Raw genomic sequence first — 57,394 nt, forward strand, 5'->3', positions numbered from 1 at the left:
GCCGATGATTTTTGTGCAGCGATTCCAGATAATCGGCAGACAACATGGCTTGACACGACAACATACAAGGAGACCTGCAATGGACCATCCCCAACCCGCAACCGCGGCCACCGCGGACGCCGTACTCGAGGGCGCGTACAAGAAAGCTGCCTGGCACCTGATACCGTTCATCTTCGTCTGCTACCTGTTCAATTACCTGGACCGCGTCAACGTCGGCTTTGCCAAGCTGGAAATGATGGATGCGCTGCAGCTCAGTAACACCGTGTATGGACTGGGCGCCGGCATTTTCTTCATTGGCTACGTCCTCAGCGGCGTGCCCAGCAACCTGATCCTGCATAAACTGGGCGCCCGGCGCTGGATCGCCGTGATGATGATCACCTGGGGCGCCCTGTCGGCAGCCATGCTGTTCGTCACCACGCCCACGTCGTTCTACGTGCTGCGCTTCTTTACCGGGGTGGCCGAAGCCGGCTTCTTCCCGGGCATGGTGCTGTACTTTACCCACTGGTTCCCGTCGCAGAAGCGCGGCCAGGTGATGGCGCTGTTCATGTCGGCGATTCCGATCTCCGGCCTGATCGGCGGTCCGCTGTCGGGCTGGATGCTTGCCCACTTTTCGGCAGGCCAGGGCGGCCTGGCCGGCTGGCAGTGGCTGTTCCTGCTGCAAGGTCTGCCGACCGTGCTGCTCGGCGTCGGCGTGTACTTCTACCTCAATGACGGCATCGCCCAGGCCGGCTGGCTCAGCACGCAGGAAAAATCGGCGATGCAGCGCGCGCTTGACGCCGACGAACAGCAGCGCCGCGCCACCAGCACGGTGGGCCAGTCGCTCGGCGATGTGCTGAAAAACGGCAGCGTCTGGATGCTGGGCGTGATTTACTTCAGCATCCAGATGGGCGTGTATGCGATCAATTTCTGGCTGCCGTCGATCATCAAGTCGCTCGGCTACGATACCCAGACCGTCGGCTGGCTCAGCGCCGTGCCCTACCTGTTTGCCGCCGTGTTCATGGTGTGGGCCGGTCGCTCGGCCGACCGGCACCGCGAACGCCGCTGGCATGTCAGCGCGCCCATGCTGATGGGGCTGCTCGGCCTGATGATGGCCGCCAATTTCTCGTCGAATCCGCTGGTGGTCATGGTCGGCCTGTCGATGGCCACCATGGGCGCGCTGGCCGCCTTGTCGATGTTCTGGGCCTTGCCGGCGGCCTTCCTCGGCAGCGCTGCCGCAGCGGCCGGCCTGGCATTGATCAATTCGCTGGGCCAGATTGCCGGCTTCGTCAGCCCCTTCCTGGTCGGCTGGATCAAGGACGCCACCCAGAGCACCGACGCTGCGCTGTACGTGCTGTCGGCGGTGATGCTGCTCGGCGCACTGCTGGTGCTGCGCGTGCCGGCTCGCCTGGTCAACCGGTAACCGAAGTGAGCAAGACAATGCAAAAAACTCTGACATTCGTGATCGCCCCCGATTCGTTCAAGGAAAGCCTGAGCGCGATGGCGATCGCCAACGAAATCGAAGCGGGCTTCCGCGAAATCTTTCCCGACGCCGAGTACGTCAAGGTGCCGGTGGCCGATGGCGGCGAAGGCACGGTGCAGGCAATGATCGACGCCAGCGGCGGGCGCCTGGTCGAACTGCCGGTGCGCGGCCCGCTCGGCGAGCCGGTGGACGCGTTCTACGGCATCATGGGCGACGGCAAGACGGCCGTGATCGAGATGGCTGCCGCCAGCGGCCTGGAACTGGTGCCGCCCAACCGCCGCGACCCGCTGCACACGACCAGCTACGGCACCGGCCAGCTGATCCGCGACGCGCTCGACGCGGGCGCGCGCCGTTTCGTGCTCGGCATCGGCGGCAGCGCCACCAACGACGGCGGCGCCGGCATGGTGCAAGCCCTGGGCGGCAGCCTGCGCGACGCGCAAGGCCGCGAGCTGCCGCCCGGCGGCGGCGCGCTCGATGCGCTGGCCAGGATCGACCTGTCCGGCTTCGACCGGCGCATCGCGGAGTGCGTATTCGAAGTGGCATGCGACGTCACCAACCCGCTGGTGGGCCCGCACGGTGCATCGCACGTGTTCGGTCCGCAAAAAGGCGCCAGCCCGGCCATGGTGGCCCTGCTCGATGCCAACCTGCGGCACTACGCGGCAGTCGTGGCCCGCGAACTGGGCATCGAACCGGCACAGGTGGCCGACGTGCCGGGCGCCGGCGCGGGCGGCGGCATCGGCGCAGCCATGATGGTATTCCTCAACGGCAACCTGCGTCCCGGCAGCGAAATCGTCACCGAAGCGGTGGGCCTCGATGCTGCCGTGCGCAATGCCGACCTGGTGCTGACCGGCGAGGGACGGATCGACAGCCAGACCATCCACGGCAAGACACCGGTCGGCGTGGCGCGCGTGGCCCAGCGCCACGGCAAGCCCGTGATCGGCATTGCCGGCAGCCTGGAGCCGGGCGCCGGCGTGATCCACGGCCACGGCATCGACGCCGTGTTCAGCGTGGTCAACTGCCCGTGCACGCTGGAGCGCGCGCTGGCCGACGCCGCCTACAATGTGCGCACATCGGCGCGCAACATCGCCTCGGTGTTGCATTTGGGATCCAGACTCGCGGTGTGCTAAAGTCGCTTGCTGCGGCAAGACTAGCAACGCCGCAGGAAGGATTTCGATGTCGCAGCAAGTCGATCACCCGCACGGTGATCCGAAATACGTGGCCAGGCTGCCGACCATCCGCTCGCAGATCTACAGCCTGGTCTGGGCCTGCGCCTTGCCGGCCATTCTCGGCATTGCGCTGCTGACCAATAATTTCATCGTTCGCGAACGCAAGACCATCCAGCAGGACACGCTGATCACCGCGCGCGCCCTGATCCAGGCCGTCGATCGCGACCTCAATACCGGCATCACGGTGGCCCTGGCGCTGGCCAATTCGCCCAGCATCGACCACCGCGATTTTGCGGCGCTCTACCGCCAGGCCAGCGCGGTGCTGCGCCCGGAATTCCCCGGCTTTAACGTGGTGCTGCACGACCGTGATTCGGTCCAGCTGTTCAATACCGCCCGCCCGTACGGCGAAATCTATCCCGATGCCCTGAGCGCTGCGCGCATCGCCCAGGTATTCAAGACCGGCCGGCCGCTCATCTCCAACCTGTTTTACGCGGGCGCGCTGAAACGTCCGCTGGCGGCCATCCACGCGCCGGTAGTGCGCGACGGCAAGGTGGTGTACGTGATCTCGGTGGCCTTCGCCCCGGAGCGGCTGGGCCAGGTGCTGCGCGAGCAACTGCTGCCGGCCGACCGCGTGACCGGCATCTTCGATGGCAACGGCGTGCTGGTGGCGCGCACCCACGACGCGGAAAAATACGTGGGCCAGCACGTCTCGCCGACCCTGATGACGCAGCTGCGCCAGCGGCGCGAAGATGCGATCGAGGCCACCACGCTCGAGGGCATACCCGTGTATTCGATGTACAGCCGGTCGCAGTACAGCGGCTGGGCAGTGGTGATCGGCGTGCCGCGCAGCGCCGTGTACTCGGAAGTGTTCGACTCCATGACCTGGATTATGGTGTTCGTGGCACTGGTGACGGCCGCCGGTTTCGGCATCGCCTGGCATTTTGCGCGCAGCATCGAGCGCTCGGTGCGGTCGCTGACGACGGCAGCGATGGCGCTGGGCGGCAAGGCGCGGCCCGGGCCGGCCGCCGCCGCGCTGGCGCCGGCAGCGTTCCACGAAGCGGCGCAGGCGCTCGATACGCTGCACGGCGTGGACTCGGAATTGCAGCGCTACCGCCACCACCTGGAGAACCTGATCGAGCACCGCACCCGGCAGCTCGAATCGGCGATGCGCGAGGCCCAGGCCGCCAATGCGGCCAAGGATGTTTTCGTCGCCAACATGAGCCACGAGCTGCGCACGCCGATGAACGCGGTGCTGGGCGTGGCGCACCTGCTGGGCAGCACCGGGGTGTCGCCGGAGCAGGCGCGTTACCTGGACATGATACGCACCTCGGGCCAGTCGCTGCTCGGCATCCTCAACGATATTCTCGACCTGTCGAAGATGCAGGCCGGCAAGGTCGAGCTGCACCACGCGCCGTTCAAGCTCGACGACGTATTGCACGCGGTGGCCACCATCATGAGCGTGAGCGCCGGCGACAAGGACCTGGAACTGGCCATCGGGGTCGAGGCCGACGTCCCGCGCGCGCTGGTCGGCGATGCGCTGCGCCTGCACCAGGTGCTGGTCAACCTGGTCGGCAACGCCATCAAGTTCACCGAGCGCGGCGCGGTAGTGCTGACGGTGGCGCGGGTGGCCGCGCCGGGCGCCGCCACCGTGCTGCGCTTCGCGGTCAGGGACACCGGCATCGGCCTGAACGAGACCCAGGTGGCGCGGCTGTTTTCGCCGTTCACGCAGGCCGACCTGTCCACCACGCGCCGTTTCGGCGGGACCGGGCTGGGCCTGACCATTTCCAAAGGCCTGATCGAATTGATGCAGGGCAGGATCGAAGTGCACAGCAGGGCGGGCGAGGGTAGCGAATTCCGTTTCACCGTGACCCTGGGCGCTGCCACCGCGCTTGCCGCCCCGCCGCCAGCGGCGGCGCAGCCGCGCCATCTGCTGCTGGCCGACGACCACCCGACCAGCCGCCACTGCATCGCCCAGGCCATCGCCGCTGCCGGCTGGACCTGCGACATGGCCGACAGCGTGGCGGCGACGCTGGCGCTGCTGCATGGCGGCCGCCGCTACGATGCGGTGCTGGCCGACTGGCAGATGGAGCCATTGTGCTCGCTGCAGCGCGAGACCGGCACGCCGCTGGTATGCATGATCAACGCCTGCGGGCGCGACCGGGTGGCGCAGGACATGGCCAACGGCCGTATCGCTGCCAGCCTGGTCAAGCCGGTGACCACCATCGGCCTGCTGGAGGCGGTCAACACCGCCTGCGCCCAGCAGGCGCCTGCCGCCCCTGCGCACAGCACGCAGCCCGCGCTGGCCGGCGTGCGTATCCTGCTGGTGGAAGACAATCCGATCAACCAGGTGGTGGCGCGCGGCCTGCTGGAGCAGGCCGGTGCGCGTGTGACGGTGGCCGAGAACGGCGAGCAGGCGGTGGCGCAACTGCGCGGCCTCGACTGCGACCTGGTGCTGATGGACGTGCAGATGCCGGTGATGGACGGCTTCAGCGCCACCCGCATCATCCGCGAGGAGTTACGCCTGACGCTGCCGGTGATCGCCATGACCGCCGGGGTGATGGCCAGCGAGCGCGAGCAGTGCATCGCGGCCGGCATGGATGATTTCATCGGCAAGCCGGTCGATGTCGAGCAGATGTTTACCATCCTGGCGCGCCACCTGGCGCCCGGCCGCAGCGGCAACGCCGCCCACTGAGCGCGGCGCGACCAGGCTGCAGGCGTCAGGCCGTCATCCCAGCACGGCGGGATTGCGCTGCCAGACGGTATAGCACAGCACGCCTGCAAAGCTGACCCAGCCCAGATAGGGCACCAGCAGCAGCGCAGCGATGCGGTCGCGCCGGCCGAAGGCGGCGACGGTGGCGACGATGGCCAGCCACAGCACGATGATTTCGGCGAACGCCAGCGCCCCGTGATGCCATGCGAAAAACAGCCAGCTCCACAGCGCATTGAGCACCAGCTGCACCACGTAGAGCGCCAGGGCCGGCCTGGCGCCGGTGACATTGGCGGGATCGGCTGCGCTGCGCTGGACGCGCCAGGCGGCGATCGCCATCAGCGCATACAGCATCGTCCATACCGGGCCGAACAGCCAGCCCGGCGGCGCCCAATCGGGACGGTCGAGCTGCTGGTAAAAGCTGCCGGCCTGGGACGTGGCGAACGCGCCGATGGCGGCAAAGGCAAAGGTGAACAGCACCCAGCCGGCCAGGGCCGGCAGGTGCCTGGAAGGCGAGGGCGGGTGGACGTGCGTGGTCATGGATGAAGCTCCTTCAGGTAGTGCGTGATGATGGCGCATCGTGGTCGCCGGCTCTGTACGCCAGCTGACCGATTGTTACACACGGGCGGCGAGCTAGGATTCTTCCCACACAGGATTGCGACGAGCGCCGATAGCCGTTCTTGGCCGCCCTTCCGATAATCATGCGACCGGCCAGTGCGCCGGCAGGCAAACGCATCGACTGGCAAACTCGACAACAAGGGGAAACAAGATGAATTTGATACTGTGGATAGTCATAGGCGGCATCCTGGGCTGGCTGGCCAGCCTGGTCATGAAAACCGACGCCCAGCAGGGCTTGCTGCTCAATGTCGTGGTCGGCATTGTCGGCGCCTTGCTGGCCGGCTGGCTGCTGGCGCCGATGCTGGGCACCGGCACCATCAATTCCGACGATTTCAGCCTGGCCTCGCTCGGTGTGTCCTTCCTCGGCGCGCTGATCCTGCTGGCCATCGTCAACCTGTTCCGCCGCGGCCGCGTGCGCTGAACGGGCGACGGCGCCGCAGCGACGCTGCAGTGTGGCGGCCGGATCAGGCGAACCTGGTCTTCTTCAGGTATTTTTCGACGTCGCGGTAGCTGTCGTCGCTACCCGCGTAGCGGACCAGGTTGCGCGCCGTCTTCAGCCACTCGATGGTCGAAGGTTGCATCTGCTCGAGCGCGTATTCGATGTCCGTGGGGCCGATCGGCCGCTCCGGCGCGCCGGACAGGATGTCGTGCAGCGTGCTTTCCTTGGCCAGGTCGATCAGGCCGTCGATGTCGGCGCCCGAATAATGCGGCGTGGCTGCCGCCAGCGCATCGATGTCGATCTGCTCGGTCGGAATGTCGCGCAGCTTGAGTTCGATGATGTGGCGGCGCGCCTCGGCGTCCGGCGGCGGCACGAACAGCTGGCGCGCGAAGCGGCCCGTGCGCTTCATGGCCTGGTCCACGTCCCACGGCATATTGGTGGCCGCCAAAAACAGCACGTCGCGGTTGTCGCGCTCGAAACCGTCGAGCTGCGACAGGAATTCGTTGACGATGGTGCGGCTGTTTTCGCTTTGTGCCTTGCTGCGCGAAAAGGCCAGGGCATCGAGCTCGTCGAAGAACAGCACGCAGGGCTTCTGCGCCCGCGCCTTCTCGAACAGCTGGGCCAGCGCACGTTCGCTCTCGCCCCGCCACATGCTCAGCACTTCGCTGATGCCCACCGAAACGAACGCGGCGTTGCACTCGTTGGCGATGGCGCGCGCAATCATGGTCTTGCCGCAGCCGGGCGGCCCGTACAGCAAGATGCCGCCGCCCCCGCTTTTCTTGAACCTGGCAAACAGTCCGGGACGCAGGAACGGTTCGATGATGTGCAGGCGCAGGGTTTTTTTCAACTCTTCCATGCCGCCGACATCGGCAAAGCGGACCTGGTCGGGCGCCTGCGGCCTGAGCGGCACCACCGTGGCGCCGCCACCGACGACCGACAGCGTCGGGCCGCTGGCAGGCCGGGCCTGCTGTTGTAGTGGTTCCAGTGCGTGGTGCGGCGTGAAATCCGGGTACTGGCGTGCCGCTGCATAGGCTTCCAGCGCCTCCGGCCTGCGCGCCAGGGCCAGCAGCGCCAGCGCCTTGCCGGTCAGCGCGGCCGCGTCCGCACGCTGGCGTACTGCCAGGTCGAACTGGGTCAGGGCGGCCGCTGCGTCGTCGGCCTCCAGCAGCAGGCGGGCGTAGCCGAGGCGCTGCTCGAGGTTGAACGGGTCGCTCACCAGTGCTGCTTCGTAGTGCTCACGTGTCATGGTCATGGCGGTCAAAGTCCTGCGCGGCGCTTGAGCCAGCGCGTCAAGAGGGGAGGATAGATCCAGGAGTAGGCGCAGTAGCCGAGCAGGGTCCAGGTAGCGGCGCTGCTGAATGTCGGCGCCTGCTGGCGGATCAGGTTCAGCACCAGCAGCGTGACCAGGTAAAAGCCGGCCGTTGCCGGCCAGCCCCAGCGGTTGAACGGCCACAGCGGCAACATGGTCCAGTGGCTCTGCGCATCGAGCTGTACCACCAGTTCCAGCACCTCGCGCGATTGCGGATACAGGGTCAGCAGCTCGGCCGCGATGCGCTTGGCGGCCTTGTAGCGGCCCCGGCTGACCAGGTGGGTAATCAGCATGCGCGCGGTGTTCTCGCTTTCCGGATGACCTTGCAGCAGCCGGGCCAGGCCTGCCTGCTCGGCGCCACGGCGGCCGTCGATGATGTCACCGATCAGGCAGGTGGTCAGCGCCAGTTCGTTGTTCGGATCGAGGCGGAAAGCTTCGCGCGCCAGCGCCTGGGCTTTCTCGATGTGCAGCGTGCGGTACATGAGCAGCGCGTAGCGCGCATACTGCACGCCGGCTTCCGGATAGTCGCGGATCAGCGCGATCAGCAGCAGTTCGGCCTGCGGCAGGTCGCCGCGGTCCTGCAGCACGTTGACCATCAGCGAACGGGCCGCGTAAGCTTCGGGATCGCGGGCCAGGATGTGTTGCAGGGTGCGGCCCGCGTCGTCGCTGGCGCCGGTCTCGTAATCGAGCCGGGCGGCAGCGAACAGCAATCCGTGATCGTCAGGATACTGCTTCAGCGCTTCGCCGGCCAGCACCCGGGCCTGGGCGTAGCGGCTGCGCTCGAGCAGACCGTCGATCTGCTGGGCATACGCGCGGGCCGGCAGCAGGGCGTGCTCGCTCATGGCGCCATCCCCCGGACCGCCGTCACCAGGCCTATCATGATGCCGTAGCCGGCAACGATACAGGCGATGGCCGGGATCCACGGCGAGGGCGCCTTGTCATGGAAAAAGGCGCCCGAGCGGTGCTGTTTCCGGTGCAGCGCGTAGAACGTGCCGCAGATGGCCAGCGACAGCACGGTGCGCACGGCGCGGAACGTGGCGTCGCCGAGCAGCGCGTACAGTCCGGCGAACAGCGCCGGATGAAAGCGCAGCGCGTACACGAAGCCGACCACCAGTGCGGCGCCCAGCGCATACACCGGCAGGTCGGCCAGGCGGCGCAGGCGCCAGGAATTGAAGCCGCTGTATAGCAGGATGGCTGCCGGCCCGCCAAAAAAGGCAACGAGGAAGCTCGACTGCACCGAGTACAGCCTGACCGGCGCTGCCCGGCCCGACGTGGCGGACAGAGAGGGAGTAAGCAGATGTTCGCGCATGAGGTGATCCGAAAGAACTTGCCGCATGGTATCAAGCGGCGCGGAACCGGGCAAATAAATTGTTGCTCCTATGGTAGTCTTATGCCTGCACGCCACGGGGGCGCGCGCACCGCGTCGCGCGGTGTCGGTGTGAAATACTGGGGATGCGGGCATGGTGAGGATAGTTCGGGCGGCAATGGTGATGGCGATGTCGATGTCGATGATGTGGGCGGTAACGCCGGCAACGGCCGCGCCCGAGGTCACGCCCAAGGGGGCGCTGGTGATTGCCGGCGGCGCCGTGCGCAGCGACAACACCGTGATCTGGCAGCGCGTGGTGCAACTGGCCGGCGGCCCGGGCGCCCGGATTGCCGTGCTGCCCAGCGCGTCCGGCAATCCGGCGCGCGCCGGCGCCTATGCCGCAGATACTTTGAACAGGCAGGGCGCCCAGGCCTTCGTGGTGCCGCTGGCCGTGCGCATGAAGGACCGCGACTATCGCCGCGACGCCGAAGACGATACGATTGCCCAATCGATCCGCGCGGCGGGCGGCGTGTATTTTTCGGGCGGCGACCAGGCCCTGATCACGCAGGCGCTGGTGCGCCCCGACGGCAGCCGCTCCAAGGTGCTCGAAGCGATCTGGGACGTGTACCGGCGCGGCGGCGTGATCTTCGGCACCAGCGCCGGCGCGGCCATCATGAGCACGACCATGTATTACGAAGCGAAAACCGTGTTCGGCACCCTGAGCGAAGGCGTCAATGGCCGTGAGCTGGCGACGGGCCTCGGTTTCGTCGGCGACGACATCTTCATCGACCAGCACCTGCTGGCGCGCGGGCGCTTCGCCCGCATGCTGCCGGCCATGCTCAAGAAAGGTTACAAGCTCGGCATCGGCATCGACGAGAATTCGGCAGTGGTGATCAATGCCCAGCGCGAGGTCGAAGTGCTCGGCTACCAGGGCGCGCTGCTGGTGGACCTCACGCGGGCCACGGTCAACAGCGACATCAAGAACTTCAACCTGCAGAATGCCCGCCTCAGCTACCTCGATCGCGGTGACAAGTACGACCTCAAGCTGCGCCAGTACACGCCGTCCGAGGATAAAGTCGAGGGCAAGGTCGACCCGGCCAAGCCGTACTATTCCGATCCCGTGTTCTCGGCCGACGTGCTGGGGCACAACACCATCCTGATCATGATGTCCAAGCTGGTGGACAGTTCGCAGAAAGAAGCGATCGGCATCGCCACCGCCGGCCCCGGCGAGCCGCACCAGGAACTCGGCTTCGAATTCAAGCTCACGCGCGACGCCACCACCACCGGCTATGCCTCGGCCGCTACCGAAGCGTACACGGTCCTCAATATGCGGCTCGACGTGCGGCCGCTGAAAATCACCCGTCCCTGGTACCAGTAAACTGCGGCGCTCGTGGGCGCGTGTGGGCGCGCCTGCGCTGCAATTTTGCACGTCATAAATTCCTCTCGCCTTCTTCCTCACGCATTGCCCGCGAAGTACGCACGATCTGGGTGCGTATGTCGAATACATCAGCATCGCTAGCGTCCGGCTGGCTACGCTGAACACAGGCTCATCGCGAGTCTGCGTTCTGCTTACCCACCCCGGAGGTCATGATGCAAGACGATATCTACAACCTGTTTCTCACGAACGAGCAGGGCTGGAGCGTATATGGCACGTTGCGCCTGCGCCTGGTCCAGCCGCTCACCGATGGCGGCAGTGTCCGCCTGCCGCCGCTGCTGGGCGAGGCGCTCGTGCCCGCCACCCAGGAGCTCACGCCGATCCCGGTCGAAGGTGCGATCTCGGTACCGCTGTTGCTGCCGTTTCGCGAGGTGCCGTTGCGCGGCATTGCTTTTGCCACGCCGATCGGCCTGTTTTCGTTTGCCCTCGACAGCGGCAACGCGCGCCCGTCCGCCGCCATCCAGCTATTCCCGTTCGGTAGTCCCGACCTGGGCGGCTTCCTGATCTGGAGCACCGGCCACTTCGGCGAACTGGTGTTCAGCACGCTGGCGCGGCAATTGCCGCGCGCATTGTGACGCGTCGCTGCGGGCCTTGCCCTCAACTTTTTGAAAGGAACGATCATGGATGAGTTGATCTACAACCTGCTGCTCAAATCGCGTGGCGGCCTGGTGCTGTTCGGCGTGCTGCGCTACCGCCTGACCGGCATCGAAGTCGACCAGGTGCGCGACGCCAGTGTCTTCAGCACGCCCGCCTTGCGCCAGAGCCATGCCGGACAGCGAACCCAGCAGCAGCTGGACAATATTTTCGCGCTGGTACTGCGCGCCCAGGGCTCCATCACGATACCGGCACTGACCGGCTCGCGCGCCGTGCCGGTCGAGGACGTGGCGTTCTTTATCCAGATGGGGCCGCCGATAGTGACCCGGCTGTTCAGCGCCGACAGCAGCGTGCTGCTCTGCTTCAACCAGATCAACAACCAGCAGATCGGCGGCGGTCTGCTGTGGGGGCCGACCAATACCAGTTTCGGCTTGCTGGGCCGGCGCCAGATGTTGCCTGCCGCGGCGTGATCGGTATGACCTGATACCAAGGAGACCATGATGAACGACTTTATCTACAATTTGTTGCTGACCGGCGAGCAGGGGCTGACCCTGTTCGGCACCTTGCGCTTTCGCTTCACCGACCCGCTGACGGCGGTGCCCGATGGCGGCGTGCCGTCGCTGCTGGCAGCCCACCAGCAGCTGGGCGTGGTCACGGCCGTGCTGCTGCCGCTCGATGGTTCGATTGCCATCCCGCTGCTGACCGGTTTCGGCCGGGTGCCGCTGCAAGGCTTCCTGATCGCCACGGCTGCCGGACCGATCACCACCATTCTCGGCAGCACCGACAACGCACGGCCGGCATTCGTGCAGTTCAACCAGATCAGCGGCAACCAGATCGCCGGCGGCGTGCAGTGGCGCCCTGCCGATCCGGCCGAGCTGGTGTTCAGCCTGCTCGGGACGCAGCTGCGGCTGCCGATCTGACTCCCGCATCCCGCTATCCAAGGAGACCGTCATGAATGAGCTCATCTACAGCCTGCTGCTCAAAACCGCCCAGGGCCTGACCCTGTTCGGCAGCTTGCGCTTCACCATCGACACCACGCAGCCGGCTACTCCCGGCCCGGCCATCGACGCTGCCGCAGCAGGGCGTGGCGATGCCGGCGCGCTGCTGGCGCAACTGCAGCAACAGCAACAGCAACAGCAGCAACAGCAGCCGATCGAGATCGAACTGTTCGCCTACCGCATCGACGGGGCGGTGACGATACCGTTCGTGACCGGTGCCGGTCCGGTGCCGCTGACCGGCCTGGCGCTGTTCACCTTCCTCGGACCACCGGCCACCTTCTTTACCAGCAGCACCGACCCGGCGCGCAACCTGTTCCTGCAATTTAATGGCATTTCCAACGACAACATCACAGGCGGCCTGGTGTGGCGCGCGGGCGAACCCGGCGAGTTGATCTTCAGCGTGCTCGGCACGCAGTTGCAGCTGCCTGCATGAGTGGCAGGCCGTGCCGGTGAGATTCGGCCGGCATAAAAAAAGGCGCGCATCCAGTGGAGCGCGCCTTTTTTCATGGGGAGGGAAGCCGAGCCCAAACAGCATCGGTCCCGTCAGGGGCGAACAGACGACGCCAGGGCGCCGCCTGTTGCAGCCTTAGCGGCGGATATCGAGCCGGCGGTTCAGGCTCAGCGCCGCCAGCGAGGCGACCGCACCGGACAGCAGGTACAGGCCGGCGTAGGCCAGACCGAAGTGGAACGACACGCCCAGCGCCACCAGCGGTGCGAAGGCTGCGCCGACCAGCCAGGCCAGGTCCGAGGTCAGCGCGGCGCCCGTGTAGCGGAATCGCTGCTCGAAGTTGGCGGTAACCGCCCCCGATGCCTGGCCGTAGGACAAGCCCAGCAGGAAGAAGCCGACCAGGATGAAGATGTTCTGACCAGCATCGCCGGCGTCGAGCAGGAACGGTACGGCCACACTGAACACGGCGATCATGATGGCCAGCGTGCCCAGCGTGCGGCGGCGGCCGTGACGGTCGGCGACCACGCCGGAAATGATGATGCCGATGGTCATCAGCACCACGCCCAGCAACTGCACACCGAGCACGCCCGGCAGCGAGCGCGATTCGTTCAGGGCGATCCACGACAGCGGGAACACGGTCACCAGGTGGAACAGCGCGTACGACGCCAGCGCGGCCAGCGCGCCGATGACGATGTTGCGGCCTTGGGCACTGACCAGTTCGACGGCGCTGACCGGTTCCAGCTGGCGGTCGTCGAGCAGGGTCGAATACTCGGTGGTGGTCACCAGGCGCAGGCGGGCGAACAGCGCCACCACGTTAATGGCGAACGCGACGTAGAACGGATAGCGCCAGCCCCAGTCGAGGAAGTCGGCCGACGTCAGCGACGACATCAGGTAGGCAAACAGGCCGGCCGCAATGGCAAAGCCGAGCGGGGCGCCCAGCTGGCCCAGCATGGCGTACCAGCCGCGCTTGTGCTCGGGTGCATTCAGGGCCAGTAGCGATGGCAGACCGTCCCAGGAACCACCCTGGGCAATCCCCTGGCCCATGCGGAACAGGGCCAGCAGCACGACCGCAGTGGTGCCCAGCGATTCGAAGCTTGGCAGGAAAGCAATGCCGGCAGTAGAAACACCCATCACCATCAGGGCCAGCGTGAGCTTGGTTTCACGTTTGAAGTGATGCTGTACGGCCATAAATGCCACAGTGCCGATCGGACGCGCGATAAACGCTAGCGAGAAAATGGCGAAGGCGTATAGTGTTCCGTCAAGCCGGCTGTAGTTTGGGAAGAATACCGAAGGAAACACCAGAGCCGATGCGAGGGCATAGACAAAGAAGTCGAAATATTCGGATGCGCGGCCGATCACCACGCCGATTGCTATTTCGCCCGGAGAAATATGTGCATCACGGGCATTGATGTTACGGGCACCCTGGCTGGTTTGGGCGTGTTCGGTGACGCCGGGTTGGACGCCATTGAGTGTAGTCGTGTTGGCCATGGTCTCGTCTCGTGTGAGTTAATAGTTATCACGCGCGTCCATGGCTGGTAGGACAAAGTGTCCAATAGCATGAAGCACCCGTGATTGGTACAGTAGCATGTTATCCATCATTAGTAACGAAAATTACCGCATGATTCCTCCTATCGTCCGCCGTGGACTGTTCCTCGCACCGTTGTTGTGGCTAGCTGGCTGCAACACGGTGGTGTTGAATCCGTCCGGAGATATCGCTGCACAGCAAGCTGATCTGGTTGTCATTTCAACCTTGCTGATGTTGTTGATCATCGTACCTGTTATGTTTTTGATCTGTCTGTTCGCTTGGCGCTATAGGAAGGCAAATACTTCCGCCAAATACGAACCGAACTGGGATCACTCTACCAAGCTCGAACTGCTGATCTGGGGCGCACCGCTCCTGATCGTGATCGTGCTGGGCGCACTGACCTGGATCTACACCCACCTGCTCGATCCGTATCGTCCGCTCTCGCGCATCGACCATCAGCGTCCGGTGGCGGCCAATGTCAAGCCGCTGGAAGTGCAGGTCGTGGCGCTGGACTGGAAATGGATGTTCATCTATCCGGAACAGGGCATCGCCACGGTGAACGAGCTGTACACGCCGATCGACGTGCCGGTCCGCTTCAAGCTGACGTCCTCGACCGTGATGAATGCGTTCTACATCCCGGCAATGGCCGGCATGATCTACACCATGCCTTCCATGCAGACCGAACTGAACGCGGTGATGAACAAGGCGGGCGTGTACGACGGCTTCTCGGCCAACTACAGCGGCGCCGGCTTCTCGCAGATGCGCTTCAAGTACCATGGCGTGTCGCAGGGCGAGTTCGATGCCTGGGTTGCCAAGACCAAGGCTGCCGGTGGTGGCGAGCTCAACCGCGCTGAATTCATCGCGCTGGACAAGCCGACCATCAGCCACCCGATCATGCACTTCGCTACTGTCGAGCAGGGCCTGTTCGACCGCATCGTCAACCGTTGCGTGGTGGACGGTACCGTCTGCATGAACGAGCAGATGCACAGCGATGCCAAGCGCGTCAAGGCCGCCGTCGCCGTCAAGCAGCTGGAAAAAGAAGTTTGCACGACCGACGTCGCTACTGCTGCGGTTGCCGCACCAACTATCCGTAAAGAATGACCATGTCTGATACCAATCTGAATACATCAACTTCGTTGATCATGGGTAAGCTGTCGTGGGCGTCGATCCCGCTCCACGAACCCATCCTGATCGGCACCTTCGCGGGCGTGGCGCTGGGGGGCATCCTGTTCCTGGCGCTCATGTTCAAGTTCAAACTGTGGGGCGGGTTCTGGCGCAACTGGGTGACCAGCATCGACCACAAACGCATCGGCATCATGTACATGGTGCTCGGTATCATCATGCTGCTGCGCGGCTTTGCCGACGCGCTCATGATGCGTGCGCAACAGGCCATGGCCTTTGGCGACAATCCCGGCTTCCTGCCGCCGCACCACTACGACCAGGTGTTTACCGCGCACGGCACGATCATGATTTTCTTCGTCGCCATGCCGCTGGTCACGGGCCTGATGAACTACGTCGTGCCGCTGCAGATCGGTGCGCGCGACGTCGCGTTCCCGTTCCTGAACAACTTCTCGTTCTGGATGACCACCTTCGGCGCCATGCTGACCATGGCCTCGCTGTTCATCGGCGAATTCGCCAAGACCGGCTGGCTGGCTTTCCCGCCGCTGTCGGGCATCCTGGCCAGTCCTGATGTCGGGGTCGATTACTATATCTGGTCATTGCAGGTGGCCGGGGTAGGGACCACGCTATCCGGTGTCAACCTGATCGCCACCATCGTCAAGATGCGCGCGCCAGGCATGGACCTGATGAAGATGCCGGTGTTTACCTGGACTTCGCTGTGCACCAACGCGCTGATCGTGGCATCGTTCCCGATCCTGACCGTGACCCTGGTGATGCTGTCGCTGGACCGCACCATCGGCACCAACTTCTTCACCAACGAACTCGGTGGTAACCCGATGTTGTACGTGAACCTGATCTGGATCTGGGGCCACCCGGAGGTGTACATCCTGATCCTGCCGATCTTTGGCGTGTTCTCGGAAATCGTCTCGACCTTCTCGGGCAAGCGTCTGTTCGGTTACACCTCGATGGTGTATGCCACCGTCGTGATCACCATCCTGTCGTACCTGGTATGGCTGCACCACTTCTTCACCATGGGTTCGGGCGCCAGCGTCAACTCGTTCTTCGGCATCACCACGATGATCATCTCGATCCCGACCGGCGCCAAGATCTTCAACTGGCTGTTTACCATGTACAAGGGCCGGATCCGCTTCGAAGTACCGATGCTTTGGGCCGTCGGCTTCATGCTGACCTTCGTCATCGGCGGCATGACCGGCGTGATGCTGGCCGTGCCACCGGCGGACTTCGTGCTGCACAACTCGCTGTTCCTGATCGCCCACTTCCACAACGTGATCATCGGCGGCGTGGTATTCGGTATTTTTGCTGCGATCAACTTCTGGTTCCCGAAAGCGTTCGGCTACAAGCTCAACGACTTCTGGGGCAAGGTATCGTTCTGGTGCTGGCTGGTCGGTTTCTGGGTCGCGTTCACGCCGCTGTACGTGATGGGCTTCATGGGCGTCACCCGCCGCATGAACCACTTCGACGATCCTTCGCTGCAAAAATGGTTCATCATCGCTGCCATCGGCGCGCTGATCATCGCAGCCGGCATCGGCGCGTTCCTGATCCAGCTGTTCGTCAGCTTCATGAACCGCGACAAGCTGCGCGACGTGACCGGCGACCCATGGGGCGGCCGTACGCTGGAGTGGGCGACCTCGTCGCCACCGCCGGACTACAACTTCGCGTTCACCCCGGTCGTGCACGACAGCGACAGCTGGGCCGACATGAAGGAACATAACTACCAGCGTCCGAAGAGCGGTTTCGTGGACATCCACATGCCGAAGAACACGGGCATGGGCTTCATCATTGCCGCCATCACCTTCGTGATCGGTTTCGCAGTGGTATGGCACATGTGGCTGCTGGCCGGCGTGAGTTTCGTGGCCATGATGGTTGCGATCATCGTCCACACCTTTAACTACAAGCGCGACTACTACATCCCTGCGGTGGAAGTGGTTCGTACCGAAGAAGCCTACACTCGTCTGCTGGAGCGCCATGTCTGAAATTACCGCTAACGGCGCCGCGAGCGCCGAACCGAGCGCGCATTACTGGTCGCGCGACTACCACCCGGAGAACAGCACGCTGCTGGGCTTCTGGATTTACCTGATGAGCGACTGCCTGCTGTTCGCGGGCCTGTTCGCCGCTTATGCTGTGCTGGGCCGCAACTATGCAGGCGGTCCGACCGGCGCCGAAGTGTTCGAACTCGGCACGATCGCGCTGAACACCACGTTCCTGCTGCTGTCGTCGATCACCTATGGCTTCGCCATGATCGCCGCCCAGCGTCGCAAGATGAACGGCGTGATCGGCTGGCTGGTCGTCACCGGTCTGTTCGGCTGCGCCTTCCTGTTCCTGGAAATCGAAGAGTTCATGCACCTGATTCACATCGGTGCCGGTCCGCAGCGCAGCGCGTTCCTGAGCTCGTTCTTTGCACTGGTCGGTACCCACGGTCTGCACGTGACCTTCGGCACGATCTGGCTGATCACGCTGATCTTCCAGCTGAAGAAACACGGCCTGACCGTTGAAAACCGTCGCCGCCTGATGTGCCTGTCGATGTTCTGGCACTTCCTGGACGTGATCTGGATCGGTGTGTTTACCTTTGTTTATCTGATGGGAGTCCTGCCTTGAGCGCGCCTACTAAACACCACGGTCACGGCGACCACGAGCACCACGGCCACGAAGGCCATCACGAGCAGGACGATGGCAACCACGGCACGCTGAAGGACTACGCGATCGGCTTCGTGCTGTCCGTGATCCTGACCGCGATTCCATTCTGGCTGGTGATGGCCAAGGTGTTCGACAAGTCGAGCACCACTGCGGTCGTGATCCTCGGCTTTGCCGCCGTCCAGGTCGTGGTCCACATGGTCTATTTCCTGCACATGAACGGCAAGAGCGAAGAAGGCTGGACCTTGCTGTCGACGCTGTTTACCATGATCCTGCTGGTGATCGTGTTGTCCGGTTCGATCTGGGTCATGTACCACATGAACGTCAACATGATGCCTTCGATGGGCAACGACGTGCACAACATGCATGAGATGAAATGACGGCGGGCGCTGAACAGCGCCAGCGTTCCCGCACCCTGCGCATCAGCCTGGCCATTCTGGCCGGGTTGATGTTTGCAGGGTTTTTTGCTTTGGGAACCTGGCAGGTCTACCGTCTGCAATGGAAGCTGGCCCTGATCGAACGGGTCGACCAGCGCGTGCACGCGCCGGCCACCGATGCGCCGGGCGTGGCGCAGTGGCCGCAGGTCAGCGCCGAGAGCGACGATTACCGCCACGTGCGCATCGCCGGCATGTACCTGCCCGGGGCCGACACGCTGACGCTGGCCTCGCTCGATCGCGGCATCGGTTACTGGGTATTGACGCCGCTGTGCACGGCCGACGGCGGCATCGTGCTGATCAACCGTGGCTTCGTGCCGGCCGGCACCGGCGGCTGGCGGGCACAGCCGGCGCCGGCGAAGGCCCGCGCCGATGCCTGCGGCGCACTGGCCACGTCATCGCCGGCCCCGGCCGTGGTGACGGTGTCGGGACTGCTGCGCGTGAGCGAGATCGCCAGCGCACTGCGCAAGAACGAGCCGGCGCGCAACTACTGGTACACGCGCGACACCAGGGCGATAGCCGCCGAGCGCGGCCTGCCGGCCGTGGCGCCATACTTTATCGACGCCGATGCAGCATCGGCGGCAGCGGCCGATCTGCCGGTGGCCGGCGCCACGGCGCAACCGGTCGGCGGACTGACCGTGGTCTCGTTCGTCAACAACCACCTCGTGTATGCGCTGACCTGGTACGGGCTGGCCCTGATGGTGGTGGCGGCCGCGGTGTGGATGGTGCGTGACGCCAGGAACGGCAAGGGCCGGGGCAGGGCGGAAAGCACGCATGGCGCAGGCTAACAAGCACCCGTTCGACCACGGCAAGCGGCCGGCGCCCGTGCTCGAACCGCTGGCGGCAGCCGATTCGATCACCCACGCGGCCGGCCACAAGAACATGCAGCAGCTGATCCAGCTGCGCTGGATCGCCGTGATCGGGCAGATGGCCACCATCGCGGTGGCCTCGATGCTGCTCGACGTGCAGCTGCCGATGCCGGCCATGCTCAATGTGCTGGCCTGCCTGATCGCCTTCAACATCGCCAGCATCCTGCGCTGGCAGGAAAACCAGGTCGTCTCCAACAGCGAGCTGCTGCTGGCCCTGACCGTCGACGTGGCCAGCCTGACCGCGCAGCTGTATCTGTCGGGCGGCGCCACCAATCCCTTCGTGTTCCTGTACCTGCTGCACGTGATCCTCGGCGCGGTGCTGCTGGAAGCCTGGTCCACCTGGACCATCGCCGGCGTGACCGGCCTGTGCATTGCCGGACTCGCGCTGTTCTCGGAACCGCTGCGCCTGCCGCTGGACCAGGAACGCGGCATCATGAGCCTGTATGTCCAGGGCATGCTGCTGTGCTTTATCATCGATGCCGCGCTGCTGGTGGTGTTCGTCAACCGCATCATGCGCAATATGCGCACCACGGCCAGCAAGCTGGCCGACCTGCGCCAGCGCGCGGCCGAGGAGGAACATATCGTGCGCATGGGGCTGCTGGCTTCGGGCGCAGCGCATGAGCTGGGTACGCCGCTGGCCACGCTGGCCGTGATCCTCGGCGACTGGAAGCATATGCCCGAGTTCAAGGGCAACCCGGAGCTGCTGGAGGAGATCGCCGAAATGCAGACCCAGCTCCAGCGCTGCAAGACCATCGTCAGCGGCATCCTGTTGTCGGCCGGCGAGGCGCGCGGCGAATCGTCGGAAGCGACCACGCTCGATGTTTTCCTCGACGCACTGGTGGCCGAATGGCGCGTGGGCCGGCCGGTGCAGCTGTTCGAGTTCGACAACCGGGTCGAAGCCGATCTGCCGGTGGTGGCCGATTCGACGGTCAAGCAGATGATCAGCAACCTGCTCGACAATGCGCTGGAAGCGTCGCCGCGCTGGCTGCGGCTGGAAGCGGCGATCGAGGCGAACGCGCTGGTGCTGACCGTGACCGATGCCGGCGCCGGGTTCGCGGAGGCGATCCTGGCGCAGTTCGGAAAGCCGTATAATTCGAGCAAAGGGCGGCCCGGCGGCGGCCTCGGGCTGTTCCTGGTGGTGAACGTCGCGCGCACGCTGGGCGGCACGGTTGCCGCCAGCAACCGCGCACAGGGCGGGGCCGTGGTGCAGGTGCATCTGCCCTTGTCGGCCATCGCCATCCAATCGGAACCAGCACATGACTACTGAGCAAGACCTCGATGAACGACTGCTGGATGAAGGCATCCGCAATGAACGCACGCTGCTGCTGGTCGAAGACGACGCCGCCTTCGCCCGCACGCTGGGCCGCTCGTTCGAACGGCGCGGCTACCGCGTGCTGTTCGCTGAAAACGTCGACGAAGCCAGCGCGGCGCTGATCGACCATTCGCCCGGCTACGCGGTGGTGGACCTGAAACTGAAGGGCAATTCATCGGGCCTGGCCTGCGTGCAGATGCTGCACCAGCACGATCCCGACATGCTGATCGTGGTGCTGACCGGGTTTGCCAGCATCAATACGGCAGTCGAAGCGATCAAGCTCGGCGCCTGCCAGTACCTGGCCAAGCCGTCCAACACCGACGACATCGAAGCCGCGTTCGAACACGTGGCCGGCGCCGCCGAACTGGAACTGACCAGCCGCGCCACGTCGGTCAAGACGCTGGAATGGGAACACATCCACGCGGTGCTGGCCGAAACCGACTTCAACATCTCGGAAGCCGCCCGCCGCCTCGGCATGCACCGGCGCACGCTGGCCCGCAAGCTCGAAAAGCAGCGCGTCAAATAAACGGGTGCCCGCCAGCCCCGGGGCAGATCCGGCAGGGCAGCTCAGGTATTCGGACATTGTCGAACTTGTTCACGCGGTTGGTCATCCGAGCGACGAGCGCGTGGCCGAACGTCGGACCTGACACTCGCCCCCCAAGTTAAGCGAAAAATGTGGACGTTGTCAGCCTGAAAACGTCGTCCCTGCGCAGGCGGGGACCCAATTCGGCTGACATGTCGACGCCTCTCGCAGAACTTGGGTACCCGCCTTCGCGGGTACGACGTATAGGAAGACGGTAACTTAACGGCATCACGATCCGACCCGCACTGCAGCGGTTCAGGCAAGCGCCCGCAGCAGGGTGCCGAGGCTGTGGTTGAAGGCGGCGAGCAGCGCTTGCGGGTCCTGGTGTTCGGTGCGCAGGCGGTCTTCGAGCGCGGTGGCGGCTTCCTGCAGTTCGGTGGCGGACAGGTTGGCGGCGGCGCCTTTGACCTTGTGCACCATGTCGGCTGCCGCCAGCCAGCGCTCTTCCTCGATCGCCTGTGCGATCAGCTGTGGCGATTGCCCGAAGTCGCTGGCGAACATGGTCAGCAGGCGTTTGAGCAGGGGCAGGTTGCCGCCCAGGCGCGCCAGCGCGGCAGCGGTGTCGATGCCGGGGATGTCCGGCGCTGCCGGCAGTGCGCTGCCGGCCTGGGCGGGCTCGGCTGACGTGGCCGGCTTGGCTGCGGATGCCATGGTTGCCGGCGCGACGGCAAACTGTGCGGCCAGGGACCTGTCCGCGCTGTCGGCACGGTGTGCGCTGTCCGCGCCGGTGTCCGTGTCAGCCAGCGCCGACAGATCGGCCAGCACGCTCTCCTGCTGGCGGGCGGGCAGCCCGGCGCGCTCGCGGATGACCGGTGTGGTCTGGTCCGGCGCCACCCAGGCCGCCAGCACCGTGTAGAGCGTGTCCGGGTTGATCGGCTTGGTCACGTAATCGTTCATGTCCATGTTCAGGCAGCGTTCGCGGTAACCGGCCACCGCGTGGGCGGTCATCGCGATGATGGGCAGCGCAGCGTGCCGCTCGTCGGCGCGGATCAGGGCAGTGGCCTGGTAGCCGTCCATGTCCGGCATCTGGATGTCCATCAGCACTGCGTCGTATTTGCGCTCGTTGACCATGCGCGCGGCTTCGTCGCCGCTGCTCGCCAGGTCCGACCGCACGCCCGCCCGTTGCAGGATTTCGCTGGCCACCTGCAGGTTGATGTTGTTGTCGTCGACCACCAGCACGTGGGCGCCCCGGATGCGCTGGATGGCGAACGACGGCGGCGGCGCCAGCTTGGCGGCCGATGGCGCAACGACCAGACCCAGCGCCGACAGCACCGCGCTGCGCAGCAGGTGCGGGTTGACCGGCTTGTCGATAAAGGCGGTGGTGCGCAGGATGTCGGCCTGTTTGAAACGGTGTTCGCGCGCGTAGGCGCTGATCATCAGCACGGCCGGCACGCCTGCCAGCTCGTCGTCGTCCGCGATGCGCTGCAGCGTTTCGATGCCGTCGATGTCCGGCATCTCGGCGTCGATCAGCAGCACGTCACAGGCGTCGAGCTGCATCGCTGCCACGGCGGCAGCGCCGGAGGTCACTGCCGCCACCTTGAAGCCCATGGCCGCCAGCCTGGTCTTGAGCATGTGGCGCACCGACAGGTTGTCATCCGCGATCAGGATGCGCTTGCCCTGAGCGCCCGCCGGCACCGGCGCCAGGTGCGCGATCTGCACCGGCGCCAGCTGCATCTGCACCGTGAAGCTGAAGCTGCTGCCCATGTTCGGCTCGCTGTCCACCTCGATCACGCCGCCCATCTTGCGCACCAGCTGCTGCGAGATTGCCAGGCCCAGGCCGGTGCCGCCGTACAGGCGGGTGGTGCTGGCGTCGGCCTGGGCAAACGCCTGGAACAGGCGCGACTGCTGCTCGGGACTGATGCCCAGGCCGCTGTCTTCGACCGCAAAGCGCAGCGCCACCATGCCCGGCGCGGTAGCCGCATCGGCTGCCGCCCGGGCGCGCTCGACCCGCACTTCGATCTGCCCGCTGGCCGTGAACTTCAGCGCATTGCCGACCAGGTTGACCAGCACCTGGCTCAGGCGCAGCGGATCGCCGAGCAGGCTCGATGGCACATCGGGCGTGGTCCAGATCACCAGTTCGAGCCCCCGTTCGGCTGCGCGCCAGGCAAACAGGTCGGCCAGCTGGTTGAGCGTATCGAGCAGGTCGAACGGCAGTGCTTCGAGTTCCAGCTTGCCCGATTCGATCTTGGAAAAATCGAGCACGTCGTTGATGATGTCGAGCAGGCTCTGGCCCGCGCGCCCGATCTTGCGGAAGTAGTCGAGCGGCTGCGGGCCGAGGTCGAGCTGCGTGCCCAGGCCGGCGAAGCCGAGGATGGCATTCATCGGCGTGCGGATTTCGTGGCTGATATTGGCCAGGAATTCGCTTTTGGCGCGGGTGGCCGCTTCGGCTTTTACGCGCGCCCGCTCGATGGCGCGCATCGCCCGCGCCTTCTGATAGGCGGAGACGATCGGCTCCTTGAGACCCTTGAGCAGCTCGATGTCGCCGGCCTCGAACGCCGCCCGGTACTGGAAGCTCTCCAGCACCAGGTAGCCCTCCACCTGGCCGTCGATCACGATGCGCACCGTCAGCAGCGCCTGGGCTTCGTCGGGCAGCGCCTGCCGTTGCCGGATCTCGAAGATGTCGGGCGCGATCTCGGCGGCGGCCGGGGCGTAGCGCGCCTCGGCCTGGCGCAGTTCGATCCGGTAACTGTCGTCAGCGACATCGATCCTGCCCCAGGCCGCGCGCAGGGCCAGCAGGTCGCTGCCTTCTTCGCGCACCAGCGCCAGGGCCGAGTCGACGCCCTCGATGGCGGTCGACTCCTGCAGGATGGTCTGCAGCAGGGCGTCGAAGTCGAGCTGCTCGTTGATCGAACGGACGATGGTATTGAGCCGTTCCAGGTGCCGGGTGCGCGAGTACACGAGCGCCTGCAGCGTCTCGCCCTTGAGGCGCAACTGCTGGACGCGCCAGCGCAGCAGCAGCCAGGCCAGCAGGCAGCTGATTGCGCCGTAGGCGAGCCATGCCCACCAGGTCTGGTGCCATGGCGGCAGCGCGGTGACCTGCATCGTCAGTTCCTCGCTGCTCCAGGCGCCGTCGCGGTTGCTGCCGCGCATGCGCAGCACATAGTCGCCCGCCGGCAGGTGCGTATAGCTGGCGATGCGCCGGCTCGCATCGCCCTCGATCCAGGCGTGGTCGAAACCTTCGAGCAGGTAGGCGTAGCGGTTGCGCTGGGGCGCCGAGTAATCGAGGGCGGCCAGTTCGACATCGAAGCCCTGGCTGTCGGCGCGCAGGCGGATGGCGGGCGCACCGCCGGCATTGAGTTCGGCGGCGGTCAGCTGCTGCTGGTCGATGCGCACGGCGCTCATCACCACCGGCGGACGATAATTCCTCTCGGCCAGCGCTTCCGGATAGATCACCGCCATGCCGTTGGCCGAACCGAAGATCAGGTCGCGGTCGATGGTGACGGTGCTGGCGTTGGGATAAAAGGTGCGGAAGGCCAGCCCGTCGGCGCGCGTGAGCACACGCACCTTGAATGTGGTGGCATCGATGACCACGATGCTGTCGCCGGTGGCGGCCCAGACCCGGCCTGCCGTATCCGCCTGCAGACTCATCACGGCCCCGGTGGCCTGGCCCGGCGCGCCGGCATTGGCCAGTACCGGCGTGAACACCGGCTTGCCGCCGGCATCGCGCCCGGTCATGACGCAGATGCCGCCGCTTTCCATGCCGACCCACAGGCGCCCGCGGCCGTCGAACACCAGCGCGCTGACGGCCGGTTCCGACAGGGCCCCGGCCAGGTGCGGGGCAGCGACGATATGCTCGACGGCGCCGGTGTCGGGATCGATGCGGTTCAAGCCGTTGCGGGTGCCCACCCACAGCGCCCCGTGCGCATCGGCCACCATGTCGCCGATCCGGCTGTCGGTCAGACCACCGTTTTCCGGCGCGCCCTGCACCAGGCGCCGCACGATGCCGGTAGCGCTGTCGTAGCGCAGCAGGCCGGCCTGCGTGGCCAGCCACAGCCTGCCTTCCTGCGGCACGATGGTCTGGATCACGGGGTAGGGATCGCCATGCTCGAGGGCGACGCGGCGCACCTTGCTGCCATGGCCGCTGGTCAGATACAGTCCGCGCTCGGTGCCGATCCAGGCTTCGCCAGGCGTGGCCTCGGCCAGTGCCAGGATCAGGCGGTTGGGCAGCGCGGTATCGGGCTGCTGCGGATCGGGACGCAGCAGGGCGCGCCGACGGCCGTCCGGGTCCACCAGGTCCAGGCCGCGATCGGCCAGCGCGATCCAGACATCGTTGTGGATGTCGGTCAGCAGCGCGGTCACGCCGGCTTCGAGCTGGCCCACGGCGCCGAACAGCGAATCGATCGCTTCCGTCTGTGGATCGTAGGTGTCCACCCCGCGTTCGGTGGCCACCCAGATCATGCCGCTGCGGTCGCGCAGCATGGCTGTCGTGCGGTCGTGACCGAGGCTGGCCTGGACCGCTGGCTGATGCACGATGCGGATACTGGCGCGCTGGTCGGTGCGGTACTCGACGATGCCGTTGCCATAGGTGGTGGCCCACCAGCGCCCCGGCGCGATCTCCAGCAAGGCGGACACCGGATACGCGTCCAGGCCGGAGACGCCGGCCGGCTGGACCAGGGTGGCGGCAGCACCTTGCCGGTCCACCACGCCGAGGCCGCTGCGGGCGGTGCCGAACGCAATGACGCCCCGGCGGTTTTCGCCCAGCGCCAGCACGGCGTCCTGCCACACCCCGAGGCCGGCGAGCGCCACCGGCACCTGGACGATGGCGCCCCCCGGCGCCAGGCGCGCCAGGCCGCGCGCGGTGCCGATCCACAGCGTGCCGGCGCTGTCGGTCAGCAGGGCGCGGATGTCGCTGTCCGGCAGGCCGGCCGTGTTCTCGCGCGTGTAGCTGCGCACCGTGTTCGTGGCAGTGTCGTAGAACTTCAGTGCAGTGCGGGTGCCGATCCACAGGTTGCCGCGACCGTCGCCGGCGATCGTGTTGACGGCGTCGCGCTCGAGTCCCGCGCCGGCACGCACGAAGGTATCGGTGCGCCGGTCGAACATGGCCAGGCCGGCGCCTGTCCCGATCCACAGGCGACCCTGCTGGTCGGTGTGCAGCGCAGCGATGGCGTCGGCCGGGAGCGAACCGGCATCGCCGGGCGCGTGGGAAAAATGCATGAAGCGGTAACCGTTCCAGCGCGCCAGGCCGTTGCGGGTGCCGACCCAGATATAACCGTCGCCATCCTGGGCCAGCGCCGTGGCCACCGCGCCCGGCAGACCCTGCTCCAGCCCCAGGTGCTCGAACAGCGGCGTGGCCAGGTTGTCCCAGCGCTCCGGATTGGCATGTGCCGGCCCCGCGTACCAGGCCAGCAGCGCCGCCAGCAGCATGGCGGCGCGGACAAGCGCGCGCGCCCACCGCCGTGGCGTGGCGGTGGGGCCGGTCGGCAGTGATCCGGGCTGGAAAATCAACAGAGCAGACACTCCTCGTCAGGAAAATCTATTGCTAATAGCATACGGAATACCTTGGGGAAAGTCCACGAGTCCGACCCGATTCGCTGCCGGCCGCTACAATCGCCATCACGTTTTACAACACTCGGAGTGACAATGAAACCTGAAGTCCTGGTACTTGCCGCAAGCCCCTCGGCCGCCGTCATGGCGCAACTTGACCAGCATTTCGACTGCCACCACGCGTGGCGCGTGGCGCCGGACCAGCGCGCGGCCTACGTGGCGCAGGTGGCGCCGGGCGTGCGCGCAGTGCTGACCACCGCCGCCATCGGCGTCGATCAGCCGCTGCTCGACCAGTTGCCGCAGCTGGAAATGGTGGCCATCAACGGCATCGGTCTCGATGCCGTGCCGCTCGACCTCACGCGCGCCCGGGGACTGGCCATCAGCAACACGCCCGGCGTGCTGACCGACGATGTGGCCGACCACGCGCTGACGCTGCTGCTGGCGGCCGCCCGCCGCCTGCCGGCGCTCGATCGCTACGTGCGCGACGGTGCGTGGGAGTCCGGTGTCGCGCTCAAGCCCACGCGTGCGCTGCGTGGCAAGACCTGCGGCATCTTCGGTTTCGGCCGCATCGGCCAGGCGGTGGCCGACCGCGCCCGCGCCTTCGGGATGGACACCATGTACTTTCAGCCGCGCCCCATCGACGGCGCGTCCGCACCGCGCGCCGCTTCGCTGCTGGCCCTGGCGCAGGCCAGCGACTACCTGGTGGTCTGCGCGCCGGCCACGCCTGCGACGCGCCACGCCATCGATGGCGCGATCATGGCCGCACTGGGGCCTGACGGCACCCTGATCAATATCTCGCGCGGCGCGCTGGTCGATGAATCGGCGCTTGCCAGCGCGCTGCGCGATGGCGCGCTGGGCATGGCGGCGCTCGACGTGTTTGCCGACGAACCGCGCGTCCCGGCAGCACTGCGCGCGCTCGACAACGTGATCCTGACGCCGCACGTGGGCAGCCTGACGGTGGAAACACGCCACGCCATGGGCCAGCTGGTGGTGGACAACCTGCTCGCGCACTTCAGCGGTGCGCCGCTGATCACCCCGGTCCACTGACGGGAACGGCGTCATCGGCGCGTCATATTCGGCGCCTACCATGCATTCCATCGAGTAAATTAAATTGCTTAATGGAATGTATATGATCGTACCGAAGTCACTCCAGCTCACCACCGGCCAGCGCGTGGTTGCGTCGTTCGCCGCCTTGCTGCTGCTGATGGCGTGCATGTCGGCGGTGGCCTTGTGGCGCCTGCAGTCGGCCAACGACACCACCGCCAGCCTGGTGCACGACAAGCTGGCCCGCCAGCAGCTGACGTCGGAGCTGATGGGCGTGGCCGAGCTCAACGGCCTGCGGGCGATTTCCATCGCGCGCAGCGACAGCCTGGAAGTGGCCGACCTGTTCGCGGCGCAGCTGGCGGCCGGCGACCGCCAGGCCGTCGCCATCGCGCGCAAGCTGGCGGCGTTGCCGGCCCAGGCGGAAGAGGCGGCGCTGCTGCAGGCCGTGGCAGCCCGCGAGCGCGCCTACCTAGCGCTGCGCGCCGACCTGTTCAGGTTCAAGGACACGGGACGCATCCAGGACGTCGAAAGCCTGCTCGACACCCGCCTGGCCGCCGCCTTCAAACAGTACGCCGGTGCGCTCGGCCAGTTGCTGGCATGGCAGACGCAGCAAGCCACGGCGCTGGCAGCAGCCTCGGACCGGCAGTTCCGCGCCAGCCGCGTGCTGCTGGCCGCTCTCGGCGTGGCGGCGCTGGCGGCCGGCAGTGTGCTGGCGTGGATGCTGACCCGCAGCGTGGTGCAGCCGCTTACGCGCGCCGTGGCGCTGGCCGGGCAGGTGGCGGCCGGCGAACTGCATGCGGTCATCGACCATGGCCGCCGTGATGAAATCGGCCAGCTGTTCGATGCGCTGAGCCACATGACGGTGCGCCTGGCCGCGACCGTGGGCCGGGTCCGCGACGGCGCCGTGACCATCGACACGACCTCGCGCGAAATCGCCAACGGCAATCTCGACCTGTCGCGCCGCACCGAGCACCAGGCGGGCGCCTTGCAGGAAACCGCTGCCGCGATGGCGGCCCTGACCCAGGCGGTCAGGGAGAACAGCAGCAATGCGCGCCACGCCAATGCGCTGGCCGTGTCGGCCGCCGATGTGGCAGGCAAGGGCGGCCTCGCGGTGCGCCACATGGTCGGCACGATGGCGGGCATCCACGAGGATGCCCGCAAGATTGCCGACATCATCGGCGTGATCGACAGCATCGCGTTTCAGACCAATATCCTGGCCCTGAACGCCGCCGTGGAAGCGGCGCGCGCCGGCGAGCAGGGTCGCGGCTTCGCGGTGGTTGCGTCCGAAGTGCGGTCGCTGGCGCAGCGCTCGGCCGACGCCGCGCGCGAGATCAACAAGCTGATCCATGCCTCTGCCGAACGGATCGCCAGCGGCAGCGCCCAGGCGCAGGCCGCCGGCGCCACCATGGACGCTATCGTTGCCAGCGTGGGGCAGGTCACCGCCATCATCGGCGCCATCAGTGCTGCCAGCAGCGCGCAGGAAGCGGGCATCGAGCAGGTCGGCCGGGCGATCGGCGACATGGACGGTGTAACGCAGCAAAACGCCGCGCTGGTTGAACAGGCGGCAGCGGCGGCCGACGCCATGCAGGCGCAGGCGCGCGAACTGACGGCGCTGGTCGGATCGTTCCGCATCGACCGCATCGACTGCGGCAGCGCCGTGCCGGTGCGCACCGCGCTGGCCTGCTAGCCAGGCCGCGCTGCAGTGTGCCGGTGACGCTGACGCTGACGCGGATGCTGAAGGTGGGACTGTATTGCGGCCAGCATCTGCTCGACATCGATGGGCTTGGCGATGAAGTCGTCCATGCCGGAAGCGATGCACTGTTCGCGCTCGGACGCCATCACGCCGGCGGTCATCGCGAGCACCGGCAGCGTCAGGCCGAGTTCCGTGCGTATCAGGCCGGTGGCGGTGAAGCCGTCCATTTCCGGCATCTGCACATCCATCAGCACCAGGTCGTAATCGTCGGCGCCGGCGCGCAGCATGTCGAGCGCGGCGCGGCCATGATCGGCAGCCGTGACGCGGGCGCCTGCGTGTTCGAGCATGCTGCGCGCCACCAGCTGGTTGATCGGATTATCCTCGACCAGCAGCAGATGTGCGCCGTCGAGCCGTACCGGCGGCGCCGCCTGCAGCGCTTCGCGCCCGGGGACTTGGTTGCCATCCTGCGCGGCGTCGAGCGTATTTTCATGGGTGGCCTGGTTCCCGGTGCCAGCCATGGCTGGCGGCGCGACCTGCTTCGGGGGAACGGTGGCAGGGGCAGGGCCGCGGCGCAGCGCCGTCTTCATCGCCTCGCGCAGGCGGGCGGCGGTCACCGGTTTGAGCAGCACGCCGTCGGCGCCGTGGTCGCCGTCCGCCAGCAGCAGGCTGCCCTGTTCGAAAGCGTTGACCATGACGAGCACGGGCCGCGCAGCGCGCCTGGCGTCGGCGCGCAATGCGGCAAGGACCGCGCGCCCGCCCGGCGCCGGCATATTCCAGTCGAGCAGCACTGCGTCGATGCGCCGCGCCGGATCGCCCAGCATGCGCAGGGCCTGGTCGCCACTGTCGGCCAGCGCCGCCCGCCAGCCGCAGGACACGACCGTGCGCGGCAGGAAGCGCGCATCGGGCCCCTGGTCGCCGATCAGCAGCAGGTCGATGGCATCGCCCGCGCCATGCGATCGTCTGGCGCCCGCTTCGTCGGCCATGACCGGCACCGGCGTGGCCGGTACGGGTTCGCCGGTGCCGGGCGCCTGGGTGCTGCCCGCCTCGCCGGCAGTTGGTGGCACCGGCACAGGCAGCGGCGCAGCCGGCAAGGTATTGCCTGTGCGTGGCGGCGGTGTTTCGCCGGCGTCGTCGCCCATTTCCTGCCCTGGCGCGGGCACCGGCAGCGGCACCGTCAGCACGAAATCGCTGCCGACTCCCGGCGTGCTGCGCACGGTGACGGCGCCGCCCATCAGGTCCGCCAGGCGACGTGAAATCGTCAGCCCCAGGCCGGTGCCGCCGAACCGGCGCGTCATCGAGGCGTCGGCCTGGGCGAACGGTGCGAACAGCTGTGCCAGCCGGTCGGGACCGATGCCGATGCCGGTGTCGCGTACGGTGAAGCGCAGCGTGACCTCCGGTACAGCGCTGCCGGCCGGCGTGTGCGCCTGCGCCACGCCTTCCACCAGCAGCGTTACCGAACCCCGTTCGGTGAACTTGATCGCATTGCCGACCAGGTTGACCAGCACCTGCTGCAGGCGGTGGCTGTCGCCGACCAGCCGGGCCGGCACACCGGCATCGACGCCGATGGCCAGGTGCAGATTCTTTTCGCCAGCGTTCACGCTCATGATCGTGGCGACCGCTTCGAGTACCTGCGCCAGCGCGAACGGCGCCGGCGCGAGCTCCATGCGCCCGGCCTCGATCTTGGAAAAATCGAGGACGTCGTTCAGGATGGTCAGCAGCGAACCGCCCGAGGACCGTATCATGCCGACGTACTGGCGCTGGGCCGGCGCCAGCGCGGTCTGGTCCAGCAGGTGGGCCATGCCCAGCACCGCGTTGAGCGGGGTGCGGATTTCGTGGCTCATGTTGGCGACGAATTCGGTCTTGGCGCGGCTGGCCGCTTCGGCCTGGTCACGGGCAACGATCAGCGACTGCTGCGACTCCCGCAGCGCCGCCGTCATCTGGCGCGCCAGTCCGGTGGCATACAGGCGGCGCGCCGTCAGCGCGCGGACCACGCCGAAAAACAGCAGGCTGATGATCATCCCGGCCAGCAGCACGATGTGCGATTTCTGGCGGTCGATGCTGCGTTCGAAATCGGGTAGCGAGGTAAAGCGCAGTGTCCAGCGGTGCTGCAGCAGCTCGAGCGGGTGCACGCCCTGGTAGGGGTTCGGATATTGCAGCTGGTCGGCGGCGGTGCGGTCCGCGGTGCTGGCGAACAGGCGCTTGCCGGCATCGGTGCCGTCGCCATCGAAGATTTCGATGCGCAGGTCGTGCATGCCGCTTCCGGTCAGGCCATCCATCAGGTCCGCCGCGCGGATCGGGCTGTACGCAAAGCCCTGCAGGGCCGCCATGCGCTGGGCCGGTGTGGCGTCTGCAGGCATGGTCGGGTGGCGCCGGTAGATCGGACTGTACATCAGGAACCCGGGCTGACCGCCGCCCTGCGCATCCTGGACCAGTACGACGCGCTCGGTGAGCGCAGGCTGGCCGCTGCGCGCGGCCTTGAGCATGGCAATCCGGCGCACCGGCTCGGACAACATGTCGTAGCCGAACGCCATCAGGTTCCGGCCGCTGAACGGTTCCAGGTAATACACGGGCGCGTACAGGCCGATATCGCTGGCGCCTGCGCGGGTCCAGCTGCGGAAATCAGGATAGCCGTCGCGGGCTGCCTGCGCCTCGAGCGCGGCACGCTGGTCTTTCCGGACCACGGCCGCGTAGCCAAGTCCCATCACGCCGGGAACGTGGCGCTGCAGGTCCATGCCGGCGGCAAAGCTGCGCCATTGTTCGCGGCTCGGTTGCGGCACGGCCTGGAACAGCGCCTGCGCTGCGCGCAAGCCCGACTCGTAGAGCGAGATGCGGCGTTCGATGCGCTCGGCGATGTCGTGGCTGGCCGCCTCGAAATGCTCGCGCGCGCGGCGTTCGGTGCCGGCCGCCACCAGTTGCCAGACCAGCACCGTCAGACCGACGCCGAGCAGCAGCGTGGCCCATTGTGCGGCGCTGTGCTGCAGCAGGCCGGCCTGCAGGCGCCGGCGTTCGGCCGCGTCGGCGCTCAGCACCATGCCGATCAGGCTGCACAGCACGACAAAGGTGTCCAGTGCGATCAGGGCGTCGTTCATGGTGCCGGCCACGAACGGCCCCTGGCCGTTGACGGTGGCCGCCACGGCGGCGCCGGCTGCCAGCAGGCACACGGCGGTGGCGCCGCGCAAGCCGTAGCGATGCGCGGCCCAGGCCACGCAGGGCACGAACAGGTAGGGCAGCCACCCGGGCGCCTCGTCGCTCGCGTAGTTGCGCAGGAAGATGGCCGCGCTCAGTGCCGCCAGCAACGCCAGCGATGCCGCCACTTCGAGCCAGAACGTCCAGCGCCTGGCACCACTTTCGCGCCAGACCACGGGCGGTCGCAGCCGCCAGATGACGATCGCGGGCGCCATCAGCAGCGCGCCGGCGGTGTCGCCCACCCACCAGGTGAGCAGGATGGTGCCGGTCGCGCCGTCCGGCGCCAGCCCGCTGAGCGTCAGCGCGCCGCCGCCGATGCCAGCGCCCACCAGGCTCATGACCATGGCGATCAGCGCGAATTTGTAGACGTTTTGCAGCTGTCCGAGCGGCTGCGCGCCGTCGGTCAGCCGGCGCATCATCCAGGCGCCGGCCAGCGCCTCGCACACGTTGCCGGCGCCGATGACGGCCGACACCAGCACCACGGTGGCCGTCGGCAGCTGACCATTGAACAGAAAGGTGGCCAGATTGGCGACAAACGCCCCCAGCATGATGGCCGGCCAGGCGCGCCGGCCGAGCAGGATAACCGCTGCCAGCGCAATACCGGACTGCGGCCAGAGCGGCGTCGCGTTGGTATGGGCAAAACCCACTTGCATGCTCAGTGCTGCCGCCACGGCGTAGCCGACGGTCAGCAGCAACAGGGTGGCCACACCCGGGTGGTGGTCGCGGGCGGGCGCCTGCGGCGGCAGGGGATCGTCTTCGGTGTTGACCGGTGTTGCTGCCGTTGCCGCTGTTGTTGGTGCGGTGCGAGCTGTTACAGGGGGGGGCACTGCAGGCATGGCAGCTCTCGTGGTCGTCTCTGGCGTGACTATAGCCTACCGCTGCAGCCGGCGCCACCATGGCGCATCCCGCGCCGCCAGGATGCGCCTGGTCGCAGCGCTCCACGCAACACTTTGCGCGCCGCTACAGTGTGGTCATTCCCTCACATGGAGCGCACGACGTCCTCTCAGCCCACTTTCCGCATGCCAGCCGTCGCTGCGCGCCGTGGTGGTGGACGAGGCCACGCTGACCGTGATCGTGGCGGCACGCCATGTGGCCGGCACGCGCCACGATTTTCGCGGCCGGATGATGGTGCAGCTGAAGGGCCGCACCGAGCAGCTGGTGGTCAGCCGCAACTACCTCGACCTGTTCAAGCCGTCATGAGGGGATGAACGGCTTCACCATCGATGCCGCCAGCCTGGCGTTCGCGCGGGCGCTGTCGGTGTCGGCGGCGCTTGCCAGCGCCACGCCCATGCGGCGGCGGGCAAACGATTCGGGCTTGCCGAACAGGCGCACATCGGCGCCCGGCACGCGCAGCGCGTCGGCCAGGCCGGCATAGGCGATCGCTGGCGCGTCGTGCTGGCCGTAGATCACGGCCGAGGCGCCCGGCGCGCGCAACGTGACATCGACCGGCAGGCCGAGGATGGCGCGCGCGTGGATCTCGAATTCGCTCTGGTTCTGGGTGGCCATGGTGACCATGCCGGTATCGTGCGGGCGCGGGCTCACTTCCGAGAACCACACCATGTCGCCGCGCACGAACAGCTCCACGCCGAACAGGCCGAGGCCACCGAGATCGGCCGTGATCCGGCCCGCGATGTCCTGTGCCCGCTGCAGCGCCAGCGGTTGCATGCGGCAGGGCTGCCACGATTCCACGTAGTCGCCCTGCACCTGGACGTGGCCGATCGGTTGGCAGAATTCGGTGACGACCTGGCCGTCGGCGCCGAGCGACCGCACCGTCAGCAGCGTGATTTCGTAGTCGAAGTCGATGAAGCCTTCGACGATCACGCGGCCCGCATCGACCCGGCCGCCGGCAGCGGCGTGCTGCCATGCTGCCTGCACCTCGCCAGCGCCGTCGATTTTCGACTGCCCTTTGCCGGAAGACGACATCACCGGCTTGATCACGCATGGAAATCCGATTTCTGCGGTTGCCGCCTCCAGCTCGGCCAGGCTGCTGGCGAAGCGGTACGGCGATGTCGCCAGGCCCAGCGTTTCGGCGGCCAGCACGCGGATGCCCTCGCGGTTCATGGTCAGCCGGGCAGCGCGCGCGGTGGGGATGCAGCGTATCTTGCCCGCCTGTTCGAGCGCCGCCAGGGTGTCGGTGGCAATCGCCTCGATTTCCGGCACCACCAGGTCCGGCTGTTCCTGCGCGATCAGCGCGGCCAGCGCGGCGCCGTCGGTCATGTCGATCACGTGGGCGCGGTGCGCTACCTGGTGACCGGGGGCATGCCGGTAGCGGTCCACCGCGATGGTTTCCACGCCCAGGCGTTGCAGGGCGATGATGACTTCCTTGCCCAGTTCGCCGGCGCCAAGCAGAATGACGCGGGTGGCCGACGGCGACAGCGGCGTGCCGATGATGCGTGCAGTCGTCATGGCCGGCCTCAGAACGAGTAGACCAGCGTGACCGAGGTCTGGGTATCGGTGTTCTTCTTGTCGTCCGGCACGCTGGTGTCGCTGCGCACGCTGAACGCGGCCTTCATCTGCAAGGTGCTGTTGATCTTGGTGGACAGCGCGGTTTCGGCGGTCGAGTGGGTATTCGAGGTGCCGCGTTCGACCGACACCAGCTGGCTGAACAGCGCCGATTCGCTGAGGCGCCATTTCAGGCTGCCGGCTGCGCGCACCGTCACGCCGTTCTCGGTTTCGCCGGTGGAGCGTTCGCCGCGGAAGTAGCCGGGACCGAGCTCGCCGTCCAGGGTCAGGTTGTCGGTGCTGTACAGGCGCGTTCCATAACCGACGCCCACCGTCGAATACTTGGTGTAGGCGCCGAATTTGTCGTTGACGTGGGTGGCCAGCGCGAACAGGCGGTCGTTGTCTTCCATCAGCTTGTAGGCCGTCTTGCCCGACAGGGCGTAGCGCTGGGCCGAGCGCTCGCGCGACTTGCTGCCGTCGGCATTGGTCACCTGCTCGTCCTTGAAGTAGCCCGAAACGATGTATTCGTTGCTAAAGTCCGGCAATTCCTGCTTGGCGTCGAACTTGCCGGTCACCGAGGTACCGACCGTGTTACCGGAGGTGGAAATGGCGCCCAGTTCGGCGGAGGTGCTCCAGCCGTACGGGGGCGGGGTGTCGATCGCGGCGGCATTGCCGCAAAGCAGGGTCAAAGCAAGCGGGGTGACGATCAGGGCAGATTTCATGGGCAAGGTGAGTGTGCGCAGCGCCCGCGCGGTGGCACGCGCGGCAGCGTTGTCGGTGGTTTACGGATGAGTTCTATTGTACCTGAGCCGCTAGGTGTGGCCGCGTACAGATTGCGTGTCGCGGGCAAGGCATGATGCCACATCGTCAAGAAACCCGCTGCGGAGGGGACCATGTCTACCCATCACAATATCGCGGCCGCCGCCGCCGCCCTCCTGCTGTGCGCCGCTGTGGCCGCAGGCGCCGGACCGGCCCTGGCACAGTCGCCATCACAGGTCTACCGCTGCGTCGACGCCGGCGGGCGCGTCACGCTGACCGATGAACCGTGCGCCAATCACCCCGGCCAGCGCGCCGTCAACGACGATGTCAGCGACAGCGGCGCGGTCGGCCTGATGGTGACCACCGGCGCCGAGGCATCCCACCTTGCCACCGCCGACACGGCAACAGAAGTGATGGCGCCCGGCATCGTCGGCCTCGGCCTGCCACGCAGCCGCTGGGCCGATTTGCCGCGCCCGCTGCTGCGCAAGACCGTCAGTACCGATGCCGTCACCCTGCAGACCGCGCGCACCACGCTGCTGATGCAGGACGAACTGCGGCGCCAGGGCCGCAGCGTCGCTACCCGCTGACAGCGTCGCCGGCACCGGCGATATACGTCTCCATGCCCTCGGCCAGCGCCGTGTAGATGGCCATGCAGACCGGGTTGCCGCGCAGGTTTTCGTGCATGGCCAGCCAGGTTTCCATCGGTATCGACAGCACGTCCGCCATGACGCGCACCAGCGCCGGGTCGCGCTGCGCCAGCCGCACCTGGCAGATGCCCACGCCCAGGCCGGCGCGGATCGCTGCCAGGTGTACCAGGTCGTTGTCGCTGCGCAGCACCTGCATGCCGGCGTCGAGCGGTCCCAGCAGGTGCAGCAGCTTGCGGGTAAAGGCGTTGTGCGTGTCCACGCCGATCAGCGCGTGGCGCGCCAGCTCGTCGTTGCTGCGCGGCGTGCCCATGCGCTCCAGGTAGTCGCGCCGCGCATGCCATCCCAGTTCGATCACGCCGACGCGGTGCGCCAGCAGCGCGTCCTGCTGCGGGCGCTGCATGCGCACGGCGATGTCCGCGTCGCGCCGCAACAGGTTTTCGATGCGGTTCGAAATCGCCAGCTCCACGGTGATGCGCGGATGCCGGCGCGCCAGCGCCGCCAGGATGGGCGGCAGCACTTCCACGCCGATCACCTCGCTCGCGGTGATGCGCACCGTGCCGGCAAGCTCCGGCCCTGCGCCCAGATTCGACGCTGCGCGCAGCAGCGACGCCGACGTGGCGGCCAGGGTTTCGGCATAGGGGAGCAGGGCGGCGGCCGCATCGGTGCCGGAAAAACCCGCGGGCGAGCGCACGAACAGGCTCAATCCCAGCGCCTGTTCGAGGGCGTCGATATGGCGTCCTGCCGTCGGTTGCGTGATGCCCAGTGCGCGCGCCGCAGCCGACAGCGAGCCGTGCTGCGAGACGGCAAGAAAGGTGCGGTACAGCTCCCAGGGCGGGCTTGTCTTATCCATACGAAATTGTATAGCGGCCATGCAGGATCAAGCAATTTTCTTTTGCCGGCTTCGCGGTCACACTGGCCGCTTCATCGTTCAAACGGGAGTCAAGCATGGCACAGCAGAAACTGGCATTGGTATTGGGCGCAACCGGCGGCATCGGTGGCGAAGTGGCGCGCGGCTTGCTGGCGCGCGGCTGGCGGGTCAGGGCGCTGCATCGCAACCCGGTGCGCGCGGCGCAACACTGCGGCGACATCGCGTGGGTGCCGGGCGACGCCATGCGGCAGGCCGACGTGGTGGCGGCTGCAGCGGGTGCCGCGCTGATCGTCCACGCCGTCAATCCGCCCGGCTACCGGCACTGGGACCGGCTGGTGCTGCCGATGATCGACAACACCATCGCAGCGGCGCAGGCAGCAGGCGCGCGCATCGTGCTGCCGGGTACCGTATATAAATACGGACCCGATGCCGTGCCGTTGATCGCCGAAGATGCGCCCCAGCACCCGGTCACGCGCAAGGGCGCGATCCGGGTGGCGCTCGAGGCGCGCCTGGAGGCGGCAGCGGCGCGCGGGGTGCGCAGCCTGATCGTGCGTGCCGGCGACTATTTCGGGCCCACGCCCGGCAGCAGCTGGTTCTCGCAGGGGATGGTCAGGCCGGGGCGGCCGGCGACGTCGATTTCGGCCCCGGGCCGGGCCGGCGTGGGGCACCAGTGGGCCTATCTGCCGGACGTGGCAGAGACCATGCTGCAACTGATCGACCGCGAAGACCTCCTGCCACCGTTTGCCCGCTTCCACATGGCCGGGCACTGGGATGCCGATGGCACGCAGATGGCAGCGGCGATTGCCCGCGCCGTCGGCCGGCCCGGGCTGCGGGTACGCGCCTTTCCATGGTGGCTGGCCACGCTGGCAGCGCCGTTCGTGCCGTTCCTGCGCGAGGTACAGGAAGTGGCTTATCTGTGGCGCCGCCCGGTCCGCATGTCGAATGCGCGCCTGCTGGCAGTGCTGGGCCGCGAGCCGCATACGCCGCTCGACATCGCGGTCCGCACCACGCTGGCAGGCCTTGGCTGCCTGGACCGGTGAACGATGGCCGCCGGCCGCTGCTCAGCTGATGACGCTGTACTTGATCAGGAACACCACGGCAATGATCCACACCACCGGCTTGACCTGGCGCGCCTGGCCGGTCAGCAGCTTCAGGCCGGCATAGGTGATGAAGCCAAAGGCGATGCCGTGGGCGATCGAGTAGGTAAACGGGATCACCAGCGCGGTGATCGCCGCCGGTACGCTTTCGGTGGTCTCGGTCCAGTCCACCTCGACCAGGTCGCGCAACATCAGGCATGCCACGAACAGCAGTGCCGGCGCGGTGGCGTAGGCCGGCACCACGCCGGCGATCGGGGAGAATAACAGCGCTGCGAGGAACAGGGCGGCGACCACCACGGCGGTCAGACCGGTGCGCCCGCCGGCCTGCACCCCGGCTGCGCTTTCCAGGTAGGCGGTGGTGCTGGAGGTGCCGAGCATGGAGCCGGCCAGGATGGCGCCGCTGTCGGCCATCAGGGCCTTGTTCAGGCGCGCCATCTTGCCGCCGACCAGCAGACCGGCGCGGCTGGCGACCCCCATCAGCGTGCCGGTCGCATCGAACAACTCGACCAGGAAAAACACCAGCACCACGTTGAACAGGCCGATCGACAGCGCACCGGACAGGTCGAGGTGGAAGAAGGTGGGCGCGATCGACGGCGGCAGCGACATGAAGCCCTTGAAGCTGTTGCCGCCAAAGAAGAAGCTGAGCACGGTGACACTGACGATGCCGATCAGCAGCGCGCCCGGCACCTTCAGGCGGTCGAGCGTGACGATCAGCAGAAAGCCGAAGATGGCCATGATGGTGTGCGGATTGTGCATATCGCCGACCGTGACCAGCGTGGCCGGGCTGCCGACCACCAGGCCCGAGCTTTTCATGGCAATCAGGGCCAGGAACAGTCCCAGGCCGACCGTGATGGCCACCCGCAGCGAGTGCGGAATGCCGTTGACGATGTGCTCGCGCACCTTGAACACGCTGACCACGAAGAACAGGCAGCCGGAAATGAACACGGCGCCCAGCGCCGATTGCCAGGGCACGCCCATGCCCAGCACCACGGCATAGGCAAAATAGGCGTTCAGGCCCATGCCCGGCGCCATGCCGATCGGGTAGTTGGCGTACAGGCCCATGATCAGGCTGCCGATGGCTGCCGCGATGCAGGTTGCCACGAACACGGCGTCGCGCGGCATGCCGGCGTCGCCGAGAATGGTGGGGTTGACGAAGATGATGTAGGCCATCGTCAGGAAGGTGGTCACACCGGCCACCACTTCGGTGCGGATACTGCTGCCGTGTTCGGGAAGCTGGAAAAATCGGGAAATGACGGAACTGGAGGGGGTAGAAGCGGGCATGGACGGTTGCTGCGGCGAACGCAGTGATTGTTCGAGGGCGAACAATACCACGGATGGGCTCAGCCCGAGCTCAAGGCGCCAGCGCGTGACCGTCGCGGCCCTGTTGCTTGGCCCGGTACAGGGCAGCGTCGGCGCGTGCCACGAGCGCGGCCGGCGTCAGGTCGTCGCCGTCGAGCAGGGCGATGCCGATGCTGGTGGTCACCAGCCTGGCTGCGCCGGCCACCGTGAACGGCGCCCGGATCGCGGCGCCGATCTTCTCGGCCAGCCGCGCCGCTTCGTCGGGCTGGCCGACCTGTTCGAAAATGATGACGAATTCGTCGCCGGCGATGCGCGCCACGGTGTCGGCCGCACGCACGCTGGCCAGCAGGCGCGCGGCAACTTCGCGCAGCACCTCGTCGCCGGCCGCATGGCCGTCGCCATCGTTGATGGCCTTGAAGTGGTCGATGTCGAGATAGGCCAGCGCCAGCGGTTCGCGGTTGCGGCGCGCCCGGGTCACCGCGTGCTGCAGCACTTCCTCGAAGCGCAGGCGGTTGGCGATGCCGGTCAGCGGGTCCGTGCGCGCCAGCTCGGTCAGGCGCTTTTCGAACGCGACCCGCTCGGTCACGTCATGGAGAAAAGCGGTCGCATAGAAAGCGCCCACGTGGCGCACTGCCCCCAGCGACAACTCGACCGGCACCTCGTGGCCGTCGCGGTGCAGGGCGCTGATGCGCACGCGCGAATCGATCAGGCGGCCCATGTGCCCGGCGCCAAAGGCGCGCATGCCTGCCTGGTGGGCGCTGCGCATGGCGGGCGGCACGATCAGTTCGGCGATATCGCGGCCCAGCACCTCGTCGCGGCGCCAGCCGAAGGTGCGCTCGGCAGCCGCGTTCCAGTTGGTGATGGCGCCGTCGGCCGCGCAGCTGACGAACGCGTCGGGCGCCCGCTCGAGGATGCTGCTGATCAGCGATTCGCTGTCGCGGATCGCCTGTTGCGCTGCCTCGCGTTCGGCCATCAGTTCGTGGAAAGCGCGGCTCAGTTCACCGATCTCGTCGGGGCGGCCGCGTTGCAGCACGCTGATGTCGGCGCTGCCGCTGCGGATGTCGCCGATATGCCGGTGCAGCCGGTTGAGCGGACTGAGCATTCCGCGGATCGCCAGCCATGCCATGATGCCGGCCACTACCGCAAACGCGGCTGCCGCCAGCATGCCCTGGCCGCGCATGGCGATCATCGGTGCGAACGCTTCGGCCACCGGGTAGCGCGCACCGACGATCCAGTCGGCCGCCCGCAGCCGCTTGTAGCAGTAGATGCTCGCGACCCCGTCGCTGCCGCGCGCCTCGGTCCAGCCTTCGAAGCCGGCCAGCGCCTGCTGCGTGGCGCGGTTCGGCGTCGGGCGCCCGAGCAGGTTGGTGAGGATCAGGCTACGGTCCGGGTGCTGGACCACCACGCCGCCGGTGGTGAAGATAAACGAGTAACCGGTACGGCCGGAACGCTGGCCGGCCACCTGTTCCAGCAGGCTGGAGCCGACCAGGTCGAGGATGCCGCCGAGCAGCATGGTCGTACGGCCTTGCCCATCCTTGACCGGCTGTATCAGCACCACGGCCGCCGCACCGGTCAGCGCGCTCGGGTACGGGTTCGAGACCACGGTATTACCTTGATCCCATGCCTTGCGAAGAAAGGCCTGCACGGCTGCGCTGACCGGCAGGCTGGCGACGCCATCGCCCTGCGTGTGCAGCAGTTCGCCTTGCCGGTTGTAGAGGATCAGGTTGCGGAACTGCCGGCGCGCCAGCGGATGACGCTGGACGAAGGCGAGCATGCCGGCCGTGTCGGCGCCGGCCGGCGGCGGGACATCCTCGGCCAGGCTGGCCAGCAGCAGCTTTTTGGCGTCCAGCTGTGCATCGACCTGGGCGGCTGACGAGGTCAGCAGCGCAAACTGCTGCTTGCCGATGATCGCTTTCATGTCGCGCTCCGCCAGCACCAGCGCCACCCAGGTGACGGTCATGGTGGCCACCAGCACCAGGAGAACGACCACCAGGGTCATGCGCAAGCGGAAGCTGCGCGGGAGTCTGACAGATACGGCCATGGTGCGGTGCTTTGACGGCATTGTGATGGGAGCTCGGCACAGTATTGCACAGCGGACAGAGTTACACCAGCAAGTGATCGTGAACTGTGGCAATACTGTCGGCAGCCGTGCGACTTGCGCGCTCAGCATTCATTACGATAGACCATGCGAATGTTTTAAGGAGTACAACATGCCCAGAGGTGCCAACCCCAAGCGTGAGCGCGAATTCATGGAACTGCAGCAGAAGTTCAAGCAGGAAGGCCGCTATCCGGGCCGCGAGGAGGAAGTTGCTGCCCGCATCGTCAACGAGCAGCGCGCCGAGCGCGGCGAGACGCGGGAACCGCAGGGCGGTCGCACCGGCACCGGCTACCGGCGCCGCAACACCGTCAGGCGCGCCAAAGCGTCCTGATTGCAGGCCATCCCGCCCTCCCGCCAGCATCGCAGTTGCCCAGCAGCGCACGCGTAAAAGGGCCGGTTCGAGCACGGACCGGCCCTTTTTTGCTAGTATCCTGCCTCACAATATTTCCTGAAATACCAATGAACCTGATCCAGCGTTCGGCCGCTGCCGTCGTGCTTGCGGGCGGCCTGCTCGCTGCCGCCATGGCCGCAGCGAGCCAGTGCCCGACCTATTATGTCGATGGCCGCCCCCCTGAAATCCTCAACCCGAAAATGGAAGCTGGCACCACCGAGCTGTGCTACGGGGTGTTCGGCGTCATGCATTCCGGCGTGACGCGCACGCCGTTGTGGTCGGCCGAGCACCTGACCGCCGCCAATCTCGATGCCGCCCGCGAGCTGTCGCGCGAAAACGCTTTTCACGCCGAGCCGCGCCTGCCGGTTAATGCCCGCGCCGAACTGGCCGACTATGCGCGCAGCGGCTACGACCGCGGCCACATGGCGCCCAACGCCGACATGCCGGACCGCCAGACCCAGCGTGAAAGTTTTACGCTGGCCAATATGGTGCCCCAGGATAGCGAGATCAACCGCCACCTGTGGGCCGGCATCGAAGGCGTGGTGCGCGGCATGGCCAAGAAGGAGGGCGATTTATATGTGCTGACCGGTCCGGCATTCATCGGCGCCAGCCTGCAGAAGGTGGGCAAGGTGCTGGTGCCGACCCATTTGTACAAGCTGATCTACAGCCCGCGCCAGCACGCGGGCGGCGCCTATTTTGTCGAGAACAAGGCGGGCGCCAGCTATGAAATCCTGACCGTGGCGCAACTGGAAAGCCGGATCGGCATCGATCTGTTACCGTCGCTGTCGCCGCGCGAAAAACAGGTGATGCTGCGCCTGCCCAATGTCCGCCAACGCAAGGATCGGAGTAAGTGATGACGTTTATACCCTATGCCAACGAAGTCGACGTGCTGACCATCGGCGGCCTCACCATCGAGAACCGCCTCGACCGCATCACCGTCAGCGGCGACATCGACCTGACCGCCGACCGCGCCGGCCTCGACCACGCGCGCGCCCTGCAGCGCCTGCTGGCCGACGTGGTGAAACGGCTGGAAGCGCACACCGATCTGCCCGAACAGCTACCGGCGCCGGCCGTCCACAAGGTGGATAACCCGTTTGCCTGAGCCGGTTCAGGTGAGGGCGACGTTGCTCGGCAGGCTGATGCGGTTGCGTCCCATGTGCTTGGCGCGGTAGAGCGCCGAATCGGCTGTCGCCACCAGCTGGCTGGGATCGGTGTCCTGCGAGGGCAGCGCGGTGGCTGCGCCGATGCTGACCGTGACCACGTGCTGCATGCTGCCGAGGTTGGGCAAGTGCAGCTGTTCGACCCGGCAGCGGATCCGCTCGGCCACGATGGCTGCCCCCTTGAGCGACTGGTTGGGCAGGATCACGGCAAACTCCTCGCCGCCGTAACGCGCCACCAGGTCGTTGGTACGCATTTCCTTGGCCACGGCGGCAGCGATGCGTTGCAGGCATTCGTCGCCACCGAGGTGGCCGTAGGCGTCGTTGTACTGCTTGAAGTTGTCGACGTCGACCATCAGCAGCGACAGCGGCTGCTGCTGGCGCAGCGCGCGCTGCCATTCGGCATGCATGGTGTCGTCGAAGCAGCGGCGGTTGGCCAGGCCGGTGAGGCCGTCGCGCGTGGCCAGTTGCTCGAGCGCCACCTGGGCCCGTTTTTCATCGGTGACGTCGCGCAGGGTTTCCACCACCGCCAGCAGCACGCCGTCGGCGTCCAGGATGGGACTGGCGTCTGCTGCCAGGAAGCGCTGGCGTCCCAGGCGCGGCATTTCGCACCAGTTCTGCGAGCACAGTCCGGTATCGGCGTCCCCGGCCTGCGCCATCGGGTCCGTGCCGACGTCGGGCCGGCTGCGCGCCTCGATCACCAGGTCGGCCAGGGTCGGGCGCCGGTCCTGGTAAAACGCCTGCCAGTGCTGGTCGGTGCCCAGCACTTCCCAGGCATGGACGCCGGTCAGGCGTTCGCAGGCGGCGTTCCAGATGATCACCTTGCCGTCGATACCGATCACGAAGGTCGGGATCACCAGCGATTGCAGCATGTTGAGGGCAAAGCCATGCTGAGGCTTTGCCTGGGGAAATTCCATGATATGGGAAATCTTGTGCTTGCTGTTCATGACGGCCTTTGCTGGTAGGCGGATGGGAGACTCACTGCAGGGAATGAAGCGGGATCGACAGCGTCAGGGCGGTCCCCTGGCCCGGCGTGCTGGCCACGTCGAGGCGGCCGCCTGCCTCGGCCACGCGCTCGGCCATGCCGCGCAGCCCCATGCGGCCGGCGCCATGCGCTGCGCGGTGTGCCGGCGTGGCGCCGTGCTGTTGCGCTTGCTGCGACGGCTGCGGCGGGACCGGCAGGCCGACGCCGTTGTCGCGCACGGTGAGGTCGAGGCGGTCGGCAGCGCGGGCGATCGCCACCGAGACTTCGGTGGCCTGCGCGTGGCGGGCAATATTGCTGAGCGACTCCTGGAGGATCCGATACACCATCTTGTCGACGCCGGCATCGCGGCCGTCGAAGACTTCCGGGCGCGCCTCGAGCTGGCACGCGATGCCGTTCAGGCGCGAAAATTGCACCAGCTGGCCGTTCACTGCCACCTGCAGGCCGTCTTCCAGTGCCTCGGGCTGCAGGTCGCGCACCACGCAGCGCATCGCGCGCAAGGTGTGCTGGACATGGGCGTCGATCCGGTCCACTATTTCCACCAGCGACGGCTGGCTGGCACCGAGTGCGCGCACCTCCAGGCCCAGCGTCAGCAGGTGCTGGCCGAGGTCGTCGTGCAGATCGCGCGCGATGCGGCGCCGTTCGGCGTCGCGTAGCGATTGCTGGCTGGCGCTCAGATGACAGACCTGGCGCCGGGTGTCGGCCAGTGCCTGCTCGGCCTGTTCACGCGTGCTGCGCTCCCGTCCCAGCCGCGCCTGCATGCGGTGCAGCGCCGCGTGCTGGCGGCGCTGTCGCCAGTACAGCACTGCCGTGAGTCCGGCCAGCAAGCACATGCCGGTCAAGAACAGGTCGATATCATGGAGCAGCGCAGCAGTTTGCATCATCGGGCCTCCGTCGGAAATTTATTGCTGGCAAAAAACTGGACAAGTTCGACGAAAATACATTGCTTGCTTATTTGCATCTTTGTGCTATGTCAATGCATGCTGCAATGCACGAAAAAGCGGCAAGTGGGCTATAATCGAGGGTTGTCCAATCAGGAACCATCGTGACTTACAGCATCAAAGAGATTTTCTACACCCTGCAGGGCGAGGGTGCGCACGCGGGGCGTCCGGCCGTGTTTTGCCGCTTTTCCGGGTGTAACCTGTGGACCGGGCGCGAGAGCGACCGCGCCAGCGCCGTCTGCCAGTTCTGCGATACCGATTTCGTCGGCACCGACGGCGAAGGCGGGGGCAAGTTCAAGTCGCCCGGGGAGGTGGCGGCGGCCATCGACGCGCTGTGGCCAGCGAGCTATCCCGCCAGCAAATACGTGGTGTTCACCGGCGGCGAGCCGCTGCTGCAGCTGGACGCGCCGCTGATCGACGCCATGCACGCCAGGGGGTTCACGATTGCCATCGAAACCAACGGTACGCTGCCGGTTCCCGATGGCGTGGACTGGGTCTGCGTCAGCCCCAAGATGGGTTCGACGCTGGTGGTGACCAAGGGCAGCGAGCTGAAGGTCGTGATCCCGCAGACCAACCAGGACCTGGCCGCCTACGAACACCTCGATTTCACGCATTTTTACGTGCAGGCGATGGACGGACCGCTGGCGGCCTTCAATACCACGCTGGCGATCGAGACCTGCAAGCGCCATCCGAAATGGAAGCTGAGCTTGCAAACCCATAAACTTTTACAGATACCATAATGCTGACCATTACCCGCAAGCTCGAATTCGACGCCGGCCACCGCATTCCCGACCACAAGAGCCAGTGCCGCAACCTGCACGGCCATCGCTACACGCTGGAGATCACGCTGACCGGCGACATCATCACGGCCGAAGGCAATTCCGACAACGGCATGATCATGGATTTTTCCGACGTCAAGACCCTGGCCAAGCAGCACCTGGTCGATGTGTGGGACCACGCGTTCATCGTCTACGAGCAAGACACGGCGGTGCGCGAGTTCCTGGCCAGCCTGCCCGGCCACAAGACGGTGGTGATCGACCGTATCCCGACCGTCGAAAATCTGGCGCACGTGGCGTTCGGCATCCTCAAGGCCGCGTTCATCGACCGCTTCGGCACCGGCCTGCGCCTGCACAAGCTGGTGCTGCACGAAACGCCGAACTGCTGGGCCGAGATCACCGATGCCTGAAGCCGGGGCCGACGCGCACGAGCATTTCATGCGGCTGGCGCTGGAGCAGGCGCAGCATGCATGGGATCTGGGCGAGGTGCCGGTCGGCGCGGTCGTGGTCAAGGACGGCGTGGTGATCGCCACCGGCTACAACCAGCCGATCGGCAGGCACGATCCCACCGCCCACGCCGAGATCGCCGCCTTGCGCGCTGCCGCCGCCGTGCTGGGCAACTACCGGCTGCCAGGCTGCGCGCTGTACGTGACGCTCGAGCCTTGCGTGATGTGCGCGGGTGCCATGATGCATGCGCGTCTGGCCAGCATCGTCTATGGCGCGCCCGATCCCAAGACCGGCGCCTGCGGTTCGGTGGTCAACCTGTTCGCGCAGCAGCAGCTCAATCATCATGCGGTGGTCAGCGGCGGCGTGCTGGCAGACGCCTGCGCCGACCTGCTCAGGCGCTTCTTCGCCGCGCGCCGCGCACAAGCGGCGGCGGCCCGCCGTGCCGCATCCGCAGCGCCGCAGTAAGCCCGGCACGACCTTGCCGCTGCCGCGCCTGCGCGGTAAGATGGCAGCCACCGTTTTCCGCCGGCCGCGTCCCGTGCCGGCGGCCATCTCTGATCAGCCGAGGCATCTTGAAATCACAACCGACAGGTATCGCCCTGATTGCGCCGGGCGGCTTCGCGCCCGATGCCGCCGCGCTTGACGCCGGTATCGCCCGGCTCGCGCAGCAGGGTTTCGTCGTCCATAACTACTACCGGCACGACGCACGCCACCAGCGCTTCGGCGGCACCGACGCTGCCCGCCTGGCGCAACTGGATGCGGCTGCCGACGATCCCGACGTGCAAGTGGTGATGGCGCTGCGCGGCTCATACGGCATGACGCGGCTGCTGCCGCAGATCGATTACCGCAAGATGGCCGACAGCGGCAAGCTGTTCGTCGGTTACAGCGACTTCACGGCGTTCCAGATGGCCTTGATGCAGGCGACCGGCCGCATCAGCTTCGCCGGCCCCATGTTCTGCGCCGACTTCGTGCCCCTGGAGCCCGACGATTACACGATCGGCCAGTTCTTCGACTGCCTGCGCGGCCCGCAGCACACGGTGCTGGGGACGGTCGCCGATGGCGCTGCCGACAATCCGGTGCTGGACGTGACGGGACGGCTGTGGGGCGGGAACCTGGCGATGCTGGTCAGCCTGCTCGGCACGCCGTATTTCCCGGTCATCGACGACGGCATCCTGTTCCTGGAAGACGTGGGCGAGCACCCGTACCGGGTCGAGCGCATGCTGCTGCAACTGCTGTACGCCGGAGTGCTGGACCGGCAACGCGCGGTAGTGCTCGGCGAATTCACCGGGTACAGGCTGGGGGCATTCGAAAACGGCTACGACTTCGACGCGATGCTGGCCTACCTGCGCGCCACGCTGCCGCTGCCGCTGCTGACCGGCCTGCCGATAGGCCACGTGCGGCGCCACGCCACGCTGCCTTTCGGCGCGCCGGCCAGGCTGGACTCGACCGCGCGCGCATTCACGCTGACCGTCAGCGACTATCCCACCTTGTAATCAGCGCCGCCGCACGCTCAGGGCCTGGTCAAGACTAACCAGTCTGGAACCCCGCCCGGCCGGCCCGGTGACAAAGAAGCAAAAGGCGGGTGCTGTATAATGACGGCATTCCGCCTCACGGCACGATTTCAACAGGAAAATCTCATTACCGATGCTCTCCACCGCCAACATCACCATGCAGTTCGGGGCCAAGCCCCTGTTTGAAAACATCTCCGTCAAGTTCGGCGATGGCAACCGTTACGGCCTGATCGGCGCCAACGGCTGCGGCAAATCGACGTTCATGAAAATCCTCGGCGGCGACCTCGAACCGTCGGCCGGCAACGTCATGCTCGATACCAACGAGCGCCTGGGCAAGCTGCGCCAGGACCAGTTTGCCTTTGAAGACATGCGCGTGCTCGACGTGGTGATGATGGGCCACACCGAGATGTGGGCGGCGATGCAGGAGCGCGACGCCATCTATGCCAACCCGGAAGCGACCGACGATGACTACATGAAGGCCGCCGAGCTCGAAGGCAAGGTCTCCGAGTACGACGGCTACACGGCCGAATCGCGCGCCGGCGAACTGCTGCTCGGCGCCGGCGTGGCGATCGAGCTGCACCAGGGACCGATGAGCAACGTGTCGCCGGGCTGGAAGCTGCGCGTGCTGCTGGCGCAGGCGCTGTTCTCGAACCCGGACATCCTGCTGCTCGACGAACCGACCAATAACCTCGACATCAACACCATCCGCTGGCTGGAAGATGTGCTCAACGAGCGCAATTCCACCATGATCATCATTTCCCACGACCGCCACTTCCTGAACCAGGTGTGCACCCACGTGGCCGACATGGATTACGGCACGCTGAAGATCTACCCGGGCAATTACGACGAATACATGTTCGCCTCCACCCAGGCGCGCAACCAGCAGCTGGCCAACAACGCCAAGGCCAAAGAGAAGGTCGCCGAGCTGCAGGACTTCGTGCGCCGCTTCGCCGCCAACAAGTCGAAAGCGCGCCAGGCCACTTCGCGCGCCAAGCAGATCGAGAAGATCAAGGTCGACGACATCAAGCCATCGTCGCGCGCCTATCCGTTTGTGCGCTTCGACGGCGAGAAGAAGCTGCACCGCCTGGCCGTGGAAGTGGACAGCATTTCCAAGACCTACGACCGCAACCTGTTCAACAATTTCAGCATCATGGTCGAAGCCGGTGAGCGCATCGCCATCATCGGCGCCAACGGCGCCGGCAAGACCACCATGTTGCGCTGCATCGGCGGCGACGACATCGCCGGACTGCACGCCGACCACGGCACCGTCAAGTGGGCGGAAAACGCCAACGTCGGCTACATGCCGCAAGACCCCACCGAGGACTTCGCCAGCGACACCACGCTGACCGACTGGATGGGCAAGTGGACCCAGGAAGGCGACGACGACCAGGCCGTACGTTCGATCCTCGGCCGCCTGCTGTTCGGCGGCGACGAGGTGAAAAAATCGGTCAAGGTGCTGTCCGGTGGCGAAAAGGGCCGCATGATGTACGGCAAGCTGATGCTGGGCCGTCACAACGTGCTGCTGCTCGACGAACCGACCAACCACATGGACATGGAATCGATCGAGTCGCTCAACGTGGCGCTCGACAAGTACGCCGGGACCCTGATCTTCGTCTCGCACGACCGCGAATTCGTCTCGTCGCTGGCCAATCGCATCATCGAGATCAAGGAAAACGAAGTGGTCGACTTCCGCGGCAACTACGAAGAGTACCTGACCAGCCAGGGTATCGCCTGATCATGCAGACCGTGGAGATCAAGCCGGTCGAGTACGAACATCCGCAGGACGGCGCCAGCTGCGTTGCCCAGGCCTGGGCGCGCACGCCGGCCTCGCCGAGCGCCGCGCAGCGCACCGCGCTCAAGGCGCGCATCAAGCAGCTGCTGGCCGAGCGCGAAGCCGTGCTGGTCGCACACTACTATGTCGATGCCGACCTGCAGGACCTGGCCGAGGAGACCGGCGGCTGTGTGTCCGATTCGCTGGAAATGGCGCGCTTCGGCCGCGACCATGCGGCCAAGACCCTGATCGTGGCAGGCGTGCGCTTCATGGGCGAGACGGCCAAGATCCTGAGCCCGGAAAAACGCATCCTGATGCCGGACCTGGACGCGACCTGTTCGCTCGACCTGGGCTGCCCGGCCGACGAGTTCACCGCGTTCTGCGACCAGCACCCGGACCGCACGGTGGTGGTGTACGCCAACACCAGCGCAGCGGTCAAGGCGCGCGCGGACTGGATGGTCACGTCCTCGATCGGCCTCGATATCGTCAAGCACCTGCATGCGCAGGGCAAGAAGATCCTGTGGGCGCCGGACAAGCACCTGGGCAGCTACATCCAGAAGCAAACCGGCGCCGACATGCTGTTGTGGCAGGGCTCCTGCCTGGTTCACGACGAATTCAAGGGCGTGGAACTGGACCTGCTCAAGGCGCAGTATCCGCAGGCGAAAGTGCTGGTGCACCCGGAGTCCCCTGCCAACGTGGTGGCGCTGGCCGACGTGGTGGGGTCCACCACCCAGATCATCAACGCCGCCGTGGAACTGGACGCCGACACGTTCATCGTCGCGACCGATAATGGCATTCTGCACAAGATGCAGACAGCCGCACCGGGCAAGCGCTTCATCGTTGCGCCCACCGCCGGCAACAGCGCCACCTGCAAGAGCTGCGCGCACTGTCCCTGGATGGCGATGAACGGCCTGCAGAACCTGGCCGATCTGCTTGAAAACATGGACACCGCAGGCGCCGTCGCGACCCACGAAATCCACGTCGATGCCGACATCGGCAAGCAGGCCGTGGTGGCGATCAACCGCATGCTCGACTTTGCGGCAGCCAAAAAAGCCAAGGTGCAGCCGGGTCCCGACCTGGCGCAGGAAGCGCCACTGTTTTCAGGAATCGGACCAGCATGATGAGCACTCTGAACAATCCCCACGCGCCGTTCGACGACGCCCTGCGCACCGCCTTCGAGGCCAACCTGCTGGCCGCCCTGCTGGAAGACGTGGGCACGGGCGACCTGACCGGCCTGCTGGTACCGGACGGCGGCCGCGTGACGGCGCGCGTGATCGTGCGCGAAGACGCCGTGCTGTGCGGCGCACCGTGGTTTGAGGGCGTGATGAACTGCCTGCAGGCCGGCATCGAGGTGGACTGGCATTACGCCGAAGGCGACCGCATGACGGCCGACAGCGTGGTCTGCACGCTGACCGGCCCGGCGCGCGCGCTGCTGACCGCCGAACGCTCGGCACTGAACTTCCTGCAGCTGCTGTCGGCCGTGGCCACCGCCACCCGCAAGTACGTGGACGTGATCGCCGGCACCCGCGCAGCCATCCTCGACACCCGTAAAACCTTGCCTGGCCTGCGGCTGGCGCAAAAGTACGCGGTGCGGGTCGGCGGCGGCAAGAACCAGCGCCTGGCGCTGTACGACGGCATCCTGATCAAGGAAAACCATATCGCCGCAGCGGGCAGTGTGACCAGCGCAGTGGTGGCAGCCAAGCGTCTGGACGCCGGCGTGTCGATCCAGGTCGAAGTGGAAAACCTGGCGGAGCTGCGCGAAGCGCTCGACGCCGGCGCCATCTCCGTCCTGCTCGACAACTTCAGCACCGACATGATGCGCGAAGCGGTGGTCATCAACGCGGGCAGGGCGCTGCTCGAAGCGTCGGGCGGCATCAACTTCGATACCGTGCGCGCGATCGCCGAAACCGGGGTTGATCGCATTTCCATCGGCAGCCTGACCAAGGATATCCGGGCCACCGATTACTCGCTGCGTATCGTCGGCGTAGCCGCCTAGAGGCGGGTCGCTGAAAGCTGTTTGCGCATGCGCACCAGCCCGACCTGCACCGGTGGGGCGGCTGGTGCCGGTCCTGGCAGATTGATGGCGATGTCTTCCATTCTTTCAAAGCCGCAGGCCGCGTACAGCGGCACTCCCGGCAGCGTCGCTGCCAGTTCCAGCACCGTGAAGCCGCCGGCAGCGGCGGCGTCGGTGCACCACTCCAGCAGCAGCCTGCCGTAACCGCGGCGCGCTGCCGACGGCTCGACGAAGAAGGCACGGATCCGCGCCGGCTCGGTCGCCGGGTCGAGCAGGGGATCGGCCGCCTGCTTCATGCGGTCGGCGCCGAACAGCGTGGCGCGCCTGCTCCAGCCGCCGCAGGCCACCAGCGTTCCCGCCACTTCCACTACAAAATAAGTCCGGTCGGCGACCAGCTGCGTATCCACGCCGAAAACGTGCTCGGTGATCGCGCGCGCCTGGGCGGGCGTGTAAAAGCCATCGCTCAGGCCAAGACCCGAGCGGCGGATCAGCGCCTCCATCGCGGCAATGTCGGCAGGCAGGGCGGTGCGGACGGTGGGCGTGTGCATGGCTGCTGACCGGCGAGCGCCTAGCGCCGGTGGGGCGGCGTCAGGATGCTCGGCAGCGCCTTGGGCAGCGTTTCGGGATAGTCGCGGCTGAAATGCAGGCCGCGGCTCTCGCGCCGCTGCAGTGCGCTGTTGACGATCAGGCTCGCGACATCGACCAGGTTGCGCAGTTCCAGCAGGTCGTGCGTGATGCGGAAGTTGCGGTAGTACTCGTCGATTTCCTCCTTGAGCAGCGCAATGCGGTGCTGGGCGCGTTCGAGCCGTTTGGTGGTGCGCACGATGCCGACATAATTCCACATGAAGCGGCGCAGCTCGTCCCAGTTGTGGGCAATGACCACTTCCTCGTCGGCATCGGTGACGCGGCTTTCGTCCCAGTCCGGCAGGTAGGGAACTTCGCCTTTCTCTTTCGACGCGATGTCGCGTGCGCAGGCGCTGCCCACCACCACGCATTCGAGCAGCGAATTGCTGGCCAGGCGGTTGGCGCCGTGCAGGCCGGTGCAGGCGGTCTCGCCGACCGCGTACAGGCCGGGCAGATCGGTGCGCCCCTGCAGGTCGGTCACCACGCCGCCGCAGGTGTAGTGCGCAGCTGGCACGATCGGGATCGGTTCCCTGGTGATGTCGATGCCCAGTTCCAGGCAGCGTGCATAGATGGTCGGGAAGTGCTCGATCAGCCAGTCGGCCGGTTTGTGGCTGATATCGAGGTGGACGTAGTCGAGACCGCGCTTCTTGATCTCGAAGTCGATGGCGCGCGCGACCACGTCGCGCGGGGCCAGTTCGGCGCGGTCGTCGTGGGCCAGCATGAAGCGGGTGCCGGCTGCAGCGCCGGCTTCCGGCGGCAGCTTGAGCAGGCCGCCTTCGCCGCGGATCGCTTCGGTGATCAGGAACGACTTCGCATACGGGTGATACAAGCAGGTCGGGTGGAACTGGATGAATTCCATGTTCGAGATGCGGCATCCCGCGCGCCAGGCCATGGCGATGCCGTCGCCGCTGGCGGTATCGGGGTTGGTGGTGTACAGGTACACCTTGCCGGCGCCGCCGGTGGCCAGCACCGTGTGCTCGGCTGCAAACGTGTGCACCTGGGCGGTGCGCTCGTCCTGCACGTACAGGCCGTGGCATTTCGGCTGGGCGTGGCGCCGTGCGTCGGCATGGATCTTGTCGGACGTGATCAGGTCGATCGCGCAGTGGTGTTCGAACAGCGAAATATTCGCATGGGCGCGCACCTTTTGTTCGAGCGTTACCTGCACGGCGTGACCGGTGGCGTCGGCTGCGTGGATGATGCGGCGCTGGCTGTGGCCACCCTCGCGGGTCAGGTGGAAGCCCAGTTCGGCCGTGGCGTCACGGGTAAATGGCACGCCTTGCGCGATCAGCCACTCGATCGCCTCGCGGCCGTGTTCGACGATGAAGCGCGTGGCGCCCTCGTCGCACAGGCCGCCGCCGGCGACCAGGGTGTCGTCGATGTGCTGACTATGGCTGTCGCCGGAATCGAGCACGGCGGCGATGCCGCCTTGCGCCCAGTTGCTGGCGCCATCCTGGAGGGCGCGCTTGGAGATAATGGCGACGGTACGGGTTTCGGCGAGGTGCAGCGCGACCGAGAGGCCGGCCAGTCCGCTGCCGACGATTGCAACATCAAATTTCATGGTTCACATGGCTGGGTGCAGGAAGGAAGCATGACTATAGTCGATTTGCCACGGTTTGGTCACGGTTTGCTGCGATACCGGCGCTGGTGACGCAGGTTTTTGCGCTGCTTCGGGCAGCGTACGGCGCGCCTGCCGGCGGCATTGTCGAGGCGCAAAAGCCGGCGACGCCATCTTGCGATGATGGAAGCTTCCAAGATCTTCGCCTGCCGGGAGCCGATCGTGATCCGTATCTTCCATCACTATGTGTCGAAAATGGCCTTCCTGCTGCTGCTGACCGAAGTGCTGCTGCTGGTGACAGCTGCCCTGGCCAGTGCGCCCCTGCTGGTGCCGGGCCAGACGTTCATGCCCGATGCGCTGTACCTGCCGGCTGCCGCGTTTGCGCTGGTGCTGGTCTTTTCGATGGGCGCGCTGGGCATGTACCAGCGACAGCACGGGCGCGAGGACCTGCACAACACGCTGCGCCGTATCCTGCCGTCGTTCCTGCTCGGTTTTTGCCTGTTCAGCCTCCTGGCCATGCTGCTGCCCGCGCCGCAGTTCGGTCGCCTGGGCAGCACGGTGTTCGTGTTCGGGGGCGCCGCCGTGCTGCTGGCGCGGCTGGTAGTCTTCACGTCCGCCAGGTCGCGCATGCTGGAGCGGCGCCTGATGATCCTCGGCGACGGCGCCGCCGCGCGCGATTGTCTGGACCTGGCAGGGAGCGCCGGCTTGCATCGCTTCCGCGTGGTGGGCTGTGTGCCGGTGGACGGCGAGCAGCGGCAAGTGCCGCCTGCCATGCTGCTGGCGCCGGAACAGTCGCTGCTGGCCCTGGCCCGGCGCCACGGCGCCGATGAAATCATCGTCTCGGTATCTGACCGCCGCAACGGCGCGTTCCCGGTACGCCAGCTGCTCGAGTGCGCGGTGGGCGGGGTGCGCGTGACCGACGCCGCCACCTTTTTCGAACGCGAAGCGTGCCAGATCCGGCTCGATTCGCTGCAGCCCAGTTATCTGATTTTCGGCGGCGGTTTCGACCAGAGCCTGTGGCGCGCCGCTGTCAAGCGCAGCTTCGACCTCGCGGCCAGCGCCTGCATCGGCGTCGCCACCATGCCGCTGATGGTGCTCACGGCGCTGGCCATCCGCCTGGAGGATGGCGGCCCGGTGTTCTACCAGCAGGAGCGGGTGGGACGCGATAACCGCCTGTTCCAGGTGCTGAAATTCCGCAGCATGCGCATCGATGCAGAGGGCGACGGCACGCCTACCTGGGCCACCGAAGACGATCCGCGCATCACCCGCGTGGGCCGCTGCCTGCGCAAGCTGCGGATCGACGAGCTGCCGCAAATGCTCAACGTCTTCAGGGGCGACATGAGCTTTGTCGGCCCCCGGCCCGAGCGCAGTTATTTTGTCGAGCAGCTCGGGCGCGAGATCGGCTACTACAATGTGCGGCACGTGATCAAGCCCGGCATTACGGGACTGGCGCAGGTGCGTTATAGCTACGGCGCTTCGGTCGAGGACGCAATGCGCAAGGTGGCGGAAGCGGCCAAGATCATCGAAAACACTCAGCGCGACCTCAATATCGCGCTGATGAACGAACTGGCCATCATTTTCGACCGGCTCGGCATCGACACGCTGGAAGTGCTGCAGGCAGCCGGCACCAAGTGGAATTTCCTGCCGTTCCGGCCCGGCCTGGTCGGCGGCCACTGTATCGGTGTCGATCCCTATTACCTGACCCACAAGGCGGAAATGCTCGGTTACCATCCGCACGTGATCCTGGCCGGGCGCCGCATCAACGACGGCATGGCAAAATTTGTCGCAGAAAAAACCGTCAAGCAGATGGTGCAGGCGGGATTCAAGCTCAAGGGATGCCGCGTCAACGTGCTGGGCCTGACCTTCAAGGAAAACTGCCCGGACCTGCGCAACTCCAAGGTGGCCGACATGATCCACGAGCTCGAATCGTACGGGCTGCAGGTGCACGTGCACGACCCGGTTGCCGACGGGGACGAGGCGCTGCACGAGTATGGCGTCAAACTGTCGAGCTGGGACGAATTGCCGTGCGCCGAAGCACTGATCTCGGCCGTTGCCCACGACGAACTGGGCGCGCGGCCGCTGGCACAGGTGCGCGACAAGATCGCGCCGGGCGGCTGCTTCATCGATCTCAAGTCGCAATTCGACGAATCGGTGCTGCGCGCAAGCGGCCTGTCGGTGTGGAGGCTGTGATGAACGCTTACCAGAACGGCACGCCGGCCACCGGCGCCTACCAGCGCGTGCGCGAGCAGCTGGCCCAGCAGCAATATCGCTGGGTGGTAACAGGCGTTGCCGGGTTCATCGGCTCGAACCTGTTGCAGGCCTTGCTGGAACTGGGGCAGCGGGTGGTGGGGCTCGACAATTTTTTGACCGGCTACCGCCACAACCTGGAACAGGTGCGGGAACAGGTGGGGCCCGCCATCTGGCGCAATTTCGACCTGGTCGAGGGCGATATCCGCGACGCCGCCCTGTGCCGGCGCGTCTGCGAGCGGTCGGACTACGTGCTGCACCAGGCTGCGCTGGGCTCGGTCGCGCGCTCGCTTGACGATCCGCTGCTGACCAACGAGATCAATGTCGGCGGCTTTCTCAACGTGCTCGACGGCGCGCGGCTGGCCGGCACCCGCCGCGTGGTGTACGCCGCGTCGAGCGCGACCTATGGCGACCACCCGGCGCTGCCGAAGCAGGAGCAGCACATCGGCCGCGCGCTGTCGCCGTATGCGGTGAGCAAGCATGCCGACGAGCTGTACGCAGCGGTCTACTCCCGCAACTATGGGCAGCAATCGATCGGACTGCGCTACTTTAATGTGTTCGGACCGCGCCAGGACCCATGCGGTGCCTACGCCGCCGTGATCCCGCAATGGATAGCGGCCATGATCGGCGAACGGCCGGTGGTCATCAACGGCGACGGCGACAGCAGCCGCGACTTCTGCTACGTGGCCAACGTGGTCCAGGCCAACCTGCTGGCCGCAACGGGCGAGCTTCCCGCCGCCGCGGACCAGGTGTACAACGTGGCGCTGGGCGCCCGCACCAGCCTCAACGAGCTGTACCTGCTGTTACAGGAATTGCTGGTGGACCGCTATGCCCACCTGCGCGACCACCGTCCCGAGTACGCGGACTTCCGCGCCGGCGACGTGCGCCATTCCCAGGCCGACATCGCCAAGGCTACCCAGTTGCTCGGCTATGCGCCGACCCACGACTTGCGGCGCGGACTGCGCCAGGCGCTGCGCTGGTATATCGAGCAGCTCGACCACGGGCGGCGCCACTAGCTGGTCGCCGGGCCAGACCGCGGCATCCGCCAGCACAGCGTCGTACCTGGCCAGACGGCGGCATGGCAATCCAGCGGCTGCCGCAGCAAGTGAGTCGTCGTTGTTTCAGCGCGCAGCGGTCAGCAACGAGTTGTACCCGGCCGCAACGGCAGTAGCGCAATCAAGCCGGCGGCGCCGGCAGGGGATGGGCGTCGAGCCAGCCGGCGGCAGCGGTCAGCACCGCGTCGTACTCGGTCTCGACGGCGGTCAGCAGGGCAGGGATGGCGGCGGCGTCGCGGGCGAGGATGGCTTGTTCCAGCGCCAGCGCGGCCGTGACCAGGCGCTTGGCGCCGAGGTTGCCGATCGAGCCGCGCAGACCGTGGAAGATTTTGC

The 57,394-nt window shown here is 66.5% G+C and carries 50 protein-coding genes (1 of these 50 only partly in view); 33 read left to right on the top strand and 17 right to left on the bottom strand.

Translation table 11 applies throughout. From position 1 onward, the window contains the following. Window positions 1-79 precede the first annotated feature (79 nt). The 3 genes from ASF61_RS19915 to ASF61_RS19925 are packed head-to-tail and all read left to right on the top strand — an operon-like array spanning window position 80 to window position 5,317. Complete coding sequence (locus ASF61_RS19915) at window positions 80-1,399, top strand: MFS transporter (RefSeq protein WP_056160045.1); 1,320 nt, start codon at window positions 80-82, stop codon at window positions 1,397-1,399. Window positions 1,400-1,428: 29 nt separating this feature from the next. Continuing rightward, window positions 1,429-2,586: a glycerate kinase gene (locus ASF61_RS19920; protein WP_156369665.1), complete on the top strand. Its 1,158-nt coding sequence runs from the start codon at window positions 1,429-1,431 to the stop codon at window positions 2,584-2,586. 46 nt (window positions 2,587-2,632) lie between these two features. After that, window positions 2,633-5,317, top strand: a complete 2,685-nt coding sequence (locus ASF61_RS19925) for a hybrid sensor histidine kinase/response regulator (protein WP_056160049.1) — start codon at window positions 2,633-2,635, stop codon at window positions 5,315-5,317. A 33-nt stretch (window positions 5,318-5,350) separates the two neighbouring features. Here ASF61_RS19925 and ASF61_RS19930 read toward each other — a convergent pair whose 3' ends face one another. Beyond that, window positions 5,351-5,872 (bottom strand): TspO/MBR family protein, encoded by a 522-nt coding sequence (locus ASF61_RS19930; RefSeq protein WP_056160051.1) that lies wholly within the window; start codon window positions 5,870-5,872, stop codon window positions 5,351-5,353. A gap of 229 nt (window positions 5,873-6,101) precedes the next feature. Between ASF61_RS19930 and ASF61_RS19935 the strand changes: the two genes are divergently transcribed. After that, window positions 6,102-6,371, top strand: a complete 270-nt coding sequence (locus ASF61_RS19935; RefSeq protein ID WP_056160053.1) for a GlsB/YeaQ/YmgE family stress response membrane protein — start codon at window positions 6,102-6,104, stop codon at window positions 6,369-6,371. 43 nt (window positions 6,372-6,414) lie between these two features. On the opposite strand, the gene ASF61_RS19940 is transcribed toward ASF61_RS19935, so the two are convergent. From ASF61_RS19940 to ASF61_RS19950, 3 genes are read right to left on the bottom strand one after another with little or no spacing between them, the layout of a single operon-like run. Continuing rightward, window positions 6,415-7,641 (bottom strand): 26S protease regulatory subunit, encoded by a 1,227-nt coding sequence (locus ASF61_RS19940; RefSeq protein WP_156369655.1) that lies wholly within the window; start codon window positions 7,639-7,641, stop codon window positions 6,415-6,417. A gap of 5 nt (window positions 7,642-7,646) precedes the next feature. Next, window positions 7,647-8,540, bottom strand: coding sequence for a lipopolysaccharide assembly protein LapB (locus ASF61_RS19945; RefSeq protein ID WP_056160059.1), 894 nt, complete (start codon window positions 8,538-8,540; stop codon window positions 7,647-7,649). Continuing rightward, window positions 8,537-9,007 carry a hypothetical protein gene (locus ASF61_RS19950; RefSeq protein ID WP_156369656.1) on the bottom strand — a complete coding sequence of 157 codons (471 nt, stop codon included), beginning with the start codon at window positions 9,005-9,007 and terminating at the stop codon, window positions 8,537-8,539. Before ASF61_RS19950 ends, ASF61_RS19945 begins: the two co-directional genes overlap by 4 nt. 151 nt (window positions 9,008-9,158) lie before the next feature. On the opposite strand from ASF61_RS19950, the gene ASF61_RS19955 reads away from it, so the two are divergent. From ASF61_RS19955 to ASF61_RS19975, 5 genes are all read left to right on the top strand, one after another. Beyond that, complete coding sequence (locus ASF61_RS19955) at window positions 9,159-10,382, top strand: cyanophycinase (protein ID WP_229205941.1); 1,224 nt, start codon at window positions 9,159-9,161, stop codon at window positions 10,380-10,382. A 209-nt stretch (window positions 10,383-10,591) separates the two neighbouring features. After that, window positions 10,592-11,014: a hypothetical protein gene (locus ASF61_RS19960; protein ID WP_056160067.1), complete on the top strand. Its 423-nt coding sequence runs from the start codon at window positions 10,592-10,594 to the stop codon at window positions 11,012-11,014. A 45-nt stretch (window positions 11,015-11,059) separates the two neighbouring features. Further along, entirely contained in the window at window positions 11,060-11,503 is a 444-nt protein-coding gene (locus ASF61_RS19965) for a hypothetical protein (protein WP_056160069.1), read from the top strand. Window positions 11,504-11,530: 27 nt separating this feature from the next. Next, window positions 11,531-11,953: a hypothetical protein gene (locus ASF61_RS19970; RefSeq protein ID WP_082491840.1), complete on the top strand. Its 423-nt coding sequence runs from the start codon at window positions 11,531-11,533 to the stop codon at window positions 11,951-11,953. A gap of 31 nt (window positions 11,954-11,984) precedes the next feature. Further along, window positions 11,985-12,464 (top strand): hypothetical protein, encoded by a 480-nt coding sequence (locus tag ASF61_RS19975; RefSeq protein ID WP_056160076.1) that lies wholly within the window; start codon window positions 11,985-11,987, stop codon window positions 12,462-12,464. Window positions 12,465-12,617: 153 nt separating this feature from the next. On the opposite strand, the gene ASF61_RS19980 is transcribed toward ASF61_RS19975, so the two are convergent. After that, window positions 12,618-13,967, bottom strand: coding sequence for an MFS transporter (locus ASF61_RS19980; protein ID WP_056160079.1), 1,350 nt, complete (start codon window positions 13,965-13,967; stop codon window positions 12,618-12,620). A 130-nt stretch (window positions 13,968-14,097) separates the two neighbouring features. Here ASF61_RS19980 and cyoA point away from each other — a divergent pair, with 130 nt between their 5' ends. Genes cyoA through ASF61_RS20015 form a run of 7 tightly spaced genes read left to right on the top strand, consistent with a single transcriptional unit; the run spans window position 14,098 to window position 20,916 of the window. After that, window positions 14,098-15,105, top strand: coding sequence for a ubiquinol oxidase subunit II (gene cyoA / locus ASF61_RS19985; RefSeq protein WP_082491853.1), 1,008 nt, complete (start codon window positions 14,098-14,100; stop codon window positions 15,103-15,105). Continuing rightward, window positions 15,102-17,117 carry a cytochrome o ubiquinol oxidase subunit I gene (gene cyoB, locus ASF61_RS19990; protein WP_373994568.1) on the top strand — a complete coding sequence of 672 codons (2,016 nt, stop codon included), beginning with the start codon at window positions 15,102-15,104 and terminating at the stop codon, window positions 17,115-17,117. The genes cyoA and cyoB overlap by 4 nt, the downstream gene beginning before the upstream one ends. Beyond that, window positions 17,110-17,739, top strand: coding sequence for a cytochrome o ubiquinol oxidase subunit III (cyoC, locus tag ASF61_RS19995; RefSeq protein ID WP_056160082.1), 630 nt, complete (start codon window positions 17,110-17,112; stop codon window positions 17,737-17,739). The genes cyoB and cyoC overlap by 8 nt, the downstream gene beginning before the upstream one ends. Further along, window positions 17,736-18,155: a cytochrome o ubiquinol oxidase subunit IV gene (cyoD, locus tag ASF61_RS20000; RefSeq protein WP_056160085.1), complete on the top strand. Its 420-nt coding sequence runs from the start codon at window positions 17,736-17,738 to the stop codon at window positions 18,153-18,155. The genes cyoC and cyoD overlap by 4 nt, the downstream gene beginning before the upstream one ends. Then, a complete protein-coding gene (locus tag ASF61_RS20005) occupies window positions 18,152-18,997 on the top strand; it encodes an SURF1 family protein (protein WP_056160088.1) in 846 nt (281 codons plus the stop codon). The genes cyoD and ASF61_RS20005 overlap by 4 nt, the downstream gene beginning before the upstream one ends. Further along, complete coding sequence (locus ASF61_RS20010) at window positions 18,984-20,345, top strand: ATP-binding protein (protein WP_056160091.1); 1,362 nt, start codon at window positions 18,984-18,986, stop codon at window positions 20,343-20,345. Before ASF61_RS20005 ends, ASF61_RS20010 begins: the two co-directional genes overlap by 14 nt. Further along, window positions 20,335-20,916: a response regulator transcription factor gene (locus ASF61_RS20015; RefSeq protein ID WP_056160094.1), complete on the top strand. Its 582-nt coding sequence runs from the start codon at window positions 20,335-20,337 to the stop codon at window positions 20,914-20,916. Before ASF61_RS20010 ends, ASF61_RS20015 begins: the two co-directional genes overlap by 11 nt. A 312-nt stretch (window positions 20,917-21,228) precedes the next feature. Here ASF61_RS20015 and ASF61_RS20020 read toward each other — a convergent pair whose 3' ends face one another. Beyond that, a complete protein-coding gene (locus tag ASF61_RS20020) occupies window positions 21,229-26,418 on the bottom strand; it encodes a response regulator (RefSeq protein ID WP_229205942.1) in 5,190 nt (1,729 codons plus the stop codon). 135 nt (window positions 26,419-26,553) lie between these two features. On the opposite strand from ASF61_RS20020, the gene ASF61_RS20025 reads away from it, so the two are divergent. Continuing rightward, window positions 26,554-27,504, top strand: coding sequence for a 2-hydroxyacid dehydrogenase (locus ASF61_RS20025; RefSeq protein WP_056160100.1), 951 nt, complete (start codon window positions 26,554-26,556; stop codon window positions 27,502-27,504). 82 nt (window positions 27,505-27,586) lie between these two features. Next, a complete protein-coding gene (locus tag ASF61_RS20030) occupies window positions 27,587-29,188 on the top strand; it encodes a methyl-accepting chemotaxis protein (protein WP_056160294.1) in 1,602 nt (533 codons plus the stop codon). Here the strand turns inward: ASF61_RS20030 and ASF61_RS20035 are convergent. Further along, window positions 29,185-33,216 (bottom strand): CHASE domain-containing protein, encoded by a 4,032-nt coding sequence (locus ASF61_RS20035; RefSeq protein WP_056160107.1) that lies wholly within the window; start codon window positions 33,214-33,216, stop codon window positions 29,185-29,187. The genes ASF61_RS20030 and ASF61_RS20035 overlap by 4 nt on opposite strands. Window positions 33,217-33,421: 205 nt before the next feature. Here ASF61_RS20035 and ASF61_RS22990 point away from each other — a divergent pair, with 205 nt between their 5' ends. Beyond that, complete coding sequence (locus tag ASF61_RS22990) at window positions 33,422-33,580, top strand: LytTR family transcriptional regulator DNA-binding domain-containing protein (RefSeq protein WP_229205943.1); 159 nt, start codon at window positions 33,422-33,424, stop codon at window positions 33,578-33,580. Here the strand turns inward: ASF61_RS22990 and purT are convergent. Further along, window positions 33,575-34,786, bottom strand: a complete 1,212-nt coding sequence (gene purT, locus ASF61_RS20040) for a formate-dependent phosphoribosylglycinamide formyltransferase (protein ID WP_056160110.1) — start codon at window positions 34,784-34,786, stop codon at window positions 33,575-33,577. The two genes, ASF61_RS22990 and purT, sit on opposite strands and share 6 nt — an antisense overlap. Before the next feature lie 8 nt (window positions 34,787-34,794). Further along, window positions 34,795-35,544: a YdiY family protein gene (locus tag ASF61_RS20045; RefSeq protein ID WP_056160112.1), complete on the bottom strand. Its 750-nt coding sequence runs from the start codon at window positions 35,542-35,544 to the stop codon at window positions 34,795-34,797. A gap of 171 nt (window positions 35,545-35,715) precedes the next feature. On the opposite strand from ASF61_RS20045, the gene ASF61_RS20050 reads away from it, so the two are divergent. After that, window positions 35,716-36,168: a DUF4124 domain-containing protein gene (locus ASF61_RS20050; protein ID WP_056160114.1), complete on the top strand. Its 453-nt coding sequence runs from the start codon at window positions 35,716-35,718 to the stop codon at window positions 36,166-36,168. Here ASF61_RS20050 and ASF61_RS20055 read toward each other — a convergent pair. Then, window positions 36,158-37,078, bottom strand: a complete 921-nt coding sequence (locus ASF61_RS20055; protein ID WP_056160116.1) for a LysR family transcriptional regulator — start codon at window positions 37,076-37,078, stop codon at window positions 36,158-36,160. The genes ASF61_RS20050 and ASF61_RS20055 overlap by 11 nt on opposite strands. Window positions 37,079-37,173: 95 nt before the next feature. Here ASF61_RS20055 and ASF61_RS20060 point away from each other — a divergent pair, with 95 nt between their 5' ends. After that, window positions 37,174-38,136, top strand: a complete 963-nt coding sequence (locus ASF61_RS20060; protein ID WP_056160118.1) for an NAD(P)H-binding protein — start codon at window positions 37,174-37,176, stop codon at window positions 38,134-38,136. A gap of 21 nt (window positions 38,137-38,157) precedes the next feature. Here ASF61_RS20060 and ASF61_RS20065 read toward each other — a convergent pair whose 3' ends face one another. Next, on the bottom strand, window positions 38,158-39,474 hold the full coding sequence (locus ASF61_RS20065) for an NCS2 family permease (protein WP_156369657.1): 1,317 nt from the start codon (window positions 39,472-39,474) through the stop codon (window positions 38,158-38,160). 70 nt (window positions 39,475-39,544) lie between these two features. Beyond that, window positions 39,545-41,533 (bottom strand): diguanylate cyclase domain-containing protein, encoded by a 1,989-nt coding sequence (locus tag ASF61_RS20070; protein WP_229205944.1) that lies wholly within the window; start codon window positions 41,531-41,533, stop codon window positions 39,545-39,547. A 169-nt stretch (window positions 41,534-41,702) separates the two neighbouring features. Here ASF61_RS20070 and ASF61_RS20075 point away from each other — a divergent pair, with 169 nt between their 5' ends. The 3 genes from ASF61_RS20075 to ASF61_RS20085 all read left to right on the top strand — a co-directional run bounded on the left by ASF61_RS20075 (window position 41,703) and on the right by ASF61_RS20085 (window position 43,083). After that, window positions 41,703-41,921, top strand: a complete 219-nt coding sequence (locus ASF61_RS20075) for a hypothetical protein (RefSeq protein ID WP_056160123.1) — start codon at window positions 41,703-41,705, stop codon at window positions 41,919-41,921. A 128-nt stretch (window positions 41,922-42,049) separates the two neighbouring features. Next, window positions 42,050-42,835, top strand: a complete 786-nt coding sequence (locus tag ASF61_RS20080; RefSeq protein WP_056160126.1) for a DNA/RNA non-specific endonuclease — start codon at window positions 42,050-42,052, stop codon at window positions 42,833-42,835. After that, the gene (locus ASF61_RS20085; RefSeq protein ID WP_056160129.1) at window positions 42,835-43,083 is read left to right on the top strand and encodes a hypothetical protein; all 249 of its coding nucleotides are present in this window, start codon (window positions 42,835-42,837) and stop codon (window positions 43,081-43,083) included. Before ASF61_RS20080 ends, ASF61_RS20085 begins: the two co-directional genes overlap by 1 nt. Window positions 43,084-43,089: 6 nt before the next feature. Here the strand turns inward: ASF61_RS20085 and ASF61_RS20090 are convergent, their stop codons facing one another. Further along, window positions 43,090-44,085, bottom strand: a complete 996-nt coding sequence (locus ASF61_RS20090) for a sensor domain-containing diguanylate cyclase (protein WP_082491841.1) — start codon at window positions 44,083-44,085, stop codon at window positions 43,090-43,092. Between the two features lie 31 nt (window positions 44,086-44,116). Beyond that, window positions 44,117-45,004, bottom strand: coding sequence for a sensor histidine kinase (locus ASF61_RS20095; protein ID WP_229205945.1), 888 nt, complete (start codon window positions 45,002-45,004; stop codon window positions 44,117-44,119). A gap of 161 nt (window positions 45,005-45,165) precedes the next feature. Here ASF61_RS20095 and queE point away from each other — a divergent pair, with 161 nt between their 5' ends. The 7 genes from queE to nadC all read left to right on the top strand — a co-directional run bounded on the left by queE (window position 45,166) and on the right by nadC (window position 51,562). Next, window positions 45,166-45,801 (top strand): 7-carboxy-7-deazaguanine synthase, encoded by a 636-nt coding sequence (queE, locus tag ASF61_RS20100; protein WP_056160132.1) that lies wholly within the window; start codon window positions 45,166-45,168, stop codon window positions 45,799-45,801. Further along, window positions 45,801-46,247, top strand: a complete 447-nt coding sequence (queD, locus tag ASF61_RS20105) for a 6-carboxytetrahydropterin synthase QueD (RefSeq protein WP_056160135.1) — start codon at window positions 45,801-45,803, stop codon at window positions 46,245-46,247. The genes queE and queD overlap by 1 nt, the downstream gene beginning before the upstream one ends. Further along, window positions 46,240-46,749, top strand: a complete 510-nt coding sequence (gene tadA, locus ASF61_RS20110; protein WP_056160138.1) for a tRNA adenosine(34) deaminase TadA — start codon at window positions 46,240-46,242, stop codon at window positions 46,747-46,749. Before queD ends, tadA begins: the two co-directional genes overlap by 8 nt. Before the next feature lie 107 nt (window positions 46,750-46,856). Then, a complete protein-coding gene (gene ldcA / locus ASF61_RS20115; RefSeq protein ID WP_082491842.1) occupies window positions 46,857-47,777 on the top strand; it encodes a muramoyltetrapeptide carboxypeptidase in 921 nt (306 codons plus the stop codon). A 151-nt stretch (window positions 47,778-47,928) separates the two neighbouring features. Beyond that, window positions 47,929-49,530, top strand: coding sequence for an ABC-F family ATPase (locus ASF61_RS20120; RefSeq protein WP_056160142.1), 1,602 nt, complete (start codon window positions 47,929-47,931; stop codon window positions 49,528-49,530). A 2-nt stretch (window positions 49,531-49,532) separates the two neighbouring features. Then, window positions 49,533-50,687 carry a quinolinate synthase NadA gene (nadA, locus tag ASF61_RS20125; RefSeq protein ID WP_056160145.1) on the top strand — a complete coding sequence of 385 codons (1,155 nt, stop codon included), beginning with the start codon at window positions 49,533-49,535 and terminating at the stop codon, window positions 50,685-50,687. Further along, window positions 50,687-51,562 carry a carboxylating nicotinate-nucleotide diphosphorylase gene (gene nadC, locus ASF61_RS20130; RefSeq protein WP_056160148.1) on the top strand — a complete coding sequence of 292 codons (876 nt, stop codon included), beginning with the start codon at window positions 50,687-50,689 and terminating at the stop codon, window positions 51,560-51,562. The genes nadA and nadC overlap by 1 nt, the downstream gene beginning before the upstream one ends. On the opposite strand, the gene ASF61_RS20135 is transcribed toward nadC, so the two are convergent. Further along, window positions 51,559-52,128 (bottom strand): GNAT family N-acetyltransferase, encoded by a 570-nt coding sequence (locus ASF61_RS20135; RefSeq protein WP_056160152.1) that lies wholly within the window; start codon window positions 52,126-52,128, stop codon window positions 51,559-51,561. The two genes, nadC and ASF61_RS20135, sit on opposite strands and share 4 nt — an antisense overlap. Before the next feature lie 20 nt (window positions 52,129-52,148). Beyond that, a complete protein-coding gene (nadB, locus tag ASF61_RS20140; protein WP_056160156.1) occupies window positions 52,149-53,762 on the bottom strand; it encodes an L-aspartate oxidase in 1,614 nt (537 codons plus the stop codon). 252 nt (window positions 53,763-54,014) lie between these two features. Between nadB and ASF61_RS24355 the strand changes: the two genes are divergently transcribed. Continuing rightward, window positions 54,015-55,949 carry a TIGR03013 family XrtA/PEP-CTERM system glycosyltransferase gene (locus ASF61_RS24355; protein ID WP_056160308.1) on the top strand — a complete coding sequence of 645 codons (1,935 nt, stop codon included), beginning with the start codon at window positions 54,015-54,017 and terminating at the stop codon, window positions 55,947-55,949. Continuing rightward, window positions 55,949-57,022, top strand: coding sequence for an SDR family oxidoreductase (locus ASF61_RS20150; RefSeq protein WP_056160161.1), 1,074 nt, complete (start codon window positions 55,949-55,951; stop codon window positions 57,020-57,022). The genes ASF61_RS24355 and ASF61_RS20150 overlap by 1 nt, the downstream gene beginning before the upstream one ends. A 160-nt stretch (window positions 57,023-57,182) precedes the next feature. On the opposite strand, the gene ASF61_RS20155 is transcribed toward ASF61_RS20150, so the two are convergent. Then, window positions 57,183-57,394, bottom strand: partial view of an Hpt domain-containing protein gene (locus tag ASF61_RS20155; protein WP_056160165.1) — the 3' portion only. 190 nt of this gene lie beyond the right edge of the window; the window shows 212 of its 402 coding nt (coding positions 191-402); its start codon lies off the right edge, out of view — the gene reads right to left on this strand; its stop codon occupies window positions 57,183-57,185.

The organism is Duganella sp. Leaf126 (genome assembly GCF_001423125.1).
GTDB lineage: Bacteria > Pseudomonadota > Gammaproteobacteria > Burkholderiales > Burkholderiaceae_D > Rugamonas.

Coding starts and splice junctions, on each gene's coding strand:
- ASF61_RS20070 (WP_229205944.1), bottom strand. CDS start 41,533: ATGGCCGTATCTGTCAGACTCCCGCGCAGCTTCCGCTTGCGCATGACC.
- ASF61_RS19935 (WP_056160053.1), top strand. CDS start 6,102: ATGAATTTGATACTGTGGATAGTCATAGGCGGCATCCTGGGCTGGCTG.
- ASF61_RS20095 (WP_229205945.1), bottom strand. CDS start 45,004: ATGATGCAAACTGCTGCGCTGCTCCATGATATCGACCTGTTCTTGACC.
- nadB (WP_056160156.1), bottom strand. CDS start 53,762: ATGAAATTTGATGTTGCAATCGTCGGCAGCGGACTGGCCGGCCTCTCG.
- ASF61_RS20005 (WP_056160088.1), top strand. CDS start 18,152: ATGACGGCGGGCGCTGAACAGCGCCAGCGTTCCCGCACCCTGCGCATC.
- ASF61_RS20045 (WP_056160112.1), bottom strand. CDS start 35,544: ATGAAATCTGCCCTGATCGTCACCCCGCTTGCTTTGACCCTGCTTTGC.
- cyoA (WP_082491853.1), top strand. CDS start 14,098: ATGATTCCTCCTATCGTCCGCCGTGGACTGTTCCTCGCACCGTTGTTG.
- ASF61_RS19965 (WP_056160069.1), top strand. CDS start 11,060: ATGGATGAGTTGATCTACAACCTGCTGCTCAAATCGCGTGGCGGCCTG.
- cyoC (WP_056160082.1), top strand. CDS start 17,110: ATGTCTGAAATTACCGCTAACGGCGCCGCGAGCGCCGAACCGAGCGCG.
- ASF61_RS19950 (WP_156369656.1), bottom strand. CDS start 9,007: ATGCGCGAACATCTGCTTACTCCCTCTCTGTCCGCCACGTCGGGCCGG.
- tadA (WP_056160138.1), top strand. CDS start 46,240: ATGCCTGAAGCCGGGGCCGACGCGCACGAGCATTTCATGCGGCTGGCG.
- ASF61_RS20085 (WP_056160129.1), top strand. CDS start 42,835: ATGACGTTTATACCCTATGCCAACGAAGTCGACGTGCTGACCATCGGC.
- cyoB (WP_373994568.1), top strand. CDS start 15,102: ATGACCATGTCTGATACCAATCTGAATACATCAACTTCGTTGATCATG.
- ASF61_RS20120 (WP_056160142.1), top strand. CDS start 47,929: ATGCTCTCCACCGCCAACATCACCATGCAGTTCGGGGCCAAGCCCCTG.
- ASF61_RS19945 (WP_056160059.1), bottom strand. CDS start 8,540: ATGAGCGAGCACGCCCTGCTGCCGGCCCGCGCGTATGCCCAGCAGATC.
- ASF61_RS19925 (WP_056160049.1), top strand. CDS start 2,633: ATGTCGCAGCAAGTCGATCACCCGCACGGTGATCCGAAATACGTGGCC.
- ASF61_RS19955 (WP_229205941.1), top strand. CDS start 9,159: ATGGTGAGGATAGTTCGGGCGGCAATGGTGATGGCGATGTCGATGTCG.
- ASF61_RS19915 (WP_056160045.1), top strand. CDS start 80: ATGGACCATCCCCAACCCGCAACCGCGGCCACCGCGGACGCCGTACTC.
- ASF61_RS20010 (WP_056160091.1), top strand. CDS start 18,984: ATGGCGCAGGCTAACAAGCACCCGTTCGACCACGGCAAGCGGCCGGCG.
- nadA (WP_056160145.1), top strand. CDS start 49,533: ATGCAGACCGTGGAGATCAAGCCGGTCGAGTACGAACATCCGCAGGAC.
- ASF61_RS19940 (WP_156369655.1), bottom strand. CDS start 7,641: ATGACCATGACACGTGAGCACTACGAAGCAGCACTGGTGAGCGACCCG.
- ASF61_RS19980 (WP_056160079.1), bottom strand. CDS start 13,967: ATGGCCAACACGACTACACTCAATGGCGTCCAACCCGGCGTCACCGAA.
- ASF61_RS20065 (WP_156369657.1), bottom strand. CDS start 39,474: ATGCCCGCTTCTACCCCCTCCAGTTCCGTCATTTCCCGATTTTTCCAG.
- ASF61_RS20050 (WP_056160114.1), top strand. CDS start 35,716: ATGTCTACCCATCACAATATCGCGGCCGCCGCCGCCGCCCTCCTGCTG.
- ASF61_RS20025 (WP_056160100.1), top strand. CDS start 26,554: ATGAAACCTGAAGTCCTGGTACTTGCCGCAAGCCCCTCGGCCGCCGTC.
- ASF61_RS20060 (WP_056160118.1), top strand. CDS start 37,174: ATGGCACAGCAGAAACTGGCATTGGTATTGGGCGCAACCGGCGGCATC.
- nadC (WP_056160148.1), top strand. CDS start 50,687: ATGAGCACTCTGAACAATCCCCACGCGCCGTTCGACGACGCCCTGCGC.
- ASF61_RS20075 (WP_056160123.1), top strand. CDS start 41,703: ATGCCCAGAGGTGCCAACCCCAAGCGTGAGCGCGAATTCATGGAACTG.
- ASF61_RS20015 (WP_056160094.1), top strand. CDS start 20,335: ATGACTACTGAGCAAGACCTCGATGAACGACTGCTGGATGAAGGCATC.
- ASF61_RS20080 (WP_056160126.1), top strand. CDS start 42,050: ATGAACCTGATCCAGCGTTCGGCCGCTGCCGTCGTGCTTGCGGGCGGC.
- ASF61_RS20135 (WP_056160152.1), bottom strand. CDS start 52,128: ATGCACACGCCCACCGTCCGCACCGCCCTGCCTGCCGACATTGCCGCG.
- ASF61_RS24355 (WP_056160308.1), top strand. CDS start 54,015: ATGGCCTTCCTGCTGCTGCTGACCGAAGTGCTGCTGCTGGTGACAGCT.
- purT (WP_056160110.1), bottom strand. CDS start 34,786: ATGACGACTGCACGCATCATCGGCACGCCGCTGTCGCCGTCGGCCACC.
- ASF61_RS19975 (WP_056160076.1), top strand. CDS start 11,985: ATGAATGAGCTCATCTACAGCCTGCTGCTCAAAACCGCCCAGGGCCTG.
- ASF61_RS19960 (WP_056160067.1), top strand. CDS start 10,592: ATGATGCAAGACGATATCTACAACCTGTTTCTCACGAACGAGCAGGGC.
- ASF61_RS20150 (WP_056160161.1), top strand. CDS start 55,949: ATGAACGCTTACCAGAACGGCACGCCGGCCACCGGCGCCTACCAGCGC.
- ASF61_RS19930 (WP_056160051.1), bottom strand. CDS start 5,872: ATGACCACGCACGTCCACCCGCCCTCGCCTTCCAGGCACCTGCCGGCC.
- ASF61_RS20055 (WP_056160116.1), bottom strand. CDS start 37,078: ATGGATAAGACAAGCCCGCCCTGGGAGCTGTACCGCACCTTTCTTGCC.
- queD (WP_056160135.1), top strand. CDS start 45,801: ATGCTGACCATTACCCGCAAGCTCGAATTCGACGCCGGCCACCGCATT.
- ASF61_RS20090 (WP_082491841.1), bottom strand. CDS start 44,085: ATGAACAGCAAGCACAAGATTTCCCATATCATGGAATTTCCCCAGGCA.
- ASF61_RS20035 (WP_056160107.1), bottom strand. CDS start 33,216: ATGCCTGCAGTGCCCCCCCCTGTAACAGCTCGCACCGCACCAACAACA.
- ASF61_RS19970 (WP_082491840.1), top strand. CDS start 11,531: ATGATGAACGACTTTATCTACAATTTGTTGCTGACCGGCGAGCAGGGG.
- ASF61_RS20030 (WP_056160294.1), top strand. CDS start 27,587: ATGATCGTACCGAAGTCACTCCAGCTCACCACCGGCCAGCGCGTGGTT.